This is a genomic window from Rhodanobacter geophilus (assembly GCF_040812275.1).
GTDB lineage: Bacteria > Pseudomonadota > Gammaproteobacteria > Xanthomonadales > Rhodanobacteraceae > Rhodanobacter_A > Rhodanobacter_A geophilus.
This window is the reverse complement of the sequence record NZ_JBFOHL010000007.1, coordinates 56693-114363: the sequence shown is the minus strand read 5'-3', so window position 1 is coordinate 114363 and position 57671 is coordinate 56693. Positions and strand designations below refer to the sequence as shown.

Genomic DNA, 57671 nt, shown 5'->3' with positions numbered 1-57671 from the left:
GCTCCAGCTCCTGCCAGCAGCGCCACGCCGGCTACGTCGAGGCGATGCAGGCGGCGGGGCTGCCGATCGAACCGCACTGGCGCATCGAGTGCGCGCCGAACCGCGTGGACGCCGCGGCGCAATGCGGCGCGCTGTTCTTCGACGCGCCCGCGCCCACCGCGGCGGTCTGCTACAACGACGCGGTGGCGCTGGGCCTGATGCTGGGCCTGTACCAGCGCGGCGTGCAACCGGGCCGCGATTTCGCCGTCACCGGCTTCGACGACATCGCCGAGGCCGCGCTGAGCGCGCCGCCGCTCACCACGCTCGCCTCCAAGCCGCGCGCGCGCGGCCGCCAGGCCGCCGAACTGCTGCTGCAACGCCTGCGCGACCCGCAGGCGACGCCAGAACGCACCGTGGCACCGGTGCAGCTGGTGATACGCGCCAGCAGCTGCCCGCCGCCCGCCGCGGCCTGAACGCACGCACCCACCGACAGGGGAACCGCATGGCCTTCGCCACACCGCAACCAACCGCCACCGCCGGCACGGGCAGCGACAGCAGGCGCTACACCGACTATCCGGGCGCGATGGCGGTCACTACCGCGGTGTTCTTCATGTGGGGCTTCCTCACCGCGCTGAACGACAGCCTGATCCCGCACCTCAAGGCGGTGTTCGAGCTGAACTACACCCGCGCGATGCTGGTGCAGTTCACCTTCTTCGGCGCCTATTTCCTGATGTCGCTGCCGTCGGGGCGGCTGGTGGCGCACCTGGGTTTCAAGCGCGGCATGGTGGCTGGCCTGGCCATCGCCGGCGTGGGTGCGGCGGCGTTCTGGCCCGCCGCGCAGTGGCACAGCTATCCGCTGTTCCTCGGTGCGCTGTTCGTGCTGGCCACCGGCATCACCGTGCTGCAGGTGGCGGCGAACCCCTACGTGGCCCTGCTCGGCCCGCCGCGCACCGGTTCCAGCCGGCTCACCCTGGCGCAGGCGCTGAACTCGCTGGGCACCACGCTGGCGCCGCTGTTCGGCGGCTGGCTGATCCTTTCCAACACCGTGCTGGGGAGTGCCCAAGTGGCCGCGCTGCCGGCTGCCCGGCAGCTGGCCTATCGCACGCACGAGGCGCAGTCGGTGCAGGGACCCTACCTGGGCCTGGCCCTGGTGCTGGTGCTGCTGGCGGTGATCGTGGGCCTGTTCCGTCTCCCGGCGCTCACCGAGAACACCGAGCAGGCCGACCGCGAGAAGCACACCCTGCTCGACGCGCTGCGCCACCCGCACGTGGCGTTCGGCGTGCTGGCGATCTTCTTCTACGTGGGCGCCGAGGTGTCGATCGGCAGCTTCATGGTGAACTACCTGTCGCAGCCGGATATCGGCCACATCACCGAGCAGCAGGCCTCGCACTACGTGGCGTGGTACTGGGGCGGCGCGATGGTCGGCCGGCTGTTCGGCTCGGCGCTGCTGGCCTGGCTGGATCCGCGCAAGCTGCTGGCCGTGTTCGCCGTGATCGCCGGCGCGCTGGTGCTGACCAGCATGCTGAGTGCGGGCGACGTGGCGATGTACAGCATCATCGCGGTGGGCCTGTTCAACTCCATCATGTTCCCCACCATCTTCGCGCTCGGCATCGAGCGCCTGGGTCCGCTCACCGACAAGGCGTCGAGCCTGCTGATCATGGCGATCGTGGGCGGCGCGCTGGTGCCGCTGGCGCAGGGCTTCCTGGCCGACCACATCGGCGTGCAGCACGCCTTCGTGCTGCCGCTGCTGTGCTACGTCTATGTCATCTTCTACGGCCGTCGCGGATCGAAGATCCGTGGCCTCGCCGCCAGCCCAAGGTAACCCGCTGCATGCGTTCCGTACTCTGCTTCGGTGAAGCACTGATCGATTTCCATGCCGAGGGTCGCGACCCGCACGGCTACCCGCGTGCCTTCGTGCCCTTCGCCGGCGGCGCGCCCGCCAACGTCGCGGTGGCGGTGGCCAAGCTCGGCGGGGCCGCACGTTTCGCCGGCATGCTGGGCACCGACCTGTTCGGCGACCTGCTGCTGGACAGCCTGCATCACGCCGGCGTGGACACCCGCGACGTGGCGCGCACGGGCGAGGCGAACACCGCGCTGGCCTTCGTGGCGCTGGACGCGCACGGCGAGCGCAGTTTCAGCTTCTACCGGCCGCCCTCGGCCGACCTGCTGTTCCGTCCGGAGCACTTCCGCGCCGAAACGTTCGCCGATACCGCGGTGTTCCATGTCTGCTCCAACAGCATGACCGAGCCCCTGGCGGCGGAAACCACCCGCGAAGGCATGCGCCGCGCCCGTGCCGCCGGCGCCCTGGTGAGCTTCGACCTCAACCTGCGCCCCGCGCTGTGGCCGCACGACGCCGATGCACGCGCCCAGGCATGGCCCGCGCTGGAGCTGGCCGACCTGGTGAAGCTCAGCGCGGAGGAATTCACCTGGCTGGCGGTGGACGGCGAGATCAACATGCTGGAACGCCTGTGGCAGGGCAACACGCGCCTGCTGGTGGTCACCGATGGCCCGAACCCGCTGCGCTGGTTCCATCCCGATGCCGAGGGCGAGCTGCCCGCCTACCACGTACCCGCAGTGGACAGCACCGCGGCTGGCGATGCGTTCGTCGGCGGCCTGCTGCAGCAGCTGACCGAACAACGGATCGGTCCGGGCGACCTCGATGCGCTGGTCGCCACCCTGCCGCGCCTGCACGCGCTGCTGCGCCACGCCGCCGCCGCCGGCGCGCTGGCGGTGACGCGGCAAGGTTCGTTCGCTTCGCTGCCGAGCACCGGCGAAGTCCTCGCCTTCATGGAAACGCACTCATGAGTTCCGTCCTGCCCGCCACGCCGCTGCCCGACTTCCGCTCGCCCGCCTTCCTGCGCCTGCACGTCGCCGACACCATGGCGTTCTACCATCCGCGCGCGATCGACCCGGCCGGCGGCTTCTTCCACTACTACAAGGACGACGGGGCCATCTACGAGCGCAGCCACCGCCACCTGGTGAGCAGCACGCGCTTCGTCTTCAACTACGCGATGGCGGCGATCGAGTTCGCCGACGACACGAAGCTCGCCGCCGAATACCACGACGCCGTGCGCCACGGCCTGCGCTACCTGCGCGAGGTGCACCGCGATGCGCAGACCGGCGGCTACGCCTGGACGATCCGCGACGGCGTGCCGGAAGACCGCACCAACCACGCCTACGGCGTCGCCTTCGTGCTGCTGGCCTATGCCAGCGCGCGCAAGGCCGGCGTCGCCGAAGCCGCCGCGTGGATGGACGAGACATGGGAATTGCTGGAACGGCGGTTCTGGGACGCGGAAGCCGGCCTGTACCGCGACGAGGCCGACGCCGACTGGCACTTCAGCGGCTACCGCGGCCAGAACGCGAACATGCACATGTGCGAGGCCATGCTGGCCGCCTACCAGGCCAGCGACGAGCCACGCTACCTCGATCGCGCGCTCACGCTGGCCGACCACATGACGCGCCGCCAGGCCGCGCTGGCCGACGGCCTGGTGTGGGAGCACTACGACGCGCAGTGGCGCATCGACTGGGACTACAACCGCGACAACCCCAAGCACCTGTTCCGCCCCTGGGGTTTTCAGCCCGGCCACCAGACCGAGTGGGCCAAGCTGCTGATGATCCTCGAGCCGCTGCTGCTGGAACGCAACCGCGAGGAACGCTGGATTCTTCCCACCGCGCGCCACCTGTTCGACACCGCGGTGAAGCACGCGTGGGACGGGACGCACGGCGGCCTGTGCTACGGCTTCGCGCCCGACGGCAGCGTGTGCGACGACGACAAGTACTTCTGGGTGCAGGCCGAATCGCTCGCCGCCGCCGCCCTGCTGCACACGCGCACCGGCGATGCCGCCTACGCCGCGTGGTTCGACAAGCTGTGGACGTATTCGTGGCAGCACTTCGTCGACCACGAGTACGGCGCCTGGTACCGCATCCTCACCCGCGACAACCGCAAGTACAGCGACGAGAAGAGCCCCGCCGGCAAGGTGGACTACCACACCATGGGCGCCTGCCACGAGCTGCTGCAGCTGCACCAGCGCTGACCATCGCCATCGCGTTTTCGTCTGCCACATGCCCGCAGCTGCGGGCATGTGCTTTTGCGCGCCCGCGAATCCGGCATGCATGTCGCCTCTGCGCGGGCCGGACGCCTGCGCCGCGACAAAAAAACGCCCCGGCAAGCCGGGGCGCGGGGGAAGTTCAACCTGAGAGGGATCAGTTGAACTTGTAATCGAACGACAGGAACATTTCGCGGCCGGTGTACTCGTCGGCGGACTGGTTGGTCGGCACGAACTCGAAGCCACCGGAGTAGTAGGGAATCGCCGCCATCTTGTCGAAGATGTTGGACACGGTGAAGGTGACCTTGGTCTCCGGGTTGATCTGCCAGCCGATCGAGCCGTTCCAGGTGATCCACGGCGGTACGCGCCCCAGATACATGGTGTCGTTCACGACTTCGGTGCCGCCGTTATACGACACCGTGCAGACACCGGTGCTGTAAACGGTGCCGTCGGCCGCGGTAGCCGTGCCCATGCCCGGCTGGATGCCGTTGTCCAGCACGTTGCAGCCGCCGTAGTTGTTGGCGCGCACGCTGCCGACACGCACGCCGGAGATCGAGGCGTCCCAGTCACCCTTGTGCCAGGTACCGATCCACGAAACCCTGCTCGCCGCGTTGTTGTAGCGGGTGTTCAACAGCGGGTCGGAGGCCAGCACGCGCTGCTTGTACGAGAGGTTGTCGGTGTAGTTGATGCTGGTGGTGAAGTCGCCGTAGTCCTCGCTGCGCCACTTGTAGTCCAGCGAGGCGTCCACGCCGCTCACGTACAGCGAAGCCTCGTTGATCGGGCCGGAGTGCACCGTATTGATGGTGCCGTCCGCATTGCGCTGGACCATGCCGATCACCATCTGACAATACGCCGAACCCGCATCATGCGCCGTGTATGGCTCCAACGTGCTGGTGCCCACGACCTGCAAGCCGGTAAGACAACCTGCCTCGTCCTGCAACACGGTGGTGTTGCCGAGGTACTGGATGGAGTTGTCCACGCCCATGTGCCAGTAGTCGGCGGATACCGACAAGCCCTCGACGCCCGGCACCTGCAACACGAAACCGTAGGTCCAGGAATGACCGGTTTCCGGCAGCAGCAACTTGTTGCCACCCGTCAACGATGTGTAGTACTGCGACGCCGGACGCTGGATGTTGCCGTTGCACCATGTGTTGTTGGTATCGCCTGCCTTGAGCGCGTTGATGCAGGTCAGGTCATCCGCATAGATGCCCACCGGCACGGTGGAGCCGGTCTGGTACACCGCCTGCATGTCCGGCGCCTTGAAGTTGGTGCCGTAGCTGCCGCGAAGCAGCAGGCTGTCGAGGGGGCGCCACTCGATGCCGGTGCCCCAGGTGCGGGCCACGTCGGCGCGGCTGTGGTCGTTGTACTTGTCCAGGCGCCCGGAGATGGTCCAGGTCAGCGAATCCAGGATCGGCACGCGGAACTCGGTGCCCAGCGAGTACCGCTGACGGGTGCCGGCGCCGGTGTTGTCCGAATAGAACGGATTCACGAACGTCGCCGAATTCGATGCGCGCGCGTCGGGCGAAAGCTGGAAGCCGTTGTGCGCGGCTTCCAGCACGGCCGCCCAACCTACCGGCTCTTCCACCCACGGGAACTTGAACAGGTCGCCGTTGATGCGGAACTGCGCCTGATCCAGCCACGACGATGCGCTGTCCTGGCCATTGACCGAGAACTGGCCGTACTGCTGCGGCGTGATGGGGTTCCACCACTGCTGCCAGTTCATGGCGTAGATGGGCAGGCCATCGGCGGTGGTGCCCAGCTGCGGGCCGAGGAAGAAATTGTTCGCGGCCTGCTGATTGAAGGCCGTGTAGTCCTCATGCACGATGTACTTCTGGGTATTGAGGCTCAAGTCCCAGTTGAAGTTGCCGTCGAACATGGTGCCGCGCAAGCCGGTGGTGATGTTCCAGTTCTGCTCGCGGTCGTGGGTATTCATCGAAGTACCCGTTTCCTGCGCTGTGAACTGACGGGCCGCATTGCTGATGACCTGCCCCGTGGTCTGGTCGTAGAACCCGCTCGTGCCGATGCCCCACATCTGGGTGTTGGAAATGCCCACCGTGTCGTACAGGGCCGCCGAACCGTAGAGCTGCAGGCCGTTCTTGAAGTCGTATTCGCCGGACAGGTAGCCGTTGTTGCTGCGGCTGCCCGGCGTCAGCACCCAGTTCTGGAACAGGGCGGGCTGCTCGCAGTAGTAGCCGTTGTCGGTCACACCGGTGACCTGGGTGCCATTGGTGCTGACAGTGTGTGCATGGTAGAGCTGCGAGTTGCTGAACTTGCCGCAGGTGCCGGCGGGCGGCGTGATGTACTGGCCCGAGCCGTCCCGCGCCATGAGGGCGGGGCTGTTCGGGTAACCGAACATGCGGGCATTCGGATTCCAGGCGCCATAACCCGCATCGGATTCCGAGTCCTGCCACGGACGATCCATGCCCCACAACGCCGAGCGGTTGGACTTCTCCAAGTTGTAGAGGATGTGCCAGTTGTCGCCGGACTTGCCGCCGAAGAAATTGATGTCGCCATAGGCGCGACCACCGTGCTGCGCGCCGCCACCGGTCACCTGCAAATCGTCACCCTGGTAGTTCTTCTTCAGGATCACGTTGACCACGCCCGCCACTGCGTCCGAGCCGTAGATCGACGAGGCGCCGGAGGCGAGGATTTCGACATGGTCGATCATGCCGGTGGGGATGTTGCTGAAGTTCTGGAAGTTGCTGTGCGCATACAGCGACTGCGGATAGTCCACCACGCGGTGGCCGTCGATCAGCAGCAGGCTGAAACCGGGGCCCAGGTTGCGCAGATTCAGCGGGCGCGCGTTGACCGCAGTCGCGCCCCAGGAAGCCGGATCCTGCACCTGCGGACCCATCTGCGGCAGCGAATCCAGGAATTCCCACATGGTGGTGAAGCCCTGCTGCTTGATCTGCGCGCCGGAAATGCTGACCACGGGCGCCGGTCCCTCGATCTCCACGCGCGGAATCATCGAGCCGGTGACGGTGACTGCCTGCAGTTGCTTGGCCTTGCTCTGGTCAGGCTGCCCGCTGGCCGGGTTCGCCTGCGACGAGCCGGACTGCGTGGACTGGGTGCCGCCGGTCGAAGCCGACTGCGCCAGCGCGGCCAGCGGCGACAACAAGGCAATGGATAGCGCGGCCGCGAGCGCGCTGCGACGCAATGCGATGACTTGACGCATGGAAAACCCCTCCCTCGAATGTGTTTGTTGTAATGACCTTTGTCGCCCGGCCTGGCGGGACGCCCCTGCCCCCCGCCCGGCCCTCCGTCGATCGGTTCCGTTGCCCCGACTCGATTGAATCGTGTCAATCGACGGCACCACTCGTGCGTGCCGCCATCCTCGATATCCCGCGAATCAACCCGTTTTTTCGGGCCTTCCATCGCGACCCGGTTATTTGCGCCACGGTTTAGATCGATTCATATTTGAAACTATCACTCACCCATGAACGATGCAAGCCGCATTGCAATATGGTGACCACGCGACCGTCCGCGCTTTCCCGCCCCTGCCAGCAGGGGCGGGAAAGCGCGTCAGTTGCTTTCGATCGGCTTCACTTCGTCGTGGAACAGCTGCGCCGGCCCATCGAGCGTGAGCGCCAGTACAGTGACCTCGGGGTCCAGCGCGGCGGGCGGCACGGTGATGTAGAGCAGGCCCGGCACCTTGCTCCAGTACGGCTTGCCCACGACCTGCGTATCCAGCGTGGTGCCGTTGCCGACCACGCGCGCGTGCAGCACGCGGTTCATCAGCCCCTTCACCAGCACCGGGCCGCCGGGGCGTCCATCCACGAACAGGTACAGCGTGCTGCCGTCCTTCGACAGCGTGCTGGAGCCGGCGTAGTAGTCCCTGGGGATGCCGGCCTGCGTGCCGTAGATCGCCTCGGCGTTCTTGTGCGTCCAGCGGCCGATTTCCCTCAGCGTGTCGACCTCCTGCCCGGGGATCGCGCCGTCGGCGCGCGGACCGATGTCCAGCAGCAGGTTGCCGCCCATGCCGATGGTGTCGGCGAGGATGCGGATCAGCTGGTTCGCGCTCTTGAAGTGGTGGTCGTTCGGCTGCCAGCCCCAGGAGTTGTTCATGGTCATGCACAGCTCCCAGTACTTCTGCGGCGGCGGCGTGATCGGCACGCCCTGCTCCGGCGTGGCGTAGTCGCCGTAGCCCGCGAGGCGGGAGTTGATGATGGCCATGGGATTGCGCGCCAGCAGCATTTCGCGATCCTGCCTGGCGTGCCATGCCTCGGCGCCGTGCTCCCAGTCGCCGTCGAACCAGTACAGGTCAGGGTTGTAGCGTTGCGACAGATCCCGCAGCTGGCCCTGGTAGTACTTCACGAAGCGGGCCCAGCGCGCGGGGTCGGCCATGGCGTCGTAGCGCGACTCGGCCCTGGTGAAGCCCGGATAGTCCTTGTAGGACCAGTCGATCAGCGAGAAGTACAGGCCCACCTTGATGCCGTCCTTGCGCAGCGCCTGCACGAACGGCCCCACCAGGTCGCGCCGGGCCGGCGTGTCCTTCACCACGTTGAGGCCTTGCCTGGTATCCCACAGCGCCACGCCGTCGTGGTGCTTGGCGGTGAGCACCGCGTAGCGCGCGCCGCTTTCGCGGATCAGGTCGGCCCAGGCCTGCGGGTGGTAGTTCGCCGCGGTGAAGCCCTTCAGCTGCTGCATGTAGTGGTCGTAGCTGACGTAGCCGTCGAAGAACGACCACGACTCGTCGATGCCGTCCACCGCGTAGATGCCGTAGTGGATGAAGATGCCGAACTTCGCATCCGCGAACCACTGCATGCGCTGCGCCTCGGTGGGCGCAGCGTCCGCAGGCGTCGCCGCGACGGGCGGCGGCGCGGCGTACGCGGTGAGACTTGCGCAGGCACAGGCGAGCAGCAGGCCGAGCCGCTGCAGCGTTTGCCGCACCGCTCAAGCCTCGCCCTTGCCGGCCGGCCGGCCGAACGACGGCGGCCGATCCTCCGGCGCGGCGCCGAACTTCCTGTTCGGCGTGGCGCCCATCTCGAACGCCAGCGTGCCGCCGCCGGCGAGTTCGGCATGGCTGATCCAGCTCTTCGTCCACGGCTTGCCGTTCCACGTCACCGACTGGATGTAGGCCTTGCCCGGGCCGTTGCCGCGTGTCTCGACGACGAGCTTCCTGCCCTCGCCCAGCGCCATCTCGGCACGGTCGAACAGCGGGCTGCCGAACACGTAGTTCGTGCTCACCGGATCGACCGCGTACAGGCCCAGCGAGCCCAGCACGTACCATGCCGCCATCTGGCCGCAGTCGTCGTTGCCGGCGATGCCGTCGGGCAGCGGCGGATACATGGTCTCCAGCAGCATGCGCACGCGCGACTGCGTCTTCCAGTGGCTGCCGGTGTAGGCGTAGAGGTAGGCCACGTGGTGGCTGGGCTCGTTGCCATGCGCGTACTGGCCGACCATGCCGGCGATGTCCGGCGGCGCACCGGGCGGCAGCTTGGAACTGGTGGAGAACAGTTCGTCCAGCTTGCGCTCGAACGCGGCCACGCCGCCGAACATGGTCATGTAGCCGTACAGGTCGTGCTGGTTGAGGAAGGTGGCCACCCACGGGTTCGACTCGGTGAAGTCGCGCCACTTGTCGAAATGCCCCATCTCGCGCGGGTCGAACGGCTCGATCCACTGGCCCTTGCTGTCGCGCGGGCGCATGAAGGTGAGCTTCGCGTCGAACACGTTGCGGTAGTTGCGCGAGCGCTCGCGCAGGCGCTTCGCGTCGTCCTTCGCGCCCAGCCGCTCGGCCAGGTGCGACATGGCCCAGTCGTCGTAGGAATATTCCAGCGTCTTGCTCACCGACTCCCATTCCTGGTCGGCCGGGATGTAGCCGAGCTTGCGGTACAGCGGCAGGCCGCGGTAGTCGTCGTCGAAGGCGCGCTTGCGGTAGATCGGCCACGCCTTGGCGTAGTCGATGCCGGTGAAGCCCTTGGCCTGCGCCTCGGCGATCACCACGGCGGAGTGGTAGCCGATCATGCAGCCGGTCTCCACGCCCTGCAGCGGCCATACCGGCGGCCCGTCCGGGCTTTCCGCGGCCATGCGCACCAGGCCGTTGACCAGGTCGGGCACCTTGTCGGGCTGGTACAGCGTGTAGAGCGGGTGCAGCGCGCGGTAGGTGTCCCACAGCGAATAGGTGCTGTAGTTGTGCTGGCCCTGCGGCAACTGGTGCACGGCCAGGTCCATGCCGCGGTAGCGGCCGTCCACGTCGCCGAACAGCGTGGGCGCGAGCATGGTGTGGTACAGCGAGCTGTAGAACGTGCGCTTCGCCGTCTCCGACGGCGTGTCGATGCGGATGCGCGACAGCTCGGTTTCCCAGCTGTCCCCCGCGGTCTGCCGCACGTGCTCGAAATTCCAGTCGGGCAACTCCGACTCCAGGTTGCGCAGCGCGCCGGCGATGTCCACGCCGGAGATGCCCACCTTCACCAGCAGCGGCGCCTTGTTCGCGTCATCCAGATGCAGCGCGGCCTTGAGGTGCGTGCCCTTGGCCTCGCCCGTGCCGCTGGGCAGCGGCTGGTTCTCGCTGTACAGCGTGGCCTGCGTGAACGGCCGCGACAGCTTCATCGCGAAATAGATGTGGCGCCCGTTCGCCCACTGGTGCACGCGGCGGCCGCCGACCAGGGTGTCCTTGCCCACCAGCTTCAGCGTGGCATCCGACACCTTGCACGGCACCTTGGGATCGTCGTGGTAGCCGTGCGCGAGATCGACCAGCAGGTGCGCCTTGCCGCCCTTGGCGAAGGTGTAGCGATGCAGGCCCGCGCGCAGCGTGGCGGTCAGCTCCGCGAGGATGTCGTGGTCGGTGAGGCGCACGCGGTAGTAACCCGGCACGCCCTGTTCGGATGCCTTGTCGTAGCGCGAGCGATAGCCCTTGCCCGGGTGCGCCACCGAATCCGCCGTGAGGTGCGGTCCGCGCGCCGCGCCGTCGAACCGGGAGTAGTAGTTCTCCTCCGGCAGTCCGCGCGCGCCCGGGTCGAGCAGCACCTCGCCCTGCGCGGGCATCACCAGCACGTCCAGCATGTCGCTCGCGCCGGTGCCGCTCAAGTGGGTGTGCGAGAAGCCCATGATCGAGCCGTCGGCCTGGTGGTAGCCCGAACAGGCGTCCCAGCCGAAGTCGTTGGTATCGGGCGAGAGCTGCACCATGCCCCACGGCATCGATGCGCCGGGATAGGTATGGCCGTGCCCGCCGGTGCCGACGAACACGTCCACCCAGCGCGACACGCCGTTCTTCGCCAGCCCGGTCAGCGCCGCCGCGCTGCCTTGTCCGCGCGGCGCGGCCAGCGTGCCGCGCGGGTCAATGCCGCCAAGCAGCGTCAATGCCGCTGCGCCTTGCAGGAATCGTCTGCGGGTCACCATGGTCGTAGGCTCCTCTGGGGAATGATGGATGCGCGGCTGTCAGCGCAGCAGCGCGGGGTGATGGTCGGCCAGTCCGGCGATCAGCTCGCCGAACAGGCTGTTGGCCCAGGCGAACCAGGGCCGCGTGAATTTCGCCGGATCGTCCTGATCGAAGGCCTCGTGCATGAAGCCGGTGCCGGCGTGGGTGGTCTTGAGCCAGTGCAGGCACTGGCGGATCTCGCCGGCGTCGTCGCTGGTCAATGCGCGCACCATCAGCGACATCGGCCAGATCATGCGCAGGCCTTCGTGCGGGCCGCCGATGCCTTCCGCCGCCGTGCCGCGGAAGAAATACGGATTGCGCCCGCCCCATGCGCGGGCGCGGGTACGCCGGTAGCGCGCGTCGTCGCGCGCGCAGAAGCCGAGATAGGGCAGCGCCAGCAGGCTGGGCACGTTGGCGTCGTCCATGGACAGCTGGTTGCCGTAGCCATCCACCTCGTAGGCCCAGAAATCCTGCCCGGCCTCGTGCATCACGGCGTATTGCTCCAGCGCCGCCTGCACCTCGCCGGCCAGCGCTTCGCAGTCGGCGGCGAAGGCGGCATCGCCATGCAGGGCGCGCGACATCTCCGCGAGCTGGCGCAGCGACACCACGGCGTAGGCATTGGCCGGCACGAACAGTGGATAGATGCAGGCATCGTCCGAAGGCCGGAACATCGAGCAGATCAGTCCCACCGGCTTCGCCGGGTTGCCGTAGCCGTCCAGCGGCACCGTGTCGGTGGGCACCGCCGATGCGCGCTGGAAATGGTACGGTCCCGGCCCGTGCTTGCGCTGCTGCGCGCGGAACGTGGCCAGCACCGCGTGCATCGCCGCACGCCAGTCGTCGTCGAACGGCACGCGGTCGCCGGTAGCTTTCCAGTAGCCGTGCGCGATGCGTATCGTCCAGCACAGCGAGTCGATCTCCCACTTGCGCTCGGCCACGCCGGGCTTCATGTCGGTGACATCGTGCTGCGCCCAGCTCAGGTTGGTGCGTGCCTGCGGATCGGGCATGAAGGCATTGGCGTAGGGGTCGATCGCGATGCAGGCCGCATGGCGATGGATCAGGCCGCGGTACAGCCGGCGCAGCGACTCGTCCCTCGCCGCCAGCGGCAGGTACGGCCATACCTGCGCGGAGGAGTCGCGCAACCACATCGCGTCGATGTCGCCGGTGACGATGAAGGTGTCCGGCTTGCCGTGCAGGGTGCCCAGCTGCACCGTGGTGTCCAGCGTGTTCGGGTAGCAGTTGCCGAACAGCCATGCGAGTTCGGGATCGCCGATCTTCGCCTGCACGCGCGCGATCTCCGCCTCCACCGCGGCGCTGGAGAACTTGCGCTTGCCCGGTGGCGGGCGATGGCTGGGGCGCATCGGCGCCGTGCCCGCCGTGGCGAAGCCGGGCAAGGCCAGCGCCGCGGCACCGCCGCCGATCAGCTTGAGCAGGTCACGCCGGGAAAACGCATCCGGGGTCATGGTGCCAACACCTCTTTGCCGTCGATGGTGAACGTGGAAGCGACGCCCGCGGCATCGCCGGGCTGGCCGCCGCCGATGAACACGCGATAGTCGCCGGGTTCGACCGCGCGCGTGCCTGCCGCATCCACGCTGCTCACGTCGCGCGCCGAGAGTATGAAGCTCACGCGCCGGCTTTCGCCCGGGGCGAGATGCACGCGCCGGAAGCCGACCAGCGCGTGGCGCGGCGACCATGGCGACGGCGGCGTGTCTAGGTACACCTGCACCACCTCGTCGCCTGCGCGCGTACCCGTATTGCGCAGCTCGGCGCTTGCCTGCAACGTCTCGCCCGCCTTCAGCGCCGGCGCCGACAGCGTGGGCGCGGCATAGGCGAAGCGCGTGTAGCTCAGCCCGTAGCCGAACGGATACAGCGGCGTGCCGCGGAAATAGCGGTAGGTGCGGCCCTGCATCGCGTAACTGGTGAACGGCGGCAAGTCCCGCACCGAGCGATAGAAGGTCACCGGCAGCCGACCGGCGGGATCGGTGTCGCCGGCCAGCGCCTGCGCGATCGCCGTGCCACCGGCCTGCCCCGGATACCACGCGGCGAGGATGGCGTCGGCATGCTGCTTCGCCCAGTCCAGCGCCACCGCGCCGCCGGACATCAGCACCACGACCAGCGGCTTGCCGGAGGCCGCGGCGTGTTCCAGCAAGGCGCGCTGCGGCGCGGGCAAATCCAGCGAAGTGCGGTCGCCGCCCGCGAAGCCGGGCACCTCGATCTGCAAGGCCTCGCCTTCGACATCCGGCGACAGGCCGACGAAGGCGACCACCGCGTCCGCCGCCTGCATCGCGCGGTCCGCCTCGGCCAGTTGCACCGCGGGCGGCGCCAGCCACTGCAGGCGCACGCCGCCGTCCTGGCTGCGATGCACCAGTTCCATGCGCAGGGCATGCGGCTTGCCGTCGGCGAAATGCAGCTTCGCCTGCATGTGCCGGTCGTCGCCCTCGTCCGCGAGCACCGGCTTGCCATCCACGAACAGGCGCACCGCATCGTGCGCGGAGCAGTCGAAGCAGCGGTCCACGTGCACGGCCAGCGTGTAGTCGCCCGGCCCCGGCGGCAGCAACTCGCCGTTCCAGCGCACGGCGTAGTGGTCGGCGGCCAGGCCGGTGGCAGGTGCCGCGCGATCCCAGTCGAAATCGATCCTGCGGTCGATGCGCGAGAGTTTCGCCGCGCCGCCGAAATCCGTGTTCGCGTAATACTCGCCATCGAGACCGGCCGTGCCGTTCGGCGTGCGAAGCGCGGTCTCCGGCACCGGGATCGGCACGCCCGCCGCCACCGGCGCACCCTGCGCATAGCTCACGGCCCCGTTGCCGAAGCGCTCGCGCAGGCCCTGCAGCGGCGTCACCGGCGCACGCGCAACGCCGTGGTAGTTCGCCTCCAGCGTTTCCAGCGTGTCGGCATCGGGGCCGATCACCGCGAGACGCGGACTGCCGCGCAGCGGCAGCGTGCCGTGCGCGTTCTTCAGCAGCACCAGCGACTCCTGCGCGGCCCGCAACGCCAGCTTGCGGTGCGCGGCGCTGTCGATGTCGTTCGCACCGAGCTGCGCATACGTCTCGTCGCCGCCGAGTTCGCCCAGGCGGTAGCGTGCGCTGAACAGGCGCACCAGCGCGGTGTCCAGCGCGGACCCGGGAAGCAGTCCCTTGCGCACCGCGGCGGCAAGGCCGGCATAGGTGTGGCCGCAGTCGAGATCGGTGCCGGCGCGCAGCGCGGCCACGGCGGCCTGCTCGTCGTCGGGCTTGTAGTGATGGAAGCTGGAGATGTCGCCCACCGCGTCGCAGTCCGACACCACGTAGCCGGCGAAGCCCCAGTCCTTGCGCAGGCGCGTGCCCAGCAAGGCCGCGTTGGCGCACATCGGCACGCCGTCGAGCGCGTTGTAGGAACACATCACCGAGCCGGCACCGCCCGCGGTGACCGCGGCGCGGAAGGCCGGCAGGTAGGTGTCCTCCAGGTCGTGCGGCGACACCACGGCATCGAAGCTGTCGCGCCCGGTTTCCGGCCCGCTGTGCGCCACGAAGTGCTTGGGCGTGGCGATGGCGCGCGGGTGCCGCGCATCGTCGCCCTGGATGCCGCGCACGAAGGCCACCGCGAGGCTGCCGGCGAGGACGGGATCCTCGCCGTAGGTTTCCTGGCCGCGGCCCCAGCGCGGGTCGCGGTCGATGTTGATGTTCGGCGACCAGATGGTCAGGCCCTGGTAGCGCGCGTGCGCCTTGCCCGCGCCCGCCATGTTGAAGCTGGCGCGCGCCTCCACCGACACCGTGCCGCCCACCGCCCGCAGCAGCGGCGCATCCCAGCTCGCGGCCAGGCCGATGGCCTGCGGGAACACGGTGGCATAGCCGTCGCGCGCGTGGCCGTGCAGGCCTTCGTTCCACCAGTCATAGGCAGGCACGCCGAGGCGCGGGATCGCCGGCGCGTCGTTCTGCAGCTGCGACACCTTTTCCGCCAGCGTCATCTTCGCCACCAGCGCGGCCGCGCGCGCTTCGGCGCCTTGCGTCTGCGCAGAGGCGCCCGTCGCCGCCAGCAACGAAACGAGGAGCGTGGCGCCGGCGATGCGCTTCCTCACGGCGTGCTTGCCGTGGCGCCGTACAGGCTGCGCACCGTCAGCGCGCGCCGCAGCGCGGCGGCGGCGGCCGTGCTTTCCACCCGCAGCGTCACCGACCCGCCGGGCAGCAGGTCGAACGCGTTGTCGGACAGGCGCGCGTCGGGATCGGCCTCGCCGAAATCCACCCACACCTCGCGCGCGAGATGCCGCGCGCTTACCGTGAGGCTGCGACCATCGGCGGAAAGCGTCGCCTGCAGGCCCGGATCGGGCAGCGCGAGGTTCTTCGCGTCCTCGAAATACACCAGGTGCCGCGAAAGCGGCCTGCCGTGATCGAGCAGCTCGAATACCGCCACCGTGTGGCGCGGATCGCCGCCGTGCAGCAATTGCGCGTCGGCGTAATCGCCGGCCGGCGTGCTGGCCAGCGCGGCGACATGCGCGGGCTGCGTGTGTTCCCACAGCGGATTGCCGTCCATGTCGAGCACGCGCACGCGCAGCTCGGCATCGAACGGCGCGGTGCGGTCGGACACCAGCGACACCTGCGTCTGGCCGTTCCTGCGGATCGCCACCACGCGCAGCGGCGCGTAGAAACGCTTCGCGTGGTACTGCAGCGCCTTCCAGCGGCCGTAGTAGTCGATGCTGGCCCAGGTGGCGCCGGGCCACACGTCGTTGAGCTGCCAGTACAGCGAGCCCATGCTCTGCGGGCGCGAGGCGCGCAGGTGTTCGGCGGCGAGCTGGATGCCCTCCGCCTGCATCACCTGGCTGAGGTAGACCAGCGCGGCGAAGTCCCTGGGCTTGCCGTAGCCGCGTTCCACGTACATCAGCAGGCGCTGGTTGCCGCGGCCCTTGTCGAACTTCTGGTGCGCGCGCAGCATGGGCGAATCGATATCCAGGTCGGACGGTTCAAGCACGCTGCGCAGCGTCGCCAGCGACGGGAAGGATTGCAGGCCGTATTCGGACTGGAAGCGCGGCGTGACGTCCAGGTAGGCCGTCGGCGGCAGCGCCTTGCCCGACCACACGTCCCAGTAGTGGTAGTCGCCGTCGTCCAGCACGTTGGCCTTGCTGTCGTAGTCGCTGCTGGGCGTGCTCGGCCAGTACGGCACCCCGGGCGACTGCGTGGCCACCACGTCGCGCAGCGTGTGGTCGAACAGCTCGCGCATGCCCTGCTCGATGCGCTGCACTTCCGCCCTGGGCTGCGTGGCCTTGAGATGCGCGCCGCCGCCCCAGGACTCCCACGCGGTTTCCACCTCGTTGTTGCCGGCCCACAGCACGATGGAGGGATGGTCGCGCAGGCGATCCACCTGCTGGATCGCCTCGATGCGCGTGTTGTCGCGGAAGGCCTTGTCATAGGGCGGGATCGCGCCGCCGAACATGAAGTCCTGCCACACCATCAGGCCCAGCTTGTCGGCCTCGGCGTAGAACGCATCGTCGAAGTAGTAGCCGCCGCCCCAGATGCGCAGCATGTTCATGTTGGCGTCGCGCGCGGACTGCAGCATCGCATCGATGCGCGCCGGCGTGACCCGGTTCGGGAACATGTCCTGCGGGATCACGTCCGCGCCCTTGGCGAAGATCGGCACGCCATTCACCACGAACGCGAAGCTCTTGCCCCAGCGGTCCTTCTGCCGCAGCAGTTCGACGCTGCGCAGGCCGGTGCTGCGGTCCGCGCTGGCCACGAGCCGGCCACCCATGTCCACGTCGACGTGGAAGTCGTACAGGTTCGGCGTGCCGTAGCCCACCGGCCACCAGCGCTGCGGATGGGCGATGTGCAGCGGCAGCGCGACGTGGTTGTCGCCGGCCTTCAGCGCGATGTCGCTGTCCTGCGACTGCGTGCTGCCGTCCGGCGCGCGCCAGCGCAGCGCGACCCTGGCCGTGCCGGCCGCAGCGGCGTGGATGTCGAGCTGCGCCTGCAGGTCCGCGGCGTCCGCGGTGACCTTCGGTTGCGCGATGTGGAAATCGGCGAGGCGCAGCGCGTCCCAGCTCTCCAGCTTCACGTCCTTCCAGATGCCCTCGGTGACGATGCGCGGGCCCCAGTCCCAGCCGTACTGCCACGCGGCCTTGCGCACGTAGTTGGCCGTCTGCTTGCCCTCGGGCTCGTCGCCGAAGGCCGAGTCGAATTCGCCCGGCAGCGCATACGGCTGCTGCAGGAGCCAGGGCTGCAAACGCGCGATCGGCGAATGCAGGGTGACTTCCAGCGTGTTCGTGCCCGCATGCAGCCATGCCTTCGCCGGCACGCGCCAGCGGCGGAACATGTTGTCGGCGGCGAGCAGCTTGTGGCCGTTGAGCGAGACGTCCGCGTACGTGTCCAGCCCGTCGAACACCAGCTCCACGTGCCGGCGCGCCAGCGTGGCCGCGTCCACCGTGAAAGTGCTGCGGTACTGCCAGTCGGACAGGCCGACCCACTGGATCTTCGCCTCGTTGTCGCGCCAATAGGGATCGGGCACCAGTTTCGCGGCGAGCAGGTCGGTCTGCGCCGTGCCGGGCACGGTCGCGGGCAGCCATTGCGCGGCGGCCGGATGGTCGGCGGCGTGCTTGTCGCCGGGCGCGAGGCGGAACTGCCAGCCGCCGTCCAGCGATTGCGTCGCCAGCGTCGACGCCATGCCCGGCAGGGGCGCGACCAGCGCCAGCGCGAGGAGCGCACCCGCCAGCCGGCGTCCGCGGGCGTCCACCACTCCATGCGTGCGGCGCTTCGTGGAGGTCTCCACCGTGCGCCGCGCCATCCGGTTTGCCATCGTCCGCCCCCTCCTGATTCACCCGCATGCCGGGAACCGCCTCCCGCAGGCGAAGAGGCGGCACGGCGGCGTATGGTCGCCATGGATTTAGATCGATCCATGTGGACGCTAACACCGACCTGGCCACGACGCATGCCGCATTGCAAAAGAACCGCACGCGAAGGCACGACAGCCACGCCCGCCGGCCGCTTCAACCGATCCAAAGCAGCAGGCCGCATTGCCGCTGCCAGCGCCCAACCGGCGTCAGTAATCCAGATGCAGGACCAGCAGATGCAGGCTGCCGACGAACCACAGCGTGGCGAGACAGGCCGCGAGCAGGGCCGCGCTGTTGAGCTTGCGCCACCAGCCACCCGGCACGCGCCACGCATGCCAGGCGTTCATCGCCGCCGCCGCGATGCCGAGGATCGCCAGCACGCCGAACAGCTGGATCAGCCGCAGCACGCCGTCGAAGCCGCTGTCCATCTCCGCGATGCTGGCGTCGATGCGCATCAGCACCCCGACCCAGCCCGCGTAGAACAGCAACTGCGCGATCGCGGCGACGCGGCTCAGCCGGTACCAGAGCCGCGCCCGGCCGGCCAGCGCGAACGGCTTGCCGCAGGCGCGCCGCACCAGCGCGGCGACCGGCCACAGCAGCGCCACCAGCGCGAACAGCAGCACGATCGCGCCCAGCAGCGGCAGGTTCCATCCGGCCGAGCGCAAGCCCGACACCGGCAGGAACACCATCACCGGCGACACCGCGTCGATCGACAGCCAGCGCACCTGGCCATGCTCCACCCGCGCGCCAAGACGATCCCGCCCGCCGACCTCGCGCCACAGGAACGGCGCCACCTCGCGCCAGTGCAGCGGCCGGCCCGCGGGATTGCGGAAGCCCGGCGTCACCAGCTCGCCGTTGCGGTCCTGCTCGATGCGCACCTGCGAGAGCAGTCCCAGCATCGCCATGAAGCTCGATGCCGAGGTGCGGCTGTTCGCGTAACGCCCCACCAGCAGGGCACCATCCCTGCGCGCGCTCGCCGGCGCGGGTTGCGGCACTTCCGGCGGGGCCGGGAAATAGCGGTCGGTGAACCCATCCAGCAACTGCTTGCGCAGGCCACCGTCGTCGCTGCCGTCGATGGACACGAACACGCCCACGCCCTGCTGCGGGAACAGCGCCAGCTCGCTGTGGAACCACTGGGTGTCGCCGCCGTGGCCGAGGATCTCCTGGCCGTTGCGATCCATGTGGTAGAAGCCCAATGCCATCGCGTGCAGGCCGGGCACCGCGGCGCGGCTGTAGTCCTGCATCTGGCGCAGCGTGGCGGGCGCGAGGATCTGCGCGCCGTGGTAGCTGCCGCCCTGCAGCTGGGCGAGCATGAAGCGCGCCATCGCCTCGCCGCTGGCCGACAGCGCGCCGGCCGCCGCCGCGTTCACCAGCTCGAACGGCTTCGGCGGCGCGCTTGCCTGCGCATAACCCCGCGCCATGTGCGGCGCCAGCGCCGCCGGCAGCGGCTGGCGGAAGCTCGCGTACTGCATGCCCAGCGGTTGCAGGATGTGCTGCCCGACGTAGTCGTCGAACGGCTGGCCGGACACGCGCTGCACGATGTAGCCGGCCAGCGCCGCGCCGTAGTTGGAATACGCCGGCACCCGGCCCGGCGGATAGATCCGCTCGGGCACCCACTCCTTCACCCACGCCGCGTTGCCGAGGAAGTGCCTCGGGTCGCCGGCGAACAGGTTCTTGATCGTCTCCTCGAAGCCGGGCGTGTGCGTCATCAGCTCGCGCAGCGTCACCGGCTGGCCGTCGCGCGGCGGAATCCTGAAATCGAGGTAGCGGTTCACGTCCGCGTCGAGGTCGAGCTTGCCCTGCTCGACCAGCTGCATCACCGCGGTCCAGGTGAACAGCTTGGAGATCGAGCCCACCCGGAACAGCGTGCTGGCCGGATCGACCGGCTTGTCCGCCGCCACGTCGGCGTTGCCGTAGCCCTTCGCCAGCAGCACCTGGCCGTCCTTCACGATCACCACCACCGCACCGGCGAGGTCGTTCTTCGCCAGCCCGTACGGCATCAGGCCATCCAGCCAGGCCCCGGCATCATCCGCGCTGAGCGGGCGCGCGCCCAGCGGGGTGGGCTTGGGCGGCGCCTTCTCCGCCAGCGGGTGTATCTCGATCTGCGCCGTCGCCGCCGTCGCGAACATCGACAGGAAGATGCACAGGAACAGGCGAAGCGGGCGGCTCATGGCGATATCCGTGGCGGCGGCGGAGTCAGGCTGCGCCATCAAACCACGTCGCCCGTGAAATCCGCCCGACGGCACGCGACCACGCGCCGGAGTCGCGATCCCGGTCGCATCCTGCGCGCCCCGCCGGTCGCGCCATTCGACCGGATATGCATGTCGACACTGGTTGCTGCGATGCGATGCTGCCTAACCTTGCGCGAGTCGCCCCACGCAGGATCATCTCCTTGACGTCCCCCGCCCATGCATCGCAACCCGGCACGCACCCGGCCACCGCCGTCCGGCCCGAGCTGTCGTTCCGGCAGATCTGGAACATGTGCTTCGGCTTCCTCGGCATCCAGTTCGGCTTCGCGCTGCAGACCACCGACGTCAGCCGCATCTTCCAGACCCTGGGCGCCTCGCTGGAGCAGATCCCGCTGCTGTGGATTGCCGCGCCGATCACCGGTCTGATCGTGCAGCCGATCATCGGCCATTGCTCCGACCGCACCTGGACCCGGCTGGGCCGGCGCCGCCCGTATTTCCTCGCCGGCGCGCTGCTCGCCACGCTGGCGCTGTTGTGGATGCCGAACGCCGGCACGCTGTGGATGGCGGCGGTCCTGCTGTGGCTGATGGACGGCACGTTCAACGTGGCGATGGAACCGTTCCGCGCCTTCGTCGCCGACCAGCTGCCGGTGCGCCAGCGGCCGCTGGGCTACCTGCTGCAGAGCTTCTTCATCGGCCTGGGCGCGGTGGTGGCCTCGATGCTGCCGTGGCTGCTGGCGCGCTGTGGCGTCAGCAACGTGGCCGCGGACGGCGGCATTCCCGACACGGTGAGGTACGCGTTCTACGTCGGTGGCGCGGCGCTGCTGGGCGCGGTGCTGTGGACGGTGGCGAGCACCCGCGAATACCCGCCGGAGCAGCTGCTGGCGTTCGATCCCGCGCCCGCCGCCGGCGCGCTGCCCGACCTGCGCGGCATCTGGCGCAACGGCGTGCTGTGGTTGCTGGCCGGCATCGCGCTGGCCGCCATGATTCGTTTCCTCCACCTGCGCGACGAGGTCTACCTGCTGGCCGGCGGCCTGGTCGTCTACGGCCTGCTGCTGGTCGGCTACGAGGCCGCGCTGAAGCTGCGCCCCGCGCTGGCGTACAGGCGCGGCCTGCTCGGCCACGTGCTGGGCGACCTGCACGTGATGCCCGCGGCGATGCGCCAGCTCGCCTGGGTGCAGCTGTTCTCGTGGTTCGCGCTGTTCTCGATGTGGATCTACACCACCGCCACGGTGGCGCAGGTGCAGTACGGCGCCAGCGACGTGCACTCGGCGCTCTACAACGAGGCGGCGAACTGGGTCGGCGTGCTGTTCGCCGTCTACAACGGCTGCGCCGCGCTGGCGGCGATCGTGATTCCGCTGATGGTGCGCCGCTGGGGCCTGCGCGTGAGCCACCTGGTGAACCTGTGGCTGGGCGGCGCGGGGTTGCTGGCCTTCCTGTTCATCCGCGGCCCGCACTGGCTGCTGCTGCCGATGCTGGGCGTGGGCTTCGCCTGGGCCTCGATCCTGGCGCTGCCCTACGCGATGCTCTCGGACAACCTGCCAGCGGCGAAGATGGGCGTGTACATGGGCATCTTCAATTTCTTCATCGTGATCCCGCAGCTGGTCGCCGCCAGCGTGCTGGGCGAGCTGCTGAAGCGCTGCTTCCACGGCCAGCCGGTGTGGGCGCTGGCAACGGGCGGCGCCAGCCTGTTCGTGGCGGGGCTGTGCACGCTGCGCGTGCAATTGGAAGAAGCGCGCGCCGGCTGACCCGAGGTCATGAATCCGACAGTTCCGCCGCGCCATTGGGCATCCCCTGCCGATGCGCGACTGCGGCGCGCTTCCTAGCATGAAGGGCATCACCGCCGGAACAAGTGCATGGCCATCGACCTCGACCGTCCCTATCCGCTGTCCCCGCAGCAGATCGCCGCTTACCGCCGCGACGGCTTCATCAAGCTCAAGGACGTGTTCAACGCCGACGAGCTGCGCCGCTACGGCGAGGAGATCACCCGCCTCACCATCGCGCTGAACACGCAGACCAAGCCGCTGGAAGAACGCAGCACCTACGACCGCGCCTTCCTGCAGGTGATGAACCTGTGGGAAGAGAGCGACACGGTGCGCGAGTTCGTGTTCGGCAAGCGCCTTGCCGGCATCGCCGCCGCGCTGATGGAGGTGGACGGCGTGCGCCTGTACCACGACCAGTCGCTGTACAAGGAACCGGGCGGCGGTATCACCCCCGCGCATGCCGACCAGTACTACTGGCCGGTGGCGAGCGACCGCACCATCACCGCCTGGGTGCCGCTGCAGGCGGTGCCGCAGGACATGGGGCCGCTGGCCTTCTTCGCCGGCAGCCAGCACGAGGCGTTCGGCCGCGACCTGGAGATCTCCGACGAGAGCGAGCAAGCGATCACCGCGAACATGCAGGCGCACGGCTTCCGCGTGGTGGATGAGCCGTTCGACCTGGGCGAGGTGAGCTTCCATTCCGGCTGGACCTTCCACCGCGCCGGCCCCAACCGCTCCACCCGGCCGCGCTCGGTGATGACGGTGATCTACCTGGACCGCGACATGCGCCTGAAGGCACCGGACAATCACATGCAGCGCGCCGACTGGGAGCGCTGGTGCCCCGGTGCGGCGATCGACGCCGTGATCGACACGCCGAAGAATCCGCTGTTGTTCGAGGGCAAGGTCGCCGCATGACGGCCGGCGTCGCCCGCGGCAGCGCGATCATCGCCGACGGCGGGGGGCGCTTCATCGTCGACACCGTCGAGGTCGACCCGCCCGGGCCGGGCGAAGTGCGCGTGGCGATCGCCGCAGCCGGCGTCTGCCACACCGACCACGCCTCGCTGCACTGGCCGGGCCCGCTGGTGCTGGGCCACGAGGGCGCCGGCCATGTCGAGGCCATCGGCGAAGGCGTGGCAGGCCTGCAGATCGGCCAGCCGGTGCTGCTGAACTGGGCGATCCCCTGCGGCCATTGCTGGCAATGCGAGCACGGCGCCGCGCCGCTGTGCGAACGCACCCACGAACTCGACGTGCCGCGTCTCGGCAACAGCCGCGCCCATGCCGGTGCCACGCGCTGGCTCGGGCAACCCATCCAGCGCTCCTTCCACCTTGGCACCTTTGCGCACTACACGCTGGTCCGCGCGGAAGCGGTGACGCCGCTGCCGCCGGACCTTCCGCTCGACGCGGCCTGCATCCTCGGCTGCGCGGTGATGACCGGCGTGGGTTCGGCGGTGAACGTGGCCGCGGTGGCGCCCGGCGACACCGTGGCGGTGCTCGGCTGCGGCGGCGTGGGCCTGAACGTGATCCAGGGCGCGCGCATCGCCGGCGCGCGCGGCATCATCGCGATCGACCGCGTGCCGGAACGGCTGGAACGCGCCCGTGCACTTGGCGCCACGCACGCCCTGCTGCCGCACGAGGGCGACGACAACCACGCGCAGCTGGTCGCCGAAGTGCGTGCGTTCACCGACGGCCGCGGCGTGGACCACGCCTTCGAGGCCACCGGCGTGCCCGCGCTGGCCTTCCTGCCGCTGCAGCTCGCCCGCAACGGCGGCAACGCGTTGCAGGTGAGCGGTGCGCACGGCCCGGCCTCGCTGGAACTCACCGACCTGTTCTGGAACAAGCGCTACCTCGCGCCGCTGTACGGCGGCTGCGTGCCGTCGCGCGACTTTCCGCGACTGTTCGAATGGATCGCCGGTGGCCAGCTGGAACTCGCGGCGCTGGTCAGCCACCGCTACCCGATGCAGGCGCTGGATCGCGCCTTCGACGACATGCTGGCCGGACGCAGCAGCAAGGGCGTGCTGCGCATCGCATGAACGACGACATCTTCCGCACCATCGAGGTCTCCGATCCCGCCATCGCGGCGGACGGGCTCACCTTCGTCACCGTGAAAAGCCGCGCGCTGCGCCGGCGCGCCGACGTCACCCTGTACGTTCCGCCGGTGGCGCAGGGCGTGGCGGACCTGCCTGTCGTGGTGCTGCTGCACGGCGTGTACGGCTCGCACTGGGCCTGGGCGCTGAAGGGCCGCGCGCATCTCACCGCCGCGCGCCTGATCGCGCAAGGCGCGCTGCCGCCGGTGGCGCTGCTGATGCCGTCCGACGGCCTGTGGGGCGACGGCTCCGGCTACGTGGTGCACGCCGACCACGACGTCGAGCGCTGGATCGTCGACGAAATGCCGGCGCTGGCGCAGGACGTCGTCGCGGGCTGCAGCGCACGCTCGCCCCTGCTGGTGGCCGGCCTCAGCATGGGCGGCTTCGGCGCGCTGCGGCTGGCCGGCAAATACCCGCAGCGCATCGCGGCGGCGGCGGCGCTGTCGGCGGTGACCGACGCCGCGCAGTTCGATGCGCTGATCGAGGAAAGCCGCGCCGGCTGGAGCGAGGCAGCGGGCGACCGCAACGTGCTGGCCGCGCTGGCCGCGGCCGGCGGTCCGCGGCCGGCGCTGCGCATCGACTGCGGCCTCGACGATCCCTACCTGGAAGGCAACCGCGAGCTGCACCACGAACTGCAGCGCGCCGGCATCGCGCACCACTACGCCGAAGGCCCCGGCGGCCACGACTGGAACTACTGGTCGGCCACGCTGGAACACACGCTGCGCTTCTTCGGCGAGGTGCTGCGCGCAACGGAGGACGACGCATGAAACCCGCACGGCCGCTGCTTGCCGCTTTCGCCACCCTGTTCGCCGTGGCCACCCTGTCCACGCGGGCCGCCACGCCGCCGCCCGCGCCGCCGGCCAGCCAGGTGTTCTACCAGGTCTTCTTCCGCAGCTTCCGCGACTCCAACGGCGACCGCATCGGCGATCTCAAGGGGCTGACCGCGAAGCTCGGCTACATCCGGCAGCTCGGCGCCACCACCATCCTGCTCACGCCGCTGCAGCCCTCGCCGTACTACCACAACTACTTCGCCACCGCGTTCAGGGCCGTCGATCCGGCCTACGGCACGCTGGACGACTACTTCGCCTTCGTCCGCGCCGCGCACGCGCAAGGCCTCAAGGTCTACCTGGACGAGGAATTCCAGTACGTCGCCGAAGGCCACCCGTGGTGGCGCGACTCGATCTGCAAGCCGCATGCGCAGTACGCCGGTTACCTGCTGTGGAAGGACCGGCAGCACTGCGTGGCCCAGCCCTTCCTCGACAAGGCGAAGTGGCTGGGCTACGACGGCCGCGACATCGGCATCGCGATGGTGAACCTGGAGAACCCGGCGGTGCGCGACTACTTCCGCGACCTGCTGCTGTACTGGGCCGACCCGCATGGCGACGGCAGCGGTCGCGACGGCGTGGACGGCTTCCGCATCGACCACATGATGGACGACCTCGACCACAAGGGCCTGGATACGCACCTGTTCACGGATTTCTGGGCGCCGATCTTCCAGGCGCTGAAGGCGCGCCGCCCCACCCTGCGCATCCTCGCCGAACAGGCCGGCTGGGGCTACGGCACGAAGTGGCTGACGGACGGCCACGTCGACATGGTGTTCGCCTTCCCGCTGCGCGGCGCGCTGGTGTCGCTGGACAAGCGGACCATCGTCAAGGCGATCCGCGCCACCGACGCCGCCACGCCGGCAGGGAAGCAGCAGGTGGTCTTCCTTGAGAACCACGACGTCGACCGCTACATGTCGGAGGTCCGCGGCGACCCCGCGAAGGCGCGCGCCGGTGCCGCCATCGAGCTGATGCTCAAGGGCGATCCGCTGATCTACTACGGCCAGGAACTCGGCATGCGCGGCATGCAGCCGAAGAACGTCGGCAAGTCCGGCGGCATCCCGCTCACCGACGCCGTCGGCATTCCCGTGCGCGAGGCGTTCCGCTGGCAGGCGGACCTGGAAGCCCCCGGCTCGGCGATCTGGTACAAGGGCGGCCAGTGGTTCTGGAAGGATCGCTACAACCGCTCGAACGATGGCGTGTCCCTGCAGGAAGAGGAGACGCGGCCGGATTCGCTCTACCACTGGTATCGCCGGCTGCTGGCGCTGCGCCACGCGCGGCCGGAGTTGCGGCAAGGCAGCCAGCGCATCCTCTGCGACGACGACAGCGCGGTGCTGTGCATCCTGCGCGAGGACGGCCGGCGGCGCACGCTGCTGCTGGTCAACCTCGGCAAGACCGAGGCCAGGCCGCGACTCGACCCCGCGCTGGCCGCCGGCCCGGCATGGGTCGATCTGCTCGACGGCGGCAAGCCCGCCCCGGTCGATGCGGTGCTGCGCCCCATGCAGGTGCGCATCATGGGAACGCCCGAGTAGCGGCCATCCGGTCGCCTGATCGGCGACAATCGGGCGGAACCGCAACGGAGCCGCCTGCCGCACATGCCGCTTTCCCACCTCGATCGCCCGATCTGCGAACCGGTCGAATTGCCGCCGGGTGCGATCGTGCGCACCGAGCGCATCCGCCAGGGCCGCGAGGCGACCGCCACCGATCCCTTCGTGCATTTCCACGACGTGCACGAACTGGTGCTGTTCGGCCGGGTCGCCGGGCACTTCGACACGGACGACCGTCGCTACGCGCTGGCTCCACGCGACATCGCCTTCATCCCCTCGATGCACCAGCACGACTTCTTCCTCGAAGGCGGCCCACGCGACTGGGTGCTGGTGCAGATCGATGCCGCGGCCGGCGAGGCGCTGGCACGCGTGCCGGGGCTGGAGTGCCTGCGCCGGCCGTTCTGCGCCCGCCCCGGCCGCAGCCTCCACCGCCGGCTGTCCCTGCTCGCCGACTGGCTGGTCGACCTCGGCGCCATGGATCCGCTGGCGCTGCCGCTGGCCGAGCTGCTGCTGCGCGCGATCGTCCTCGCGCCGACGATCGAAGGCGACCGGCTCGCCGCCGACGCGCACGGCCTGCAGCGCCTGCGCCCGGCCATCGACAGGCTGCGTCGCGACCCGGCGCATGCTCCCGGCGCAGAACAGGCCGCGGCACTGTGCGCGCTGTCGCCCGCCTACTTCAGCCGTCGCTTCAAGCAACAGGTGGGGATGAACTGGAGCGACTACGTGCGCACGCATCGCCTGCACCTGGCCAGCCGCATGCTGCTGGAATCGGCGCGCAGCATCGCCGCCATCGCGGGCGAACTCGGTTTCGCCACCCCGTCGCACTTCGGCGAACTGTTCCATCGCCGCTTCGGCATGACACCGCTGGACTATCGGCGCGCCGGCCTGCGGCGGCCTGCCCCGAAGTCCTGATTTGCCCGATTCCCACCCAGTGCTGCCCGCGGGCAGCACTGGCGCAAACCGTCAAAAATCCCGGCTGAGAGCCCTGCTAGAACGAAGAAGCGTGCAAGAGCGCAGGCTGTGTTGGTGGCTTGAGCGCCGATGGGGCATCACTGCGCATCTTCTTGGCCCACTCCAACCATTCGGACAGCACGATGAGGTGCCACAGGCCGCGTGAGTGGTCTTCCAACCTTTGCATGTGCTCCTCCATCAATGCCAATGCAGCATCCACGCGGACGCCGACGCTGCGCAGGGTTTCATCTGACAGCCTTTCCATCGCCCAGTCGTGGAGAGGACCGCGCAACCATTGGCCAAGCGGCACGGAGAGACCGCGCTTCCGGCGTTCGACGATCTCCGGCGGCAGGTAGCGACGCGCGTAGTCCTTCAGGAACGCCTTGGTGCGAAGCCGCTTGATCCTGGCAGTTGCCGACAGCGTGCTTGCGTATTCGATCACCGCACGATCAAGGAACGGTGCCCGGATCTCCAGGCCGTGACACATCCCTCCTCGATCAGCCTTGGCCATCAGCGCATCCGGCAACGAATGCTCGAAGTCGTAGCATTGAACCAGGTCGAGCAGCGTCAACCCGTGGTGTTCGATGTGATCCACCGGACAATCCATGCCCAGTCGTTGAATCCATTCCGGCGACAGGTTCGCGTTCCAAAGCAGGTGCCGTGCCAGGCCATCGTGCGCCTGCCCCCCGATGAATTTCTTGAGCAGGAAGGACAGCGAGACTTTCCTGTCGCTGACGGGAAGCACATCGACCAGGCGCCGAATGACCCGGCGCAGCGGGGCCGGCAGCTTGCCGTAATGCGCTGACCACAACGCGCCAAGATACGTGGGATAGCCGCCGAACAACTCGTCTGCACCTTCGCCGGCCAGCAGCATCTTCACGTCATGCGACGCGCGTTCGGTCACCAGGTACAGCGGGAGCCACGCGGGATCGGCCAGTGGCTCCCCGGTTGTCTGTATGAGGCGCCTGAGCATCTGCGGTACATGGGATGCGCCAAGCGTGACCGTGGCAAGTGGACAATCGTGCAAACGAGCGATGGTCTGCGCACCGCTTCCTTCATCGAAGGAGCTTTCCTCGAAGCGGATGCAGTAAGCCCTGAGTCGGCGTGCCGGTCGCACCTGGCGCGCTACGGCCGTTATGAGCGATGAATCCAGCCCACCGCTGAGCAGCACGCCGTAATCCACGTCGACATCGGTCTGCCGTTCGATCGCGTTCCGGAAGATGGAATCAAACGCGGATGCATCGGGCGGCGAGGTTTGCTTCTTGCCGAAGGGCGCTGTCCAGTAGCGCATGTAGCGCATCGTGTTTCTTTCCCGCACGATCATCTCGCCAGGGCAGACTTTGAACTGCCGGGCGAACGGCGTCCGGGGCGACGGGCAATAACCTGAGCGCAGGTAATGGGCCAGGGACTGCCGATCCATCTCCATATCCGCCGGCGCCGCAACCTGCAGGGCAGCGAGTTCCGATGTAAACCAGATGCCTTGCGCGGAAGTGGCGTAATACAAGTGCCTTTCCCCGGCACGATCCCTGGCGAGGATGAGGCGCTTCTTGCGGGGATCCCACAGTGCCAGCGCAAATACGCCATCGAGATGTTCGAGAAAGCCGAGGTCCTTTTCGAGATAGAGCGGCGCGATGACGGCAATGTCGCTGCTCGACTCGATCACATGCCCTTGTGTGGCAAGCGAGGCACGCAGGGCACGGTGATTGTCGATCTCGCCATTGCAGGCGACGACGACGCCGGATTCGTGCACGAACAGCGGCGGCTGCACCTGGTCGACCCCGCGTATGGCGAGCCGGTTGGCTCCCATGCCGACATTCTCGCTGGTGTATTCGGCTTGCCCATCGGGCCCGCGGTGGCGCATCGCCGAAAGCATGGCTTGCACCTGGCGCGTGATCGCCCCGGGGGAGCCCTCGTGGTGGTTCATCAAGACGCCGCCAATGCCGCACATGCTCATCAGTTCCTTGATGGATTGCCAATGAAGATCGACCGCTTCAATCGTGCGCAACGAACAAGAGGTACTTGCGCCACGCACCAGCCGGTGTGGCCGATGCCTGGCAATGGCCCAGCGCGCGCTCGAGGTCTTCCCGGGATATGCCGCGATCGATCAGCAGCAACGACTGGCCTTGCGCCTTGATGGCTGCACAAATCTGCGTTGCCGCATCCGCGTCCATCCAGCGGATGCCGTAGACGGGCTTGCCCAGGTAGAGACGCATGCCCCACGGCGTCTGTTCCTCGATGGCATAGCTGTCGGTGGCTTTTTCCACGAACACGAGGGCGCGGTAGTCGATGCCGACGGCAGCCGTCGCCACCTCCCGTGCACCTACGTCATCGTCGATATGCGCGCCGTAGGCATAGGCGGTCACGGCCTTGATCGAGAGCAGCGTCCCCACCCATGCGGCCAGCAGAAACGCGTTGCGGCGAGATGCGAGGTCGAACGCCGGTGCCATGCGCGACGCCACAAGCAAGGCCAATGGCAGGAACAGCGGCAGCAGGTACAACGGGAGCCGGGATTTCGCCAGACAAAAAACCACGAAAGGAAGGACGAACCACAGAAACAGCAACAGCCGGATCGAACGCTTCTCGCGCCATGTCCGCCACGACGACGGACTCGCTGCGACCTTGACCGCACGCACTGCCCCGCCCCACCAAGGCAAAGTGCCGAATATCAGCACCGGAGCGTAGACGACGATCCAGCCGAAGCTTCCCGAGTGCCGCACGTACATGTTTGTGAAGATCCGCCCATAGACTTCATCGTGAATGAAGTAATGGAGCAGACCGGAATACCGGGAAATCACCAGGACGTACCAGGTGAAACCCACCACCAGGAACACCAGCAGATCGCCTGCAGCAAACAGCCGGCCAGCGGCGCGCCAGCCGTCGCACAGTACGGTGAACGCGATGATCGCCAACAGTGGGAGCAGGCCAGGTGGACCCTTGATGAGAAACGCCAAGCCAAACCCCAGCCACATCAGCAGGCGACCATACCGGCGCTGCAACACGGAATCAGGCCATGCAAACATCATGAATCCGAGGACGGCAACGCTCTCGGCAAGGGTCAGCAACACGTCGGTGCTGATGATGTTCGAGGTGAGGAACGGAAACAGGGATGTGGCGTATACCAGCGGCGCGAGCCACGGCTTCCCGGGACACACCTTGCGCCCCATGGCAAAGAGGATCAGAAGCGTGGCCAGATAGGCCAGCGCATAAGGCAATCGGGCGGCCCAGGTATTGCGTCCGAACAGCTGCATGGATCCGGCGATGACCCAGTACGTCAACGGCGGCTTGGAAAAGTTGAGCTCCGCCGGACTGTAGGCCGGCACCATGTAGTTGCCCGAATCCATCATCTGCAATGCGGCGTCCACGTAGCGCCCTTCATCCGGGCCCCACAATCCGCGCGAGCCCTGGAAGGTGAAGCCGAGCAGAATGCCCAGGACCACTATCCATAGGAGGGTCCGTGACGTCCGCGGTGGAGCCGCGCCCCGGTTGATGGCACGTGCGTCGATGCCGCCGATCATGGTGCTTCTCTGTGGATGGAGTGGCGCTCCTTCGCGACCTTGGCTGGCGTCTTGCGGCTGACCAGTTGCAGGTTCCGGAAGAAGATCGCCAGCGTCATGGCTTCGCCGGAAATGAAAACCGGATCGCGCCGGTGGATGGCGTAGGCAAGAATCAACACGCCGGCAATGACACTGATCTGCCAGAAAACGCGCGGGAAACGGCTCTTGCCGAGGATCTCGCTATGCAGCCACTGCACGACGAAGCGCGCGCCGAACAACGCCTGCCCAAGCAGCCCGACAGCCAGCCAGACGTATCGCGTATCCACGTGGATCATCGCGCTGCCTCCGCGATGCCCGTGCGCGCTTCGCGCCAGCGCAACTGGATGTTGCGGCAATACACGAACAGGCCCGTGGCCTGCCCGACGATGAACACTGGGTCGCGCCGTTCGATGGCATAGGCCAGCAATCCGACGCCGCCCACCGCGCTTGCATACCAGAACGACATGGGGATGCTGCTCTCGCGCCGCCATTCGCTGTAGATCCATTGCATGACGAAGCGCGCCGAGAAAACCAGCTGGCTGCCCAGGCCAACGACCATCCACAGGGTGCCGGTGCCGGTCACAGATCCTCCTGCGGCAAGGCTTTCGCCAGGGCCGGTGCCAACCACACGGCCAGCGATATGCCGCGGAACGGCTGGATGTAGACCGCTTGCGCGCGATCCGCCTGGCTCAGCCGCTTCGGGTAGACGATGACGAGCCCGTCGGCATGCTGGTCTGCCCACTTCAGCAGCGCGTGCGTGCTGTGCAATTGCTCGACCGGTTGGGTCAGGCGACCGAGGAAGGCGTACTGGCCATCGTTCGATTCGAGACTGGCTACGGGGCGACCTTCCTGTTGCGCCTTGGCCACCAGCTTGCTGACCGGCATGAAATCGTAGGCGGGCCATAGCGTGAGACTGAAAAGACCGTTCGCCGCCACGGCCGCCACGAGCCCCACGCCTGCCACGCGATGCAGCTCACCCTTGCGGGGTACGACCAGCAGCAGGGCCAGCAGCAGGCACAGCACGCCGAATGGCCGGCCGTGGGGAGCCGTGATCAAGTAGATCGGGTCGGACAACACATGGTGGGCGACCAGCGCATCCAGTCCGATCAGGGCGGACCCGGTTGCCGCAAGCAGCACGGCAAGCGGCCAGGGCGCCAGCCAGCGACTATTTGCTTCACCCGATGCATGGGCGCGTTCGAGCACGACTGCCATCAACATCGCCATGCCGCCGAACTCGGGCAACAGGTAATACGCCTGTTTGCCGCTGATGACCGAGAACCCCAACAGCACTGGAAGCAGCCACGCAAGGAGAAAGCGCGCGCCGGAGTCCAGCGGCTGGCGCCAGTGCAGCAGTGCCGCCCACAGGCGTGGCCAGAGCGTGAATGGAAAGGCCAGTACGGGCAGCAGTGGCAGATACCACCAGTACGGGTGCGCGTGCGCGAAGGCATCGACCACACGGCCCGCGGTCTGGTGCACCAGCAGCCTGTGCTGATAGGCCTCGCCGCCGATCCGCGCGGCCGGCAGCGCCCACGCCAGCAGCACTACGCAGGCGGCCAGGAGGGAAAGTCCACCTCGGCCATACCACAGTCGGCGTTCCCGGCGTGCCCACTCGCTCCACAGCGGGCCAAGCAGCCAGGGCAAGCCAACATGCAGCACCACCACGGGCCCCTTGGTCAGCAGGCCAAGGCTGAGGGCAAGTAGGAATCCGCCGAAGTGCGGGGCTTTTCCGTGTGCGGCTGGCGCCAGGCACAGCAGCGCGGCAAGTACGCAGTCGGCCAGCAGCACCTCATACATGACCTGCAGGCCGAACAGAAAGCCATAAGTGAAGGCCAGCAGGATCCACGCGGTGGCGTGCGCAATGCGCTTGTCCTGCGGAAACAGGGTGCGCGCCAAACGCCATGCCAGCACCAGTTGAATAGCTCCTAGCGCGACCTCCAGCAAGCGTGGCCAGACATCGTTGACGCCGGCCACGCTCCAGCCCGACTGGATCAGCCACAGCAGCAGCGGCGGTTTGTCGCTGTAGGGGAGGCCATTGAGGTACGGCACCAGGATGCTGTGGTGAAGCCACATCTCCCACGCGACGGACAGCGTGCGCGTCGAATACATGGGCATCGGGCCATGCTGGAAGATGGCGATCAGCGCCGCAGCCACCCAGAGCGGCAACCAAAGCCACGGCAGTGCCCGTGCAAGCGAATCACGCGCAAGCAAGCGGCCTGGCGGACGTGGCTGACTCATGGCGCCAGCACTTGCCGCAGGGACAGGTCGTCATGAGGGTCGGCAGGGATTCGACCAAAAAGCGGCAATCCCGCTTGTAAGCGGCTGACTATACGGCCATTTGCTCTTCCTTGATGCTCAGGCGAACGCCATAGCGATATGCCGGTGGTTGGCATGTGTTCTCTTCTGAGGTTAGCGGGCAATCAAAATCTGCTGGGCGCCCAGTTGAGCTTTGATCTTGGCATCCAACGCAGCAAGCCATTCTTTCGCTCGGTTCTTACCGCCCTCTAACCCCAGACGCTGCATGGCTGCTCGGGCACTGTGATACCGCTGCACCCGATCGTCAGCGAGGTAGCAGAACAGCGAAGGATCGGTAGCGCGGAAAGCACGTTCGTGGTTTTGGAGCCGGCCCAATGTGGTCTGGCACCGTTCCCAGGTCCCCAGTGTCGCGGCCAGGCGCTCGATCGCTGACGTCCTCGGCCGTTTGGCCGAGCGCATAAGCGTGTTTGCCTCGAGCAACGCAAGGCGTACGCTTTGGATGGAACTTAAGAGCTGTTGCAAAGATCCCGGCCTAAAAAGCTCTAGACCTTGAATGGTCCCGAGGCGGTGCGAAACTTGTTGGCGTTCCTCGTGCCGTTCGCCACTTTTGTCGACCTCGTATCTGACATAAACCGCCGTAAGCGTTATGTCGGATCGACCGGTTTTAGCCATGTCTTCCAGGCGCCGCACGTTGTGTTCACCGAGCTCATCCTTATATTCGTGCAACCGTTGCGCTAGTTCGCCGGCGCCCTTCTTGACGCGCTCCAGAACTTGGCTGATGGCTGTTTCTTGGGTCAAGAAGTCCGCCACGCGCCCGAGCTTCTTTTCTCTTTCCTGATAGGCAAGGGCGTGGCGCCGGTCCCGGTTCAATTGTGAATCGGCATCGAACTTCGTGATCGCACAATGGTTGCCTATGACCGTCACCGTGCTGTTCAGCAGCTTCGCCACAAATCCGAACTTGTGCACTTCCCTGCAGAGATTGCCGTTAGGCTTCTGAAAGCAACAGCGCAACTCTTCGCCAAAGTCATAGTGGCCAAGAAGACCTGCATAGTTGTTCGTCCCGATAGGGTTATTTGGTACGTAGCCAGGCACCGCTTCGATTTCCGCCACACTGGCGAATATGCGCGGCGTCAGGTACTGGCGCGTGTCGTTTCCATCAGTCACTAAGAGCTCCTTCGAAGGACCCGCCGAACCCAAGCGTAAGGTCGAGCATTCGCAGGGGCTGAGATGCAGGTAACGCCCTGCCAGACTCCACCCGGCAACCCGATCGGCGCCATGCGTGACGACCGAAATCTATTGGGAAGCACGGAAAGCTGCCCTTAGACCGGTATCACGGTCACCCATTGCGGTCGCCAGAGTGGCCAGACTCGCCGCCGGTTCCTCACCCCGGCACAGAGCCGTGCCGGACAGATGAAATTCGGCTGGCAGTGACGAACCTACGCAGAATCACCACCCCCTTCCTGCGAGATGCCTATCCGTGAAGAAGCGTGCCCAGGATTGCCATAGAAACAGATCGCTTCCTCGTACCCCGGAGGCAGTGGCTCCTCCGGCGTATGACACATGATCAGGAGCGGCAGCGTCAGGGATTGCAAGACCGGCTGCGCAGCAACCATGCTGCCACGCGCAATGCGTTCGGCCTCCTTTGAAAGCACGACTAAGGCGATCAGCAATGACACGTCCGCCAGATCCTTCCCTCGGTGCAATTCCATCAGATAGCCGGCCTGCACCGCGGGCTCCTTGCCTAAGTAGCCTGCAAGCGCGTTGACCAACGCATCCACAGGCACGCTCGGGGCTGCAAGGCCAACGGTTTCGCCTGGCGTTGTCTGCTCGGCCACAAAGATGCCCAAGGGTCGGTCGGTCAAGAGTGCGGACACTTCCTCCGGGTACAGAACGTAGCCATCGTCGTTGGGATTGAGCATCAGCGTGGCCCCTTGCGTCAGTTCCAACAGCCTGCGCCCCGCCATGCTGACGATGCCCACACGCCCTCTGCCGGCGAACTGGGCCTTGGCCTGGTCGCTGAAGAAAGGCAACACTGTCTGACCGTTATCTGGGCGCACAAACTGTACGAACTGCATCTTTCCCGTCGGCGGCGGTGTGCGCGGGACATGCGCATAGACCGTTGCGGATAGCAGCCCGGCAAGGAAGGCCTCCTCAGCGCGGACATCGTTTTTCGCGGCTTCCAAAAGTCGCTGTAACTCAGCGGTGGAGGTCATCGGTTGGCCTTCCCCTTGGATGCCTGCTGCAAGAGCCGCGTGAGGACTTGGGCGGCATCGGTATATTGGCCAGTGCGTTGGGCCGCTTCGGCGGCCGCCGATCCCTTCGCCACAAAATCGCGACGCTGCCGTCGACGGGCGACTTGGGCACGCACCGACGCCTCGACAAAGGCCGAAAGACTCTCGCCCTCGTTCAGCACAGCCTCAGCTGCTCGTAGCAGCTCGGCATCCAACGCACCCATGGGCGAAGGTAAGGAGGGCATCGGTTCGCTCCTCACTCGTAGTCCAGATCCGCGGGATCCACGCTGTGGTAGACGTCTGCCACACCATCGAGAAACATGATCCGGATGTTGGCGGTGCCGGTATCGGGGTGAACCACGCTGAGCACTTGGGCCGGCGCCAACCAGCGATCCGTGCCGTACTTGGTCGTGTTGACGATTTGGACCCGCATACCGGGTCGGATTTCTTCGCGTTCCATCTGCTCTCCTGGCCCGGGCAGGCCTGAACCTTGAGTCCCGTGGCGACCGGTTATATGCTGGTCCAACAGCCACGTCACGCTGAATGCGCGTGCTGGACAATTATGATCAGAGTTCCGATAGACAGCGATCACTCTGCTGTTTGCGACGCATCAGCATTACGTTTCTGATCAGATCAAGGGGGTGACGCACCGTCTGCATTGGAGGGCGAAGCTGCGGGTGGTTGCTGCTGCAGCTCTGTCGCGACGATGGTTGTAAATCTTTACGCTTTCTATACGGCTAGCGGCCAAATCGCTACCCCTTTGTTATGCCGCATTTCCTACAGTACGCGTCGTCCTATTAACGATGCTGCGCCATGGAATTCATTGCTGTGCTGTTGTTGTGGATCGGATCTTCAGCGGGAATCGGGTTGCTACTGATCGGCGACCGCTACTGGGCGAGGACGACGACAACCCGCTTCAACACAGACCGTTCCGACAACCCAATTTACCAGCCACCCGGTCGTATCGGCATAGACGGGTGGCAAGGAGATTCGCCATGAGCTGGGTCCAACTGTTAGCCGGCGCGATCGCCGTCGGCTTGTTCGTCTATCTGTTTCACGCATTGCTTCGCCCGGAAGAGTTCTAGGTCGGCGTCGCGGGTCTTTCCACAGGCTGTACCGGGCTATCCGGTGCCGCCGTGCTGTTGTGAGGAATCGGTAATGAGTGACCTGATTTTCGTGCTGCTGGTGGTGGCCTTTTTTTTCGCCGCGTGGTTCTACGTCGTCGCGTTGCGGCGGGTTTGATGGAGCGATGACATGTTGATCAATCTTCTCCAATTCGCGTTATTGCTGAGTTGCATGACCTTGCTGGTGGTGGTCATGGGCAAGTGGCTGGCGCGTGTATTCACCGGCACCGGACATACCCTGCCGGAACGCTGGAGCTATCGTTTGTTCGGTGTGAACCCGGATGCTGGCATGGGTTGGGCGCAATACGGTGTGACCTTGCTGGTATCCAACGCGGCGATGCTGCTGCTCGGCTATCTCGGCTTGCGCCTGCAGGGCGTGATGCCGTTGAACCCGCTGGGGTTGGCGGCGCAGAGTCCAGACTTGGCGTTCAACACCGCCGTTTCGTTTACCACCAACACCGACTGGCAGGCGTACTCGGGCGAGACCAGCCTGTCCAACTTCAGCCAGATGGCGGTGATCACGTTCCTGATGATGGGTGGCGCCGCCACCGGTGTGGCTGCGGCTGCCGCGTTCATTCGCGGGCTGAGCCGCAAGAACGCGGATGACATTGGCAACTACTGGGTGGACCTGACGCGGGTGCTCTATCGCGTTTTCCTGCCGCTGTGTTTCGCACTGGCGTTGGTCTACGTGTGGCAGGGCATTCCGCAGACGCTGGCGTCGGATGTCACGGTGACCACGCTTGAGGGCGTCAAGCAGCACATCATCCTGGGTGCGGTGGCGAGCTTCGAGACGATCAAACACATCGGCACCAACGGTGGCGGCTTCTTCAGCATGAACGCCGCGCATCCGTTCGAGAATCCCACCGCGCTGACCAATGCGCTGCACATTCTGAGCATGCTGCTGATCCCTTCGGCACTGACTTATGCGTTCGGCAGCATGCTGTTCCGCCGCCGTCAGGGTTGGGTGTTCTTTGGCGCCTTTCTGGTGATGTTCCTGGGCTTCCTGTCGATCGTGTATACGGCCGAACAGACCGGCAATCCGCTGCTGACGTCGGTGGGTGCGGATCAGACCATGAGCGCCAGCCAGTCCGGCGGCAACATGGAGGGCAAGGAACTGCGCTTCGGCATCGCCGGTACCAGTTTGTTCGTGACCACTACCACCGCGGCCACCACCGGCTCGGTCGATGCGATGCATGATTCGCTGACCCCGATGGGCGGCTTCGTGCCACTGGCGCAAATGATGCTGAATTCGGTGTTTGGTGGCGACGGCGTCGGCTTCATCAACCTGATCCAGTACGCGATCCTGGCGGTGTTTTTGGTCGGAATGATGATCGGCCGCAGCCCGGAGTTTCTGGGCAAGAAGATCGAGGCCCGCGAGATCAAGTTGGTGATGCTGTCGGTGCTGGCCCATCCAATTTCCATCCTCGGTTTTACCGCACTGGCGGTGTTATGGCCGGGTGTATCGGACAGCCTCAACAATCCCGGTGCGCATGGCTTCAGCGAAATTCTGTACGCATATGCCTCCGGTACCGCCAACAACGGTTCGGCATTCGCGGGGTTGAACGCGAACACGCCGTTCTTCAACACCACCATCGGCCTGGCCATGCTGATGGGCCGCTACCTCACCTTGCTGCCGATGCTGGCCGTGGCCGGCCTGCTGGCGAGCAAGAAAACCCTGCCCGATTCCGCCGGCACCTTCCCCACCGCGACGCCGCTGTTCATGGGCCTGACTGTGCTGGTGATCATTGTTGTGGGTGGCCTGACCTTTCTGCCGGCGCTGGCGCTGGGGCCGTTGGTCGAACATCTGGACATGCTGGCCGGACGTCTCTTTTGAGGAATGCGACATGACTGACATGAATCTTTCTTTCCGCCGCCTGGTTCGTCCGGTGCTGGTGTCCACCGTCTTCTTCATGCTGCTGACCGGGCTGGGTTATCCACTAGCCACCACCGCAGCGGCAAACCTGCTGATGCCGTGGCGGGCGCACGGCAGCGTGGTGCAGCGCGATGGCGTTGCGGTGGGCTCGGCGGTACTCGGCCAGCAGTTCGAACGGCCGGAGTATTTCCATCCACGTCCCAGCGTCACTGCCGATGCGCCGTACAACGCGGGGAGCAGCGGCGCCAGCAACCTGGGCCCGACCAATCGCAAACTGATCGATGCGGTAGCGGCGCGGGTCAAGTCCTACCGCGCCGAGAACGGTCTGGCTGCCGACACGCCGGTGCCGGTGGACGCAGTCACCGCGTCGGCGTCTGGCCTCGATCCCGACATTTCACCAGCCAATGCACAACTTCAGCTCAAGCGCGTGGCAACCCAGCGGCACATGTCGGAAAGTCAGCTGGCCGACCTGCTGCATGCCCATACCAGCGGGCGCTTGCTCGGCCTGCTCGGCGAGCCACGGGTCAACGTATTGAAGCTCAACCTCGCGCTGGATGCCCAGCAATCACCCGCCGTTGCGGGCAAGTAATCGGGAACCGTCATGAGTCATCAGAAAGCCAAGTTGCCCCTGTTCGACCCGCAGTTGCTTGGGCCCGCCTGTCTGGACGCCCTGCGCAAACTGAGTCCGCGCGCGCAGTGGAAAAATCCGGTGATGTTCGTGGTTTATCTGGGCAGCATCCTCACCACCGTGCTGTGGCTGCAGGCACTCTTCGGCGCCGGTGCCGATGCACCGGCCGGCTTCATTCTGGCCATCGCCTTGTGGTTGTGGTTCACCGTGCTGTTCGCCAACTTCGCCGAAGCATTGGCCGAGGGGCGCAGCAAAGCTCAAGCGGCCAGCTTGCGTGGGATGCAGCGTCAGACCATCGGCAAAAAATTGCTGGAGCCGCACTACGGCAGCCGTTGGGTGCCGGTGGATGCCAGCGAGCTGCGCCGCGACCACACCGTGCTGGTGCAGGCCGGCGACACCATTCCGCTGGATGGCGAAGTGATCGAAGGCGTGGCGTCGGTGGACGAAAGCGCCATCACCGGCGAGTCGGCGCCCGTCATCCGCGAGAGTGGCGGCGATTTCTCGTCGGTCACCGGCGGCACCCGCGTGCTGTCGGATTGGCTGGTAGTGCGCATCACCGTCAATCCCGGTGAATCGTTCCTCGACCGCATGATTTCGATGGTCGAAGGGGCGCGCCGGCAGAAGACCCCGAACGAGGTCGCGCTGACGATATTACTGGTCGGCCTCACCATCGTGTTCCTGCTAGTGGTGGTCACGCTGCTGCCGTTCTCGATCTTTGCTGCGGGCGCCAGCGGCGCCGGCAAGGCAGTGACGCTGACTGCGCTGGTTGCCCTGCTGGTATGTCTGGCACCGACGACGATTGGTGCACTGCTGTCGGCGATCGGCGTGGCCGGCATGAGTCGCATGATGCAGGCCAACGTCATCGCCACCTCCGGTCGCGCGGTGGAAGCGGCCGGCGACGTCGATGTGTTGTTGCTGGACAAGACCGGAACCATCACCCACGGCAACCGCCAAGCGGTGGCGTTTCATACCGCACCGGGTGTGGACGAGCGCGTGCTGGCCGAGGCGGCGCTGCTGGCGTCGCGCGCCGACGAAACGCCCGAAGGCCGCAGCGTGGTGACGCTGGCCGGCGTGCGTTGCGGACTGGACAGCAGCCAACCGCTGGAAGGCGCGCAATTCGTGGCCTTCACCGCGCAAACCCGGATGAGCGGCGTCGACGTGGATGGGCGCCGCATCCGCAAGGGTTCGATGGATGCCATCGCGCGCTATCTGGAAGAAAACGGTAGCCATTTGCCGCCGCGTCTGCAGCAGATCGGTGACGACGTGGCGCGACGCGGCGCCACGCCGCTGATGGTGGTCGAAGGTGGCCGTGCGCTGGGCGTGATCGAGCTCAAGGACATCGTCAAGACCGGCATCAAGGAGCGTTTTGCCGACCTTCGCCGCATGGGCATTCGCACGGTAATGATCACCGGTGACAACCCGCTGACCGCCGCCACCATCGCCGCCGAGGCCGGCGTGGATGACTTCCTGGCCGAGGCCACGCCCGAGGCCAAGCTGAAGATGATCCGCGACTACCAGGCCGAAGGCCGGCTGGTGGCGATGACCGGCGACGGTACCAACGACGCCCCCGCGCTGGCCCAGGCCGACGTGGCGGTGGCGATGAACTCCGGCACCCAGGCAGCCAAGGAGGCCGGCAACATGGTGGATCTGGATTCCAACCCGACCAAGCTGCTGGAGATCGTGGAAACCGGCAAGCAATTGCTGATGACGCGCGGCTCGCTGACCACATTCTCCATCGCCAATGACATCGCCAAGTATTTCGCGATCCTGCCGGCGATCTTCGTGGCCACCTATCCGCAGTTGAATGCCTTCAACGTGATGAAGCTGCACAGCCCGTCGTCGGCCATATTGTCGGCGGTGATCTTCAACGCGCTGATCATCATGGCGCTCATCCCGCTGGCGCTCAAAGGCGTGAAATACCGCGCCATCGGCGCCACTGCCTTGCTTAATCGCAACCTGCTGATCTACGGCGTGGGCGGACTGCTGGTGCCGTTCATCGGCATCAAGCTGATTGACCTGCTGCTCACGCAGATCGGCCTTGTTTGAGGAGACACCCATGTATACCTGCAGCATCAGCTTGTCCCTGTCGCTATCCGACGCTGTCCACCAGGATATCGACGTGCGGATTTCCACCAGCGAGGACGAACCCGCGCGCGACAGCGGCGGGCAGGACGTCGAAGTACGCGTCTGCGCCGCCGAAACCGAGCGTGGCGTGGTGGTCGCCATGCCGGCACCGCGACGTGAACCCGAGCCCGCCAGCGAGGCCTCCCGCCTCGAAGACGAATACGTGCTGGGCGGCTACGCCGGCATCTGATTCCCCGGTCGCCAGGCGGCGATCCGATCCATCCTTTCTTGTTCTTCCTTCCCCTTGAATGGCTGCGCCCGACGGCGCGGCCGAGGAACCCTCATGTCGATGAAATCCCGTTATGCCTTGGTGGCCGTGCTCGCCGGTGGCTTGCTGCTGGCTGCTTCGGCCCAGGCCGAAGACAACGCCGGCAAGCTCAGCGGCAACCTCGCGCTCACCTCCGACTACATCTTCCGCGGACTCAGCCAGGGCTGGGGCGGCCCCGCCATCCAGGGTGGCGTGGAATACGCCGGTGCGAGCGGCTTCGTGGGCGGCGCGTCTGGCTCCAGCATCAGCGACCGCAGCTATCCGGGTGGCTCGATGGAAATCGACTTGTACGCCAGCTACGGCAGGCCGATCGGCAACGACTGGTCGTGGCGCGCCGGCGTGTACAGCTATCTGTATCCGGGCGCCAACCTGGACCGGGCCGGGCTGCCGTCGCGCTCGCTCACTACGGTCGAGGCGAACATGGCGCTGTCCTGGAAGATCCTGACCGTGAAATACAACCACTCGCTCACCGACTATTTCGGTGCCGACGTGGAGCAGGGCTACCGCGGCGATTCGAAAGGCAGCCGTTATCTGCAGTTGGATCTGGACTGGCCGCTGGCTGACGCGTGGAGTCTGTTGCTGCATGCGGGGCATACGCACTACACGACACGGCTGCTGACGCCGCTGGCCGGTGGCGAATCGTCGCCCGACTACAGCGATGTGAGCGCCGCGTTGAGCTACCAGTTTGCCCCGAATTGGTCCGTCATCGGCGGTGTCACGCATGCCGACAACGCGGCCTTCTATGGTCGTGCGGTGAACTACCACGACGCGTCGGACGTACGTAACGTGGGTGGTACGCGCGGCTTCGTGACCGTGCAGGGAACCTTCTGACATGGCTGAGCGCGCCTGCCCCCCGCGCGTTCATGTAATGTCGCAGACGTTTTCCGCTCGAGCATCCGCATGAACCCGTCCGACCGCGAAGCCCGTGCTGACGCCTTGCTGGGAACCCTCGACCAAGGGCACTCGCCGCGGCTGAAGGTTTTCCTGGGTGCTGCACCCGGCGTCGGCAAGACCTACGCGATGCTGTCCGCCGCGCGCGAGTTGAAGCGGCAGGGTGTGGACGTGGTGGTGGGGCTGGTCGAGACGCACGGTCGCTCCGATACCGCCGCCTTGCTGGAAGGCTTGGAAGTGTTGCCACGTCGGAGCGTGCGCTATCACGATCGCGATTTCGCCGAGTTTGATCTGGATGCCGCACTGTCGCGCAAGCCGGCGGTGCTGCTGGTGGACGAGCTGGCGCACAGCAACCTGCCCGGCGGTCGCCATCAGCGCCGTTGGCAGGACATCGCCGAACTGCTCGATGCGGGCATCGAGGTGTACAGCGCACTCAACGTGCAGCATCTGGAAAGCCTCAACGACCAGGTGCGGCGGATCACCGGCATCACCGTGCGCGAAACGGTGCCCGATGCATTTCTCGATCGCGCTCGCGACATCGTGCTGGTCGATTTGCCCCCGCGCGAGCTGATCGGCCGGCTCAAGCAGGGCAAGGTCTACGTGCCGGATACGGCGGCGGCAGCGCTCGATGCGTTCTTCTCGCCGACCAACCTGGCCGCCTTGCGCGAGCTGGCGGTGGACACCATCGCCAGTCACGTTGATAGCGACCTGCGCGAGCACATGCTGGCGCGCGGTGGCGCGATGCCGGTGCGCCGTCGGGTGCTCGCCGCCATCGATGGCCACGCGCAGAGTGAGTATCTGGTGCGCGTGGCGCGGCGTATCGCCGAGCGGCGCGGCGCACCGTGGGGTGTTGCCTTCGTCGATGCGGGCGCTGCGCTCGAACCGGCGCGGCGCGAGCGCCTTGACGCCGCGATGCGGCTGGCGCGTCGGCTCGGTGGCGAGGCGATTATCCTGCGCGGCCCCACGATCGCCGACGAGCTGATTGCGCATGCCGATCGCGAAGGCGTCGGTCAGATCATTTTGGGGCGTACCCGCGAACGCCTGCTGGCGCGCATCTTCGGCCGTTCGCTGACCCAGATGCTGCTGCGTCGCGGCGCGCATCTGGAGCTGACCATCATCGCCACGCCGGCCGAGCGCGCGCAGTCACGCCGCCGTCTGGCGCTGCCGGGCGGACGCGGTTCGCGCAATGAATACCTGTACGCCACGCTGGCGACGCTGATCGCGTTCGGCCTGTCATTCGTCGCCGACCGCTACTTGTCGGTGGCCAACCTGTCGCTGATTTTCCTCACGGCGGTACTGATAGTGGCGGTGCGCACACGGATGGCGGTGGCGGTATACGCCGCCGTGTTGTGTTTCCTTGGTGACAACTTCTTCTTCGCCGCGCCACGCTACACGTTGGCCATCTCCAGCGCCGACGACGTGCTGGCCGTGCTGTTGTTCCTGATCGTGGCGCTGGTCTGCAGCCACCTGGCGACACGGCTGGCCAGCCAGGTGAAATCGCTGCGTGCGGCCCAGGCGCAGACGCGCTCGATGCTGGCGCTGGGCCAGAGTCTGGCGACCAGTGCCGACGCGGCCGGCATCCGTGAAGCGGGTGTCCGTGCGCTGGCGCGCGCGCTGCATGGCGCCGTGGCAGTGCTGGCGCGCGACCCCGACCAGGTTCTGCGGCGTGCGTCCAGCGCACCCGCCGAGATGTCGTTGAGCGCGCAGGATCTCGCCGCCGCGCAGTGGAGCGATCACCATGGTGAACCGGCCGGGCGCTACACCGATACCTTGAATGGCGCCTCCTGCTGGATCCTGCCGTTGGGTAGCAAAGGGCACGCGCTGGGCGTGGTGGCGCTGCGGTTCGACCCTGCCGTCACCGAACCGTCGACGGACACGCGCAGCCTGGCGCTGGCGATGACTCAGGACATCGGCCAGGCATTGGAGCGCGCGCGGCTGTCGGACGAGCTCGAAGGCGCCCGCGTGCAAGGTGAGACCGAGCGTCTGCGCAACGCGTTGCTGTCGTCGGTGTCGCACGACTTGCGCTCGCCGCTGGCGTCGATGATTGGTGCCGCCGGCACTTTGGTCAGCTACGAAGACAAGCTGCCGGCCGACGAGCGGCGGGAACTATTGCAGGCCATTCTCGGCGAAGGCCAGCGGCTGGATCGCTATATCCAGAACCTGCTCGACATGACCCGGCTCGGTCACGGCAAGCTCAAACTCAACCGCGACTGGACCGACAGCACCGAAATCGTTGCGGCCGCCGTGTCACGCCTGCGCAAGCTGTTTCCCGAGCTGCGCGTGGAAACTACCGCGCCCGCCGAACCGGTCTTGCTGTACGTGCATCCGGCGCTGATCGAGCAGGCGCTGTTCAACATTCTGGAGAATGCGGCGCGATTCTCCCCGCCGGACGACGCCGTACGCGTCACCGTGCAGACCACCGGCGAGCAGTTGCTGATCGACGTGGCCGATCGCGGCCCCGGCATTCCGGAGGATGAGCGCGCCCGCATCTTCGACATGTTCTATTCGGTCTCACGCGGTGATCGTGCGCCGCAAGGTACCGGCCTTGGATTGGCGATCTGCCGCGGCATGATCGGTGCGCACGGCGGCAGTGTCGAGGCCTTGCCGGGCACGGGCATCGGCACCCTCATCCGCATCAGCCTGCCACTGCCGCCGCCGTCCGATATCACCCCATGACCACATCCGCTCCACGCATTCTGGTCATCGACGACGAGGCGCAGATTCGCCGCTTTCTCGATATCGGCCTGCGCGCCGAGGGCTACGAGGTATTGCTGGCTTCGAACGCGGCCGAAGGACTGGCACTGGCTGTCACCCAATCGCCGGACTTGCTGATACTGGACATCGGCCTGCCGGACCGGGATGGTCACGAGGTGCTGGCCGAAGTGCGCCAGTGGAGCCAACTGCCAGTGCTGATGTTGTCAGTGCGCGACGCCGAAGCGGAAAAGGTGCGCGCGCTCGATCGCGGCGCCAACGATTACATGACCAAGCCGTTTGGTATCCAGGAGCTGATGGCGCGACTGCGCGCGCTGCTGCGCAACCGGCCCGGCGAACCGGAAGTCCCACCGCGCTATGACGATGGACGTTTGCTGGTGGACTTGGCCCGACGTGAAGTCAGTCTTGATGGCACTCCGTTGGCGCTGACCCGCAAGGAGTATGCATTGCTGGAGATGCTCTTGCGCCATGCTGGCCGGGTAGTCACCCAACATCAGTTGTTAGTAGAACTGTGGGGGCCGACGCATACCGGAGATAATCAGTACTTGCGCATCGTGGTGGGCAAGCTGCGCCAGAAGCTGGGCGACGATCCTAACAACCCGCAATGGCTGAAGACGGAGCCGGGTGTCGGCTATCGTTTCGTAGTGAACTGAGGCTCACCAGATGCCTTTAACTGCACTTGGCGTGGACAATCGGCGGCGCACAAGGCTCACAGCCTGCGCTCTACAGGTTTAGTAGCGTTGCCGTGAGGTTAGCCCATGCGCACGCAGGGATAACTGCTCAAGAGGTCAAAGGATCGGCTCAAAGAAGCGTCTTTTGTCGACACCAGGCGATCGGGATGCTGATGCTTGACGAGGGTTTTCGTTCCACTGCTCCTCAAACTCTTGGTCTCACGCAGTTTGCATGATCCGGGGATGGCATAGGTGGAAAACGCAGGACGCTAATGGGGGCTTGGATTACCGTTATTTTGCGTTCTTGATGATCATCATAGACATCAATGGGTGATTACCTTTACAGCCGGATCATTGCGCTCGAGTACGTTGCTGGATTTGCCAAGGCCGAATGTAGACCCAGTGTACGAACCAGCCCATCGCCAGCAGCATGATCATCAGGCCGGAGAAGCGAAACGCCAGCATCGGCGGGGCCATCGAAGCGTGTCTGGCCAGAACCCAAACGTTGATCATCTGCAGGCACAAGATGCCCAACACGACGTGCCCCAAAACCGCAAGACCGCGACTGGCGTTCAGTTGGACCCCCTGCGCGTCTGAGCGCAGCGAGAAGGTGTGATGCATCAGGCGAATTTCGCGATCGGTGAGATCCACCGTGTGCTTCAGTTTGATCAGGCTCTCGCGATATCGCCGGGGGCGATCAAACCCGAAACGGGCGATGAAAATACGCTCATCATCGATAGCTTGCCGATCGCGCTCGTTATCATCGTCGTTCTGAGCGCAGGCCGCGCCCTCACGGACAGCGTCCAGCAGATCGTGCCGTAGCGCCGCTTCGAAGTCTTCCGGATCACTCATGACGCGTCTCCCAACGAAAAAGCAATGACATAACCGAGGCGGCAGCTCCGCTGATACCGTTATCGCCGCACCACTACCGACAGCAATTCTCTCATCGAGCTGGGTTCGAGCCGTCCCTTCTCGGCACTGAGCGCATAGGCCGCTTTCAGGATACGCAAACGCTGCTCTGGCCGCAGCTTCTTGCCCATCGACGCCAGCTCCGTATCAACCCAGTCAATGATGCGGTCGACCAGAGCGACGTCGGTGGCACGCGTGGCTGCCTTCACCGGTTGCTCGCCTGGACCATCCAGTAGCCAAACAGGATCGATACCGAAGGTCTCATACAAGGCACGAAACAGCGCGACTGGCATTTCCCGCTCGCCCCGCTCGTAATTGGCATAGGCGCGCAACGACAGGCCGAGCATCTCGGCAAAGGCGCCTTGGCTCAAAGCGGTGGTCGCCCGCACAGCGGTTAGACGCTGGCCGATGGAGACGTTTTGCGAGGACGTTGCGACCTTACTCATAACTGCCTATAGTGAGTCACACTACTTCCCACGAGCTTACTCGCTTGCAACGTGCGCGAAAACAGCACGAACAGATCAAGATGCGCCTGCGGTTGGCCGGCACGTCGCTAGCCCAAGTTGCCCGCGACTTGGGCGTCGCACCGACAACGGTCACTTCGGTCTCCCAAGGCGCTCGTCGATCCCGTCGGATCGAAGCCACCATTGCGCAGCGGCTCTCCACGACGGCCGCGAAGTTGTGGCCCGATCGCTATGCCACCGCCACACGCCATGACTTGGTTTCTCTGAAATCCACGGGAGGTGACGCACCCAGTTTGACATCTAACTGATCGACCCATTCCTGATCCCTGGCGCACCAATGAAAACGCCCCGAAGTGTGATGACTTCGAGGCGCTTGGGGCTTCGCAAAACTGCAAAGCAAGTCTCCCGCGGCGACTCCGCCGTGTCAAGCGTCCGACCCTGCTGGGTCGGTTGACGCACGCCAGACCTTTTATCGATGCCACCGGAGCCCTTGTCGCTCCGATCGTGGCGGCATCCACGCGGGAGACAACATCATGACAAAACTTCGCCAAGCGGTTCAACTGGCGCTCGGTACGACGATGAGCAATCGTGCCATCGGACGCGAGGTCGACATGTCCTTCAATTCCATCCGGCGTTACCGCCAGATAATAGAAACACACGAATACGTACTCGATGCGCTGCTCGCGCTCGACGACGATGCTTTGCATGCCCGTTTCTATCCACGGCCGGCACGCTCGGCTACCAAGCGACTGCCAGACTGGAGCTATGTCCACGCCGAACTACAGCGTCCGCATGTGACGCGACAGCTTCTGTGGGAAGAATATCGACGCGACGATCCCGACAGCGCCTATGAATACAGCCAATTCACCCATCTTTACCGCGCGTGGACGCGCCGTCACGCCGTTAGTATGCGTCAGCCACACACGCCTGGTGAGCGTGGCTGGGTGGATTTCCTGGGGCCGACCATGGGATGGGTCGACCCGGCGACGGGCGAGATGCGCCGTGCACAGATTTTCGCTGCCGCGCTGGGGGTGTCGCATCTGTTGTTCGCGTCGGCGGTGCCCTCGCAGGCCACCGAATGGTGGATCGAGGTACACAACCGCTGGTATGCGTTTCTTGGCGGCGTACCAGCCATCACCGTGCCCGACAACCTGAAAGCGGCCGTCCTGCGTGCCGGCAACGAGCCTCAGCTCAACCCCACCTATCTGGAGATGGCGCGTCACTACGGCACCGTGATTTTGCCCGCAAGGTCCCGCAAGCCGAAGGACAAGGCCAAGGCCGAGGGCGGCGTGCTGATCATTGAGCGGTGGGCCTTGGCGCGATTGCGCCATCGCGTTTTCCACTCGTTGGCCGAGATCAACGACGCGCTGCGCGAATGCATCGACCTCATCAACGGCAAAGTCACCCGTACCTGGCATGCCTCGCGACGCGCTCGGTTTGAGGAACTTGACCGACCGCACCTTCTGCCATTGCCTGGCGAGCGCTTCGAGTACGGCGAATGGATACCGAACGTCCGCGTGGGGGTCGACTATCACCCGGTTGTGAAGGGACACCACTACTCGGTGCCTTATCGCCTGGTGCGCGAACAGGTGGATGTTCGCCTGACGGCCACGATGGTGGAAATCTTTTATCGGCGACAACGTATCGCCATGCATCCACGCAGCGAGGTGGTGGGCGAGACCACCTCCGACAAAGCGCATTTGTCGCCCGCGCACCGGGCATGGTCAGATCAAACGCCGCAGCGGTATCGCGCTTGGGCGATCACACTTGGTCCCTATGCGCTGGAGGTGATCGAACACCAGTTCGCGACGGCACGGCACGTCACTTTGGCACTGAGAGCCTGCAGTGGATTGGAGAAGCTGACCAAGACCTACGGCCCTGAACGGTTCGAAGCGGCTTGCGGCGAAGCGTTGCAGATCAAATCACCCACCCTGAAAAGCATCCGTTCGTTGCTGCAGAACCATCTGGAGCACCGGGGTCGCTCGCGGTCGCACGCCGAAGAGTCGCCGGCACTCCCTGCGCACCGGAACGTGCGGGGCCCCCACTACTACAGCCAGAAGGAATCGGACCATGCTGAGTAATCCGACCCAAGATATCCTGCGCCAACTCCGTCTCGCGGGCATGGCCCAGGCCTATGAGGACCAGCAAGGCAACCCCGCCGCGCAATCGCTCACCTTCGACGAACGCTTTGGTCTGCTAGTCGATGCAGAGAACGCCCAGCGGGAAAATCGTCGCTTGGGACGTCTGCTCAAGGGAGCCAAGCTCAAGGCGACCACAGCGTGTGGCGAGGACATCGATTTTTCCTCACGACGGCATCTCGACAAGCGGCAGATTCTTGACCTGTTGACTTGCCAATGGGTCGAACGTGGGCAACATGTGTTGATCACTGGACTCACGGGCGTAGGCAAGACTTGGCTGGCATGCGCCTTTGGGAACGAGGCTGCACGCAAGGGTCATGGCGTTCTTTACAAACGCTTGCCGCGGTTCCTGGAGGAACTAGAGATTGCCCATGCCGACGGCAGTCTCCCGAAGCTGCGCACTCGGCTGGCCCGTGCCAGGTTGCTGATCCTGGACGATTGGGGTGTGGCGCCGATTACCCGTCGCGGTCGGCAGGATTTGCTGGAAGTGATCGACGATCGCGTGCCAGGAGCCTCTGTGTTGATCACGGCGCAGATGCCTGTCGAGGCATGGCACGAGTATTTGGGAGAGCCAACGATCGCTGATGCCATCCTTGATCGCCTTTTGCACAACGCGCACCGGATCGCGCTGGAGGGCGAGTCGATGAGGCGTTCAAGGTCGTCGCTGTCGAAGAAGTAATCCACTGATATTTCAATTGCTCGACGCAAAGCCGTTCCGATCGAAAGTTCGGAGCGGCTTTTTGATGCGTGTCATGAACTACCGCTGGAACTCATCGGCTGATGATAATTGACGCCGATCAGTTTACGACAGTGGTAAAGGGCTGATCAGCTCCGGAACACTGATCATGCTCCACCGGAACTAGTGATCAATGTCACCGGAATACGCACGCTGAACCTGCTGCCGGGTTAAACGACGCGCTTTTGCTCTTCATGGACCGGACGTACTTCCTTCGGTCGATGCGTAATCGGCAGACATCGATCCGGAGCAAGTAGCCATGCGTCCTTTCTTTGTTACGCCCGCTTCCGTTCGTCACCTCAAAGACCTAATGGCTCGGCAAGGCAGCAGCCTGGCTGCCGTACCGTCTTCCCATCTTAGCGAGGCCCTGGCCGCCGGCCTGGGCTGCAAAACACACGCAGCGTTGCGGGCACGGCTTGCGGCGAGCCCTGTGGCGGAGGTTACCTTGCCCGATACCGCAGCGTGCAAGCGCCGGCTGGCGGAGCTCGGGCATACCCAGGCGGCCATGCGATGGACGGGCTTCCCGGACATGCTCGCCCGACGCGGTGCCCCGGTTCCTCAGTACAAAGGCACGCGGGTGAAAGCCTGGCGGAACCTGATGATTGCAGGCATCAACGCCGCCCTGTGCCAGCGGTTGGTGGGCTACGGGCCTGAAGATAACTGGTGGGGCGATTGCGACGATCCCGCCGGTCAGTTCAGCTTCGAATTCCCTGGTGGTATTCCCGCGCTGGGCTTACTCAGCGATGCAGGATTTGGCGAGCTTCGGGTCAGCGTGTTGCTCGACCCAAAGACGGACGTGCGCATGACCGATACGGGGAGCGGCTTTCGCGATGGCAGTGCATTCGCGTCCGGTTGGCTGGAAAGGAACCTGGGCGTCTGGCTCCAGACGGGAGGCAGGCCCATGATGGAGTGCCGTCAGCACCTGCTTAAGCCCTTGGCCGATACTCCGATTGCCCCTCGGGGTTTTGGTGATCGCGGTCGCTTCATGATGTAGCCGTACAACCTGAGCGATCGGCCATCCTGTGATGGCCGATCGCTTAGTTCTCCTCAGGCGACGCGGCGGTCGGCTCTTTGGTTTTCAGCTGACCGAGAAACTCCTCGATGGCGCTCAGGCGCGCCTCGCGCCGGCGCTGGTCTTCGATGTCCGCCAGACGCGCTTGGCGCTCGGCGGCCAGCTCCGCGACGTAGCGTTCGACGTCGGCGCGCAGCTGATCGCGTTCGTTGGTGATTCGAAGGCATTGCTGTGCCAATGTCTCGACTTCCTTCTCCAGCCGTGGCACCTCTTTGGCCGTCCGTGCCGCCTGGTCGTGCTCGCGGCGCAAGGTTCGCAGTGCACTGTCGCTTTGGCCATGCAGCTCGGTCAGACGCGCGTTGTCGCGATTGAGCTGCATGACCTCATGATTTTTGGTCGTCACCAGCTCGTTGGCTTGGCGAAGTTCAACCTGCAACGTCTGCACCTGATGCTCATGGCGCCGTGCTTCGGCTTCCCGCTGTTCCTTGGCCGCCTGCCGGAAATGCTCCAGCGCTTGGCGCGCCTGGCTGTGCTTCTCCTCCAGCGACTGGGCATGGGCGACCTGTTCGGCCAGTCGCGCCTCCAGGCCCGTGGTCCGCTCTTCCAGGGCACTAATTGCGATGGCGCGCTCCTGCAGTTGCACCCGCGCCTCCTCGTGCGCGCGCTTTTCCTCCTGCAGGGCGGTCTCCGTTCGCTGCAGGCGATCGCTCAGGGCCCGACCCTCGCGTTCCTGGTCCGCGAGCGCCTCGGCGGCCTTCTGAGCGGCGGCGTCGAACTTGGCTTTGGCCTCGGCGATGCGGGTGTCTGCTTCCTCGGCAAGGCGTCTTGAGAGTTGGGCAACTAAGGTACGCAGCGAGTCGCTGATAACGATCTCGGAGGTCGGCGTCGTCGGGGCCTCCGCTTCCAGTTGCTTGAGGTAACGGTGGATGGTGGTCTTTGAGCCCGTGTTGCCAAGGGCCACACGAACGGCATCCACCGACGGGTGCTTGCCCTGCGCGACGAGGCTATCGCGCGCCTTCTGGACTTCGGTCTTGTACAGGCCCGCACGCGCCATATCCGCTCCCCCATCTTTAACGTAACACATTACATACCATGTAATTACGTAATACACAACAGCGAACGTTCAGTGCGAACCGTCATGAAAGTAACATGGGATAATGTTGGATTATCCCGCCTGAGCCGGATGCGACCACTGCTTTGGCCCAACGCAGGGGTACGAAACGGTCTTCTTTGGGGTGTGCCGGCCGCCCCCGCATGGATCAATAGCGTGCCGGCAAGTGCCTGACAGAAGCGGTGGCCTCCCTGCTTGCGTCCTGAAATTTCCGCTATTACACTAAGTGTGAAAGAGGCCTAACGAGGTGTCCGCCCGCGCATGGAAGTGAAATTTGAGGACGCCTCGCTGCGACGGCTGGAAGCGGACGCCGGTTACACCGCCGGGTTGGATGCGGCCATCGTCAAGGTGTACCGGAAGCGGATGCAACTGATTCGCGCTGCCACCGACGAACGCGCCTTCTACGCCATGAAGTCATTGCACTACGAGAAGTTGAAAGGAGATCGGGACGGTCAGCATTCCATGCGTCTGAATGACCAGTGGCGGCTGATCTTGCGAGTGGATCAAGACGAGAACGGCAAGCTCGTCGTGGTTATTTCCATTATCGACTACCACTGACCTCCGAAGGAAAACTCCTATGAACACGTTCCCCGAAATCTTTCCACCGGGCGAGTTCCTCCGGGACGAACTGGAAGCCCGTAGCTGGACCCAGACGGAACTGGCCGAGATCATCGGTCGACCGGTACGCCTGATCAACGAGATCATTGCTGGCAAGAAAGCCATCACCCCGGAGACAGCGATCCAGTTGGGTGACTCGCTGGGCACCGGCCCGGAGCTGTGGATGAACCTTGAGAGTCAGTACCAGCTCTCCAAGGTACGCGTCCCCGACGGTCTGATCGCCCGCCGCGCCCGCCTGTACGAGCGTTTTCCGGTGCGCGAGATGATCAAGCGCGGCTGGATCGAGGCCTCCAAGAACATTGAGGTGCTGGAACAGCAGTTCCTGCAATTCTTCGGCCTGCAAGCGCTGGATCAGACGCCCGAGTTCAGCCACGCCGCTAAGAAGACCGAAGCCGAGCTGCCACCCTCAATTCTACAGTTGGCCTGGCTGTGCCGTGCCCAACAGATTGCCAATGAAATGGTCGGCGTGCAGCCCTATACCGAAGCGGGCTTGCGACAGGCGTTGCCTCGACTGTCTGCGCTGCTGTCAGCGCCAGAGGAGACCCGGCACGTGGCTCGCATCCTCAGCGAATGTGGCGTGCGCTTGGTCATCGTTGAGCCGATCGCCGGCACCAAGATCGATGGCGCCTGTTTCTGGCTCTCGAACGATCGGCCAGTAGTGGCCTTGTCGTTGCGCCTGGACCGTATCGACAATTTCTGGTTTGTGCTTCGGCATGAACTGGAGCACGTCCTGCAATGCCACGGGCGCGACCGCGGCTACATCCTCGATCAAGAGATCGAATCGACGCCCGCCGACCAGATCAGCGAAGAGGAACTCGTTGCCAATACCGAGGCGGCACAGTTCTGCGTGGATGCCGCTGAGATAAGTGGCTTCGTCGCGCGTGTCGCCCCGTTCTTCAAGGAAGAACGCGTGCTGTTGTTCGCCCAGCGCCTGCAAGTGCACCCGGGCCTGGTCGTGGGTCAACTGCAACGGCGGTTGGGCCGCTATGACCTGTTCCGCAAGTACCAGGTGAAGGTGCGCCAGTTCGTGACCTCCTCAGCCCGCACCGATGGCTGGGGTGTGGTCCACACGGCTTAAAGGAGCCACCGATGTCCGGCTATTCCAACGCAGTCAAAGAGTATGTCGAGCGTTACAAGTCCGAGGTCGGCGGCGATGCCCTGCTCGATCCGCATGCTGTGGCCGAATGGGCGTTTCGCAATGGCTTGCACAAGCCCAGCGTAAAGACCGTGATCGATGCGATCGCGGCGGATATCGCCCAGGTCTTTCGCGAGGAGTACCGCGTGGATCGGCACGGCCGGCGCTACCGAGCCAAACACGCCACCCGCCACAAGCAGGGCAACAAAACGCTGTCTCTGTGGGCCGACCTGGACGACCCCAACGCCCCACACAGCCACTTTGTGAAGTCCTTCGCACAGCGCCGTCAGCAGGTGGTTGATGACTGCGTGCAGCTCAAGACCGATGTGGACGTCTACAACGAAAAGCGCCATCCCGTCGAACCGATCCAAGTGCCGCTGGACTTCACCCTCGACGTGGCCGAGTTGCAGCAGCCGCTGCGCAAGGTTGCTTGACCTTCCTTCCGCACGCAAAGCCCTCGCAACTCAACTCAACTCGCAAATTGCCGCTGCGGTTGGCCACGGGGCTCCGTCTACGATGAAGCCACACGCCTGCGCGGAGGTAGCGCACCCGCCGCAGGCTTGGCCGCCTGTGCAGGGGTACACGTACCTCCCGTCGCGCAGCAGCAGTTTTCGGTGAGGAAGCCCATCAGGTCGCTCATGGTCGCCATGGCAACCGAGTAATAGATGAAGCGGCCTTCCTGCCGGCTGGTGAGCAGCCCAGCATGCACCAACTCTTTCAAGTGGAAGGAAAGCGTGGCGTTGGCGAGACCCAGGCGTTCGGCGATGGCGCTTGCCGCTAAGCCGTCGGGCGCGTGCTCGACCAGCAGACGATAGACCGCCAGTCGCGACTCTTGCGCGAGCGCGGAGAGGGCCGTGATGGCTTGCTTGGTCTGCATGATGGGCGAGAGCTGTGTTTGGTCGGGCTCAGTGTACGGGCATGCGCCCTGATCGGTCAGAGCGCCGCAGAGCCCAATGCGTCCAGCCGGCTGCTGAGTGCCAGGCGATCGAGCGCCTCGATGCGCAGGTTCATGAGCAAACTGATGCGCTGTTGCAGCAGATTACGCGCCAGCAGGAAGGCCTTGTAGACCGTCTCGCGGTCACCCACAGCCTTGGCGGGATCCGGGATGTTCCAGTGGGCCGTAATGGGAGCGCCGGGCCAAGCAGGACACGCCTCGCCGGCCACTTGGTCGCACACGGTGATTATGAAATCCATCACCGGCGCATCGGGCCGCAGGAACTCGCTCCAGCTTTTGCTACGTAGCTCTTCGGTCGGGAGGTCAACAGCCCGCAGCACCTCTAGGGTCTGCGGGTAAATGAAGCCCTTGGCATCACTTCCCGCGCTGTAGCCGCGAAAGCGCTCCTCGCCACGATGATTGGTGATGGCCTCGGCAAGAATGCTGCGGGCCGAGTTTCCCGTGCACACGAACAGGACGTTGTAGTGGCCTTGCATTGGCGCTCTCCAATTAGACCGCGGGGGCTTCGTACCAGCGCTTGCTTACCGTGACGAGGCGCACTACGGAGAGCATGACCGGTACCTCGATCAGCACGCCAACCACCGTGGCGAGCGCCGCGCCCGAGTGCACACCGAACAGGCCCACGGCCGTCGCCACCGCCAGTTCGAAAAAGTTGCTGGCGCCGATCAAGGCCGAGGGCGCCGCGACGCAATGTGGAACACGCAGCGTGCGGTTAAGGATGTACGCCAGCGCCGAGTTGCCGTAGACCTGGATCAGGATCGGCACGGCGAGCATGGCGATCACCAGCGGCTGGGCGAGGATCTGCTGCCCCTGGAAGCCGAACAGAAGCACCAAGGTCAGCAGCAAGGCGCCCAGCGAGAGGGGACTGAGCCGCCCGAGCAGCCGCTCAAGGGCCTCCGGTCCGCCACGGTCAAGCACCACACGGCGGAGCACCGCGCTGATCAACACCGGCACCACGATGTAGAGCACCACCGACAGGATTAGAGTGTTCCACGGCACGGTGATTGCGGAGATTCCAAGCAGCAGCCCGACGATCGGCGCGAACGCCACCACCATGATCGCGTCGTTCAAGGCCACCTGGCTCAGGGTGAAATTGGGCTCTCCGTTGCACAGGTTGCTCCAGACGAACACCATCGCCGTGCAGGGTGCGGCGGCCAACAGGATGAGGCCGGCGACGTACGAATCCAGCTGGTCGGCCGGCAGCCACGGAGCAAAGACGTGGCGGATGAAGATCCACCCCAGCAGCGCCATCGAGAACGGCTTTACCGCCCAGTTGATGAAGAGCGTGACGCCGATGCCTTTCCACTGCCGCCGCACGCCGCCCAGGGCGCCGAAGTCAATCTTCAGCAACATCGGGATGATCATCAGCCAGATCAACACCGCCACCGGCAGATTGACCTGGGCCACTTCCATGCCGCCCATCGCTTCGAATGCACCGGGCAGCAGATGTCCCAGCAGCGTGCCGGCGACGATGCACAGCAGCACCCAGACGGTCAGGTAGCGCTCGAAGAAGCCGATGCGGTTCCCCACGGGAGAGGTAGCGCAGGCCTCGCCCACCTTCAGGGATGGCTCGCTCATGCTGCATCCTCGTCTTCGTCGGTGATGGTGCCGATGTGGTCCAGCGCCTGTTTCAATGCCTCGCGATCCATCGTCTCTACGGGAAGGTCGACCAGCGCAGTCACCCGATAAAGGATGAGCGTGTGCGCGCGCCGGAAGGCCTCCATCAGCTCACCGTGCCCGTGGGCGGCGGCCGGATCAGGCAGGCCCCAGTGGCTCTTGATGAAATCGCCAAAGAGCACCGGACAGGTCTCATTGGCCGCGTTGTCACAGACGGTGATCACGATATCGAGCGGTGGTGCGCCGTCATGGGTGAACCGGTCCCACGACTTGCTGCTCAGCCCGTCGGTCGAAATGCCCGCCGCCTGAAGTTCCTCCAGCGCGTACGGATTGACCCGGCCCGTGGGTTGGCTGCCGGCGCTGTAGGCCTCGAAACGGCCTTTGCCCACGTGGTTGAGCGTGGCCTCAGAAAGGATGCTGCGGGCGGAGTTGCCTGTGCAGATGAAGAGGACGCGACAGGGATTCATGACGGCTCTCGGGCGAGGTAGGGGGATAGGCAAGCAATCGGTAGGCTGCGCTGTCACCTGTCGCAGGGCACCGCCTTGTTTCCATATTTCTATATTCGTAGAATCGTTCTATCAACGCAACACCGGATCCGCCCATGATCGAAGAGCTCCCTCACGTCGATGCCACCCTGCTCGACACGCCCAGCCTCGCCAAGCTCGCACTGCCGACCGGTGCCGATCACCCGCCACGCATTCTCATCCTGTACGGCTCGCTGCGGCCGCAATCCTTCAGCCGCAAGCTCGCCCTCGAGGCGGAACGCATTCTTCGTCAATTCGGGGCCGAAACCCGCGTGTTCGACCCACACGAGCTGCCGATCCTGGACAGCGTGCCGGCCAGCCACCCCAAGGTGCAGGAGCTGCGCGCCTTGTCACTGTGGTCTGAGGGCCAGGTCTGGGTCAGCCCGGAGCGGCACGGCACGATCACGGGCGTGTTCAAGAACCAGATCGACTGGCTGCCGCTTGAGGATGGCAGCGTGCGGCCCACCCAAGGGCGCACGCTGGCCGTCATGCAGGTCTGTGGCGGCTCCCAATCGTTCAACGTGGTCAACGCCCTGCGGGTACTCGGTCGCTGGATGCGCATGGTCACCATTCCAAACCAGTCGTCGGTGGCCAAGGCGTGGCAAGAGTTCGACGACCGAGGC

The 57671-nt window shown here is 65.7% G+C and carries 49 protein-coding genes (2 of these 49 running past the window's edge); 26 read left to right on the top strand and 23 right to left on the bottom strand.

Annotated features, from left to right (window positions below):
- The 4 genes from ABQJ56_RS09265 to ABQJ56_RS09250 form a co-directional block, all read left to right on the top strand.
- Positions 1 to 452, top strand: partial view of a LacI family DNA-binding transcriptional regulator gene (locus tag ABQJ56_RS09265; RefSeq protein ID WP_367844725.1) — the 3' end only. The gene continues 610 nt to the left of window position 1, outside the view; 452 of the gene's 1062 nt are visible here — the last part of the coding sequence; its start codon lies off the left edge, out of view; the stop codon is at positions 450 to 452.
- A 110-nt stretch (positions 453 to 562) separates the two neighbouring features.
- The gene (gene fucP, locus ABQJ56_RS09260; protein ID WP_367844818.1) at positions 563 to 1801 is read left to right on the top strand and encodes an L-fucose:H+ symporter permease; all 1239 of its coding nucleotides are present in this window, start codon (positions 563 to 565) and stop codon (positions 1799 to 1801) included.
- An 8-nt stretch (positions 1802 to 1809) separates the two neighbouring features.
- The gene (locus tag ABQJ56_RS09255; protein WP_367844724.1) at positions 1810 to 2784 is read left to right on the top strand and encodes a carbohydrate kinase family protein; all 975 of its coding nucleotides are present in this window, start codon (positions 1810 to 1812) and stop codon (positions 2782 to 2784) included.
- Entirely contained in the window at positions 2781 to 4013 is a 1233-nt protein-coding gene (locus ABQJ56_RS09250; RefSeq protein WP_367844723.1) for an AGE family epimerase/isomerase, read from the top strand. The genes ABQJ56_RS09255 and ABQJ56_RS09250 overlap by 4 nt, the downstream gene beginning before the upstream one ends.
- Before the next feature lie 169 nt (positions 4014 to 4182).
- On the opposite strand, the gene ABQJ56_RS09245 is transcribed toward ABQJ56_RS09250, so the two are convergent.
- The 7 genes from ABQJ56_RS09245 to ABQJ56_RS09215 form a co-directional block, all read right to left on the bottom strand.
- Positions 4183 to 7200: a TonB-dependent receptor plug domain-containing protein gene (locus tag ABQJ56_RS09245; protein ID WP_367844722.1), complete on the bottom strand. Its 3018-nt coding sequence runs from the start codon at positions 7198 to 7200 to the stop codon at positions 4183 to 4185.
- Positions 7201 to 7547: 347 nt separating this feature from the next.
- Positions 7548 to 8915: an alpha-L-fucosidase gene (locus ABQJ56_RS09240; RefSeq protein WP_367844721.1), complete on the bottom strand. Its 1368-nt coding sequence runs from the start codon at positions 8913 to 8915 to the stop codon at positions 7548 to 7550.
- Positions 8916 to 8918: 3 nt separating this feature from the next.
- Entirely contained in the window at positions 8919 to 11363 is a 2445-nt protein-coding gene (locus tag ABQJ56_RS09235) for a GH92 family glycosyl hydrolase (protein WP_367844720.1), read from the bottom strand.
- Positions 11364 to 11402: 39 nt separating this feature from the next.
- Complete coding sequence (locus ABQJ56_RS09230) at positions 11403 to 12842, bottom strand: glycoside hydrolase family 125 protein (RefSeq protein WP_367844719.1); 1440 nt, start codon at positions 12840 to 12842, stop codon at positions 11403 to 11405.
- Positions 12839 to 15433 carry a glycoside hydrolase family 3 protein gene (locus ABQJ56_RS09225; RefSeq protein WP_437343409.1) on the bottom strand — a complete coding sequence of 865 codons (2595 nt, stop codon included), beginning with the start codon at positions 15431 to 15433 and terminating at the stop codon, positions 12839 to 12841. The genes ABQJ56_RS09230 and ABQJ56_RS09225 overlap by 4 nt, the downstream gene beginning before the upstream one ends.
- Entirely contained in the window at positions 15430 to 18006 is a 2577-nt protein-coding gene (locus ABQJ56_RS09220) for a beta-mannosidase (protein ID WP_437343411.1), read from the bottom strand. Before ABQJ56_RS09220 ends, ABQJ56_RS09225 begins: the two co-directional genes overlap by 4 nt.
- A 375-nt stretch (positions 18007 to 18381) precedes the next feature.
- Entirely contained in the window at positions 18382 to 20343 is a 1962-nt protein-coding gene (locus ABQJ56_RS09215; protein ID WP_367844718.1) for a serine hydrolase domain-containing protein, read from the bottom strand.
- A 308-nt stretch (positions 20344 to 20651) separates the two neighbouring features.
- Here ABQJ56_RS09215 and ABQJ56_RS09210 point away from each other — a divergent pair, with 308 nt between their 5' ends.
- From ABQJ56_RS09210 to ABQJ56_RS09185, 6 genes are all read left to right on the top strand, one after another.
- A complete protein-coding gene (locus tag ABQJ56_RS09210) occupies positions 20652 to 22106 on the top strand; it encodes an MFS transporter (protein WP_367844815.1) in 1455 nt (484 codons plus the stop codon).
- 108 nt (positions 22107 to 22214) lie between these two features.
- A complete protein-coding gene (locus ABQJ56_RS09205) occupies positions 22215 to 23033 on the top strand; it encodes a phytanoyl-CoA dioxygenase family protein (RefSeq protein ID WP_367844717.1) in 819 nt (272 codons plus the stop codon).
- Entirely contained in the window at positions 23030 to 24148 is a 1119-nt protein-coding gene (locus ABQJ56_RS09200) for an alcohol dehydrogenase catalytic domain-containing protein (protein ID WP_367844716.1), read from the top strand. Before ABQJ56_RS09205 ends, ABQJ56_RS09200 begins: the two co-directional genes overlap by 4 nt.
- Positions 24145 to 24969 carry an alpha/beta hydrolase gene (locus ABQJ56_RS09195; protein WP_367844715.1) on the top strand — a complete coding sequence of 275 codons (825 nt, stop codon included), beginning with the start codon at positions 24145 to 24147 and terminating at the stop codon, positions 24967 to 24969. Before ABQJ56_RS09200 ends, ABQJ56_RS09195 begins: the two co-directional genes overlap by 4 nt.
- A complete protein-coding gene (locus ABQJ56_RS09190; protein WP_367844714.1) occupies positions 24966 to 26555 on the top strand; it encodes an alpha-amylase family glycosyl hydrolase in 1590 nt (529 codons plus the stop codon). Before ABQJ56_RS09195 ends, ABQJ56_RS09190 begins: the two co-directional genes overlap by 4 nt.
- 63 nt (positions 26556 to 26618) lie before the next feature.
- Positions 26619 to 27482 carry an AraC family transcriptional regulator gene (locus tag ABQJ56_RS09185; RefSeq protein ID WP_367844713.1) on the top strand — a complete coding sequence of 288 codons (864 nt, stop codon included), beginning with the start codon at positions 26619 to 26621 and terminating at the stop codon, positions 27480 to 27482.
- Between the two features lie 76 nt (positions 27483 to 27558).
- On the opposite strand, the gene asnB is transcribed toward ABQJ56_RS09185, so the two are convergent.
- The 9 genes from asnB to ABQJ56_RS09140 all read right to left on the bottom strand — a co-directional run bounded on the left by asnB (position 27559) and on the right by ABQJ56_RS09140 (position 35998).
- Positions 27559 to 29526, bottom strand: coding sequence for an asparagine synthase (glutamine-hydrolyzing) (asnB, locus tag ABQJ56_RS09180; protein WP_367844712.1), 1968 nt, complete (start codon positions 29524 to 29526; stop codon positions 27559 to 27561).
- Positions 29513 to 31036, bottom strand: coding sequence for an ArnT family glycosyltransferase (locus ABQJ56_RS09175; RefSeq protein WP_367844711.1), 1524 nt, complete (start codon positions 31034 to 31036; stop codon positions 29513 to 29515). The genes asnB and ABQJ56_RS09175 overlap by 14 nt, the downstream gene beginning before the upstream one ends.
- On the bottom strand, positions 31033 to 31350 hold the full coding sequence (locus ABQJ56_RS09170) for a lipid-A-disaccharide synthase N-terminal domain-containing protein (RefSeq protein ID WP_367844710.1): 318 nt from the start codon (positions 31348 to 31350) through the stop codon (positions 31033 to 31035). The genes ABQJ56_RS09175 and ABQJ56_RS09170 overlap by 4 nt, the downstream gene beginning before the upstream one ends.
- Entirely contained in the window at positions 31347 to 31637 is a 291-nt protein-coding gene (locus ABQJ56_RS09165) for a lipid-A-disaccharide synthase N-terminal domain-containing protein (RefSeq protein ID WP_367844709.1), read from the bottom strand. The genes ABQJ56_RS09170 and ABQJ56_RS09165 overlap by 4 nt, the downstream gene beginning before the upstream one ends.
- On the bottom strand, positions 31634 to 33289 hold the full coding sequence (locus ABQJ56_RS09160) for an ArnT family glycosyltransferase (protein WP_367844708.1): 1656 nt from the start codon (positions 33287 to 33289) through the stop codon (positions 31634 to 31636). Before ABQJ56_RS09160 ends, ABQJ56_RS09165 begins: the two co-directional genes overlap by 4 nt.
- Positions 33290 to 33460: 171 nt before the next feature.
- The gene (locus ABQJ56_RS09155) at positions 33461 to 34471 is read right to left on the bottom strand and encodes a hypothetical protein (RefSeq protein ID WP_367844707.1); all 1011 of its coding nucleotides are present in this window, start codon (positions 34469 to 34471) and stop codon (positions 33461 to 33463) included.
- Between the two features lie 272 nt (positions 34472 to 34743).
- On the bottom strand, positions 34744 to 35520 hold the full coding sequence (locus ABQJ56_RS09150; protein ID WP_367844706.1) for an SseB family protein: 777 nt from the start codon (positions 35518 to 35520) through the stop codon (positions 34744 to 34746).
- Positions 35517 to 35762, bottom strand: a complete 246-nt coding sequence (locus tag ABQJ56_RS09145; RefSeq protein ID WP_367844813.1) for a YlcI/YnfO family protein — start codon at positions 35760 to 35762, stop codon at positions 35517 to 35519. The genes ABQJ56_RS09150 and ABQJ56_RS09145 overlap by 4 nt, the downstream gene beginning before the upstream one ends.
- A 32-nt stretch (positions 35763 to 35794) precedes the next feature.
- Positions 35795 to 35998: a hypothetical protein gene (locus tag ABQJ56_RS09140; RefSeq protein WP_367844705.1), complete on the bottom strand. Its 204-nt coding sequence runs from the start codon at positions 35996 to 35998 to the stop codon at positions 35795 to 35797.
- A 535-nt stretch (positions 35999 to 36533) separates the two neighbouring features.
- Between ABQJ56_RS09140 and kdpF the strand changes: the two genes are divergently transcribed.
- The 8 genes from kdpF (at position 36534) to ABQJ56_RS09100 (ending at position 45811) form a co-directional block, all read left to right on the top strand.
- On the top strand, positions 36534 to 36623 hold the full coding sequence (gene kdpF, locus ABQJ56_RS09135; RefSeq protein ID WP_367844704.1) for a K(+)-transporting ATPase subunit F: 90 nt from the start codon (positions 36534 to 36536) through the stop codon (positions 36621 to 36623).
- A 169-nt stretch (positions 36624 to 36792) separates the two neighbouring features.
- Positions 36793 to 38496 carry a potassium-transporting ATPase subunit KdpA gene (kdpA, locus tag ABQJ56_RS09130; RefSeq protein ID WP_367844703.1) on the top strand — a complete coding sequence of 568 codons (1704 nt, stop codon included), beginning with the start codon at positions 36793 to 36795 and terminating at the stop codon, positions 38494 to 38496.
- 10 nt (positions 38497 to 38506) lie between these two features.
- Positions 38507 to 39124: a potassium-transporting ATPase subunit KdpC gene (gene kdpC / locus ABQJ56_RS09125; RefSeq protein WP_367844702.1), complete on the top strand. Its 618-nt coding sequence runs from the start codon at positions 38507 to 38509 to the stop codon at positions 39122 to 39124.
- A gap of 12 nt (positions 39125 to 39136) precedes the next feature.
- Positions 39137 to 41209 carry a potassium-transporting ATPase subunit KdpB gene (gene kdpB / locus ABQJ56_RS09120; RefSeq protein ID WP_367844701.1) on the top strand — a complete coding sequence of 691 codons (2073 nt, stop codon included), beginning with the start codon at positions 39137 to 39139 and terminating at the stop codon, positions 41207 to 41209.
- A gap of 10 nt (positions 41210 to 41219) precedes the next feature.
- Positions 41220 to 41477 carry a hypothetical protein gene (locus ABQJ56_RS09115; protein WP_367844700.1) on the top strand — a complete coding sequence of 86 codons (258 nt, stop codon included), beginning with the start codon at positions 41220 to 41222 and terminating at the stop codon, positions 41475 to 41477.
- 93 nt (positions 41478 to 41570) lie between these two features.
- Positions 41571 to 42386: a TorF family putative porin gene (locus ABQJ56_RS09110; protein ID WP_367844699.1), complete on the top strand. Its 816-nt coding sequence runs from the start codon at positions 41571 to 41573 to the stop codon at positions 42384 to 42386.
- A gap of 69 nt (positions 42387 to 42455) precedes the next feature.
- Positions 42456 to 45122: an ATP-binding protein gene (locus ABQJ56_RS09105; RefSeq protein ID WP_367844698.1), complete on the top strand. Its 2667-nt coding sequence runs from the start codon at positions 42456 to 42458 to the stop codon at positions 45120 to 45122.
- Positions 45119 to 45811 carry a response regulator gene (locus ABQJ56_RS09100; protein WP_367844697.1) on the top strand — a complete coding sequence of 231 codons (693 nt, stop codon included), beginning with the start codon at positions 45119 to 45121 and terminating at the stop codon, positions 45809 to 45811. The genes ABQJ56_RS09105 and ABQJ56_RS09100 overlap by 4 nt, the downstream gene beginning before the upstream one ends.
- Before the next feature lie 369 nt (positions 45812 to 46180).
- On the opposite strand, the gene ABQJ56_RS09095 is transcribed toward ABQJ56_RS09100, so the two are convergent.
- Both ABQJ56_RS09095 and ABQJ56_RS09090 read right to left on the bottom strand, forming a co-directional pair.
- Positions 46181 to 46681, bottom strand: a complete 501-nt coding sequence (locus tag ABQJ56_RS09095; protein WP_367844696.1) for a hypothetical protein — start codon at positions 46679 to 46681, stop codon at positions 46181 to 46183.
- Positions 46682 to 46740: 59 nt separating this feature from the next.
- Positions 46741 to 47184, bottom strand: coding sequence for a helix-turn-helix domain-containing protein (locus ABQJ56_RS09090; RefSeq protein ID WP_367844695.1), 444 nt, complete (start codon positions 47182 to 47184; stop codon positions 46741 to 46743).
- An 11-nt stretch (positions 47185 to 47195) separates the two neighbouring features.
- Between ABQJ56_RS09090 and ABQJ56_RS09085 the strand changes: the two genes are divergently transcribed.
- The 4 genes from ABQJ56_RS09085 (at position 47196) to ABQJ56_RS09070 (ending at position 51070) form a co-directional block, all read left to right on the top strand.
- Entirely contained in the window at positions 47196 to 47510 is a 315-nt protein-coding gene (locus tag ABQJ56_RS09085; protein WP_367844694.1) for a helix-turn-helix domain-containing protein, read from the top strand.
- A gap of 225 nt (positions 47511 to 47735) precedes the next feature.
- Entirely contained in the window at positions 47736 to 49283 is a 1548-nt protein-coding gene (gene istA / locus ABQJ56_RS09080; protein WP_367844693.1) for an IS21 family transposase, read from the top strand.
- Positions 49273 to 50019 (top strand): IS21-like element helper ATPase IstB, encoded by a 747-nt coding sequence (istB, locus tag ABQJ56_RS09075; protein ID WP_367844692.1) that lies wholly within the window; start codon positions 49273 to 49275, stop codon positions 50017 to 50019. Before istA ends, istB begins: the two co-directional genes overlap by 11 nt.
- Before the next feature lie 502 nt (positions 50020 to 50521).
- Positions 50522 to 51070 (top strand): hypothetical protein, encoded by a 549-nt coding sequence (locus tag ABQJ56_RS09070; RefSeq protein ID WP_367844691.1) that lies wholly within the window; start codon positions 50522 to 50524, stop codon positions 51068 to 51070.
- A gap of 43 nt (positions 51071 to 51113) precedes the next feature.
- Here the strand turns inward: ABQJ56_RS09070 and ABQJ56_RS09065 are convergent, their stop codons facing one another.
- Positions 51114 to 52142 (bottom strand): DNA-binding protein, encoded by a 1029-nt coding sequence (locus ABQJ56_RS09065; protein ID WP_367844690.1) that lies wholly within the window; start codon positions 52140 to 52142, stop codon positions 51114 to 51116.
- 318 nt (positions 52143 to 52460) lie between these two features.
- Here ABQJ56_RS09065 and ABQJ56_RS09060 point away from each other — a divergent pair, with 318 nt between their 5' ends.
- From ABQJ56_RS09060 to ABQJ56_RS09050, 3 genes are read left to right on the top strand one after another with little or no spacing between them, the layout of a single operon-like run.
- The gene (locus tag ABQJ56_RS09060) at positions 52461 to 52757 is read left to right on the top strand and encodes a type II toxin-antitoxin system RelE/ParE family toxin (protein WP_367844689.1); all 297 of its coding nucleotides are present in this window, start codon (positions 52461 to 52463) and stop codon (positions 52755 to 52757) included.
- Positions 52758 to 52776: 19 nt separating this feature from the next.
- On the top strand, positions 52777 to 53895 hold the full coding sequence (locus ABQJ56_RS09055) for a HigA family addiction module antitoxin (protein WP_367844688.1): 1119 nt from the start codon (positions 52777 to 52779) through the stop codon (positions 53893 to 53895).
- Between the two features lie 11 nt (positions 53896 to 53906).
- Entirely contained in the window at positions 53907 to 54386 is a 480-nt protein-coding gene (locus ABQJ56_RS09050; protein WP_367844687.1) for a hypothetical protein, read from the top strand.
- 77 nt (positions 54387 to 54463) lie between these two features.
- Here ABQJ56_RS09050 and ABQJ56_RS09045 read toward each other — a convergent pair whose 3' ends face one another.
- The 4 genes from ABQJ56_RS09045 to ABQJ56_RS09030 are packed head-to-tail and all read right to left on the bottom strand — an operon-like array spanning position 54464 to position 56991.
- Positions 54464 to 54829: an ArsR/SmtB family transcription factor gene (locus ABQJ56_RS09045; RefSeq protein ID WP_367844686.1), complete on the bottom strand. Its 366-nt coding sequence runs from the start codon at positions 54827 to 54829 to the stop codon at positions 54464 to 54466.
- A gap of 56 nt (positions 54830 to 54885) precedes the next feature.
- Complete coding sequence (locus tag ABQJ56_RS09040) at positions 54886 to 55383, bottom strand: arsenate reductase ArsC (RefSeq protein WP_367844685.1); 498 nt, start codon at positions 55381 to 55383, stop codon at positions 54886 to 54888.
- A 13-nt stretch (positions 55384 to 55396) separates the two neighbouring features.
- A complete protein-coding gene (gene arsB, locus ABQJ56_RS09035; protein ID WP_367844684.1) occupies positions 55397 to 56485 on the bottom strand; it encodes an ACR3 family arsenite efflux transporter in 1089 nt (362 codons plus the stop codon).
- Positions 56482 to 56991, bottom strand: coding sequence for an arsenate reductase ArsC (locus ABQJ56_RS09030; RefSeq protein ID WP_367844683.1), 510 nt, complete (start codon positions 56989 to 56991; stop codon positions 56482 to 56484). Before ABQJ56_RS09030 ends, arsB begins: the two co-directional genes overlap by 4 nt.
- Before the next feature lie 134 nt (positions 56992 to 57125).
- Between ABQJ56_RS09030 and arsH the strand changes: the two genes are divergently transcribed.
- Positions 57126 to 57671 carry the 5' portion of an arsenical resistance protein ArsH gene (gene arsH / locus ABQJ56_RS09025; RefSeq protein ID WP_367844682.1) on the top strand. It continues 261 nt past the right edge of the window, so 546 of the gene's 807 nt are visible here — the first part of the coding sequence; its start codon is at positions 57126 to 57128; its stop codon lies beyond the right edge, outside the window.

Excerpts from the sequence above, each read along its gene's own strand:
- ABQJ56_RS09110 (WP_367844699.1), top strand. The coding sequence starts at position 41,571 with ATGTCGATGAAATCCCGTTATGCCTTGGTGGCCGTGCTCGCCGGTGGC.
- ABQJ56_RS09210 (WP_367844815.1), top strand. The coding sequence starts at position 20,652 with ATGTGCTTCGGCTTCCTCGGCATCCAGTTCGGCTTCGCGCTGCAGACC.
- ABQJ56_RS09115 (WP_367844700.1), top strand. The coding sequence starts at position 41,220 with ATGTATACCTGCAGCATCAGCTTGTCCCTGTCGCTATCCGACGCTGTC.
- ABQJ56_RS09100 (WP_367844697.1), top strand. The coding sequence starts at position 45,119 with ATGACCACATCCGCTCCACGCATTCTGGTCATCGACGACGAGGCGCAG.
- ABQJ56_RS09200 (WP_367844716.1), top strand. The coding sequence starts at position 23,030 with ATGACGGCCGGCGTCGCCCGCGGCAGCGCGATCATCGCCGACGGCGGG.
- ABQJ56_RS09145 (WP_367844813.1), bottom strand. The coding sequence starts at position 35,762 with ATGGGTGCGTTGGATGCCGAGCTGCTACGAGCAGCTGAGGCTGTGCTG.
- ABQJ56_RS09150 (WP_367844706.1), bottom strand. The coding sequence starts at position 35,520 with ATGACCTCCACCGCTGAGTTACAGCGACTTTTGGAAGCCGCGAAAAAC.
- ABQJ56_RS09160 (WP_367844708.1), bottom strand. The coding sequence starts at position 33,289 with ATGAGTCAGCCACGTCCGCCAGGCCGCTTGCTTGCGCGTGATTCGCTT.
- ABQJ56_RS09095 (WP_367844696.1), bottom strand. The coding sequence starts at position 46,681 with ATGAGTGATCCGGAAGACTTCGAAGCGGCGCTACGGCACGATCTGCTG.
- ABQJ56_RS09050 (WP_367844687.1), top strand. The coding sequence starts at position 53,907 with ATGTCCGGCTATTCCAACGCAGTCAAAGAGTATGTCGAGCGTTACAAG.
- istA (WP_367844693.1), top strand. The coding sequence starts at position 47,736 with ATGACAAAACTTCGCCAAGCGGTTCAACTGGCGCTCGGTACGACGATG.
- ABQJ56_RS09235 (WP_367844720.1), bottom strand. The coding sequence starts at position 11,363 with ATGGTGACCCGCAGACGATTCCTGCAAGGCGCAGCGGCATTGACGCTG.
- ABQJ56_RS09055 (WP_367844688.1), top strand. The coding sequence starts at position 52,777 with ATGAACACGTTCCCCGAAATCTTTCCACCGGGCGAGTTCCTCCGGGAC.
- istB (WP_367844692.1), top strand. The coding sequence starts at position 49,273 with ATGCTGAGTAATCCGACCCAAGATATCCTGCGCCAACTCCGTCTCGCG.
- ABQJ56_RS09090 (WP_367844695.1), bottom strand. The coding sequence starts at position 47,184 with ATGAGTAAGGTCGCAACGTCCTCGCAAAACGTCTCCATCGGCCAGCGT.
- arsB (WP_367844684.1), bottom strand. The coding sequence starts at position 56,485 with ATGAGCGAGCCATCCCTGAAGGTGGGCGAGGCCTGCGCTACCTCTCCC.
- ABQJ56_RS09175 (WP_367844711.1), bottom strand. The coding sequence starts at position 31,036 with ATGATCGGCGGCATCGACGCACGTGCCATCAACCGGGGCGCGGCTCCA.
- kdpF (WP_367844704.1), top strand. The coding sequence starts at position 36,534 with ATGAGCTGGGTCCAACTGTTAGCCGGCGCGATCGCCGTCGGCTTGTTC.
- ABQJ56_RS09245 (WP_367844722.1), bottom strand. The coding sequence starts at position 7,200 with ATGCGTCAAGTCATCGCATTGCGTCGCAGCGCGCTCGCGGCCGCGCTA.
- ABQJ56_RS09030 (WP_367844683.1), bottom strand. The coding sequence starts at position 56,991 with ATGAATCCCTGTCGCGTCCTCTTCATCTGCACAGGCAACTCCGCCCGC.
- ABQJ56_RS09185 (WP_367844713.1), top strand. The coding sequence starts at position 26,619 with ATGCCGCTTTCCCACCTCGATCGCCCGATCTGCGAACCGGTCGAATTG.
- ABQJ56_RS09040 (WP_367844685.1), bottom strand. The coding sequence starts at position 55,383 with ATGCAAGGCCACTACAACGTCCTGTTCGTGTGCACGGGAAACTCGGCC.
- ABQJ56_RS09195 (WP_367844715.1), top strand. The coding sequence starts at position 24,145 with ATGAACGACGACATCTTCCGCACCATCGAGGTCTCCGATCCCGCCATC.
- kdpC (WP_367844702.1), top strand. The coding sequence starts at position 38,507 with ATGACTGACATGAATCTTTCTTTCCGCCGCCTGGTTCGTCCGGTGCTG.
- kdpB (WP_367844701.1), top strand. The coding sequence starts at position 39,137 with ATGAGTCATCAGAAAGCCAAGTTGCCCCTGTTCGACCCGCAGTTGCTT.
- ABQJ56_RS09060 (WP_367844689.1), top strand. The coding sequence starts at position 52,461 with ATGGAAGTGAAATTTGAGGACGCCTCGCTGCGACGGCTGGAAGCGGAC.
- ABQJ56_RS09170 (WP_367844710.1), bottom strand. The coding sequence starts at position 31,350 with ATGATCCACGTGGATACGCGATACGTCTGGCTGGCTGTCGGGCTGCTT.
- ABQJ56_RS09255 (WP_367844724.1), top strand. The coding sequence starts at position 1,810 with ATGCGTTCCGTACTCTGCTTCGGTGAAGCACTGATCGATTTCCATGCC.
- ABQJ56_RS09105 (WP_367844698.1), top strand. The coding sequence starts at position 42,456 with ATGAACCCGTCCGACCGCGAAGCCCGTGCTGACGCCTTGCTGGGAACC.
- ABQJ56_RS09190 (WP_367844714.1), top strand. The coding sequence starts at position 24,966 with ATGAAACCCGCACGGCCGCTGCTTGCCGCTTTCGCCACCCTGTTCGCC.
- ABQJ56_RS09250 (WP_367844723.1), top strand. The coding sequence starts at position 2,781 with ATGAGTTCCGTCCTGCCCGCCACGCCGCTGCCCGACTTCCGCTCGCCC.
- ABQJ56_RS09140 (WP_367844705.1), bottom strand. The coding sequence starts at position 35,998 with ATGGAACGCGAAGAAATCCGACCCGGTATGCGGGTCCAAATCGTCAAC.
- ABQJ56_RS09215 (WP_367844718.1), bottom strand. The coding sequence starts at position 20,343 with ATGAGCCGCCCGCTTCGCCTGTTCCTGTGCATCTTCCTGTCGATGTTC.
- fucP (WP_367844818.1), top strand. The coding sequence starts at position 563 with ATGGCGGTCACTACCGCGGTGTTCTTCATGTGGGGCTTCCTCACCGCG.
- ABQJ56_RS09065 (WP_367844690.1), bottom strand. The coding sequence starts at position 52,142 with ATGGCGCGTGCGGGCCTGTACAAGACCGAAGTCCAGAAGGCGCGCGAT.
- ABQJ56_RS09220 (WP_437343411.1), bottom strand. The coding sequence starts at position 18,006 with ATGGCGTCGACGCTGGCGACGCAATCGCTGGACGGCGGCTGGCAGTTC.
- ABQJ56_RS09230 (WP_367844719.1), bottom strand. The coding sequence starts at position 12,842 with ATGACCCCGGATGCGTTTTCCCGGCGTGACCTGCTCAAGCTGATCGGC.
- ABQJ56_RS09205 (WP_367844717.1), top strand. The coding sequence starts at position 22,215 with ATGGCCATCGACCTCGACCGTCCCTATCCGCTGTCCCCGCAGCAGATC.
- kdpA (WP_367844703.1), top strand. The coding sequence starts at position 36,793 with ATGTTGATCAATCTTCTCCAATTCGCGTTATTGCTGAGTTGCATGACC.
- ABQJ56_RS09045 (WP_367844686.1), bottom strand. The coding sequence starts at position 54,829 with ATGCAGACCAAGCAAGCCATCACGGCCCTCTCCGCGCTCGCGCAAGAG.